47 protein-coding genes and 1 other RNA gene are annotated in these 53,827 nt (G+C 29.0%); 27 read left to right on the top strand and 21 right to left on the bottom strand.

Annotated elements, in window-relative coordinates:
- The 4 genes from WAO74_RS06695 to WAO74_RS06680 form a co-directional block, all read right to left on the bottom strand.
- On the bottom strand, positions 1-675 hold a 675-nt coding region (locus WAO74_RS06695), incomplete at its 3' end, for an ABC transporter transmembrane domain-containing protein (RefSeq protein WP_422160621.1).
- Positions 675-2,390 carry a phospho-sugar mutase gene (locus WAO74_RS06690; RefSeq protein WP_422160620.1) on the bottom strand — a complete coding sequence of 572 codons (1,716 nt, stop codon included), beginning with the start codon at positions 2,388-2,390 and terminating at the stop codon, positions 675-677. The genes WAO74_RS06695 and WAO74_RS06690, both read right to left, overlap by 1 nt.
- Before the next feature lie 49 nt (positions 2,391-2,439).
- Positions 2,440-3,396 carry a glycosyltransferase family 2 protein gene (locus WAO74_RS06685; protein WP_422160618.1) on the bottom strand — a complete coding sequence of 319 codons (957 nt, stop codon included), beginning with the start codon at positions 3,394-3,396 and terminating at the stop codon, positions 2,440-2,442.
- A 75-nt stretch (positions 3,397-3,471) separates the two neighbouring features.
- Positions 3,472-3,990, bottom strand: a complete 519-nt coding sequence (locus WAO74_RS06680; protein WP_422160616.1) for a DUF4199 domain-containing protein — start codon at positions 3,988-3,990, stop codon at positions 3,472-3,474.
- A gap of 172 nt (positions 3,991-4,162) precedes the next feature.
- On the opposite strand from WAO74_RS06680, the gene ffs reads away from it, so the two are divergent.
- Positions 4,163-4,261, top strand: an RNA gene (gene ffs / locus WAO74_RS06675) — signal recognition particle sRNA small type.
- 88 nt (positions 4,262-4,349) lie between these two features.
- A complete protein-coding gene (locus WAO74_RS06670; protein ID WP_422160614.1) occupies positions 4,350-5,153 on the top strand; it encodes an SDR family oxidoreductase in 804 nt (267 codons plus the stop codon).
- Here the strand turns inward: WAO74_RS06670 and WAO74_RS06665 are convergent.
- Positions 5,150-6,190 (bottom strand): hypothetical protein, encoded by a 1,041-nt coding sequence (locus WAO74_RS06665; RefSeq protein ID WP_422160612.1) that lies wholly within the window; start codon positions 6,188-6,190, stop codon positions 5,150-5,152. The two genes, WAO74_RS06670 and WAO74_RS06665, sit on opposite strands and share 4 nt — an antisense overlap.
- 205 nt (positions 6,191-6,395) lie before the next feature.
- On the opposite strand from WAO74_RS06665, the gene fsa reads away from it, so the two are divergent.
- From fsa to WAO74_RS06650, 3 genes are all read left to right on the top strand, one after another.
- A complete protein-coding gene (gene fsa / locus WAO74_RS06660; RefSeq protein ID WP_422160610.1) occupies positions 6,396-7,049 on the top strand; it encodes a fructose-6-phosphate aldolase in 654 nt (217 codons plus the stop codon).
- Positions 7,050-7,314: 265 nt separating this feature from the next.
- Positions 7,315-8,997 (top strand): 2-succinyl-5-enolpyruvyl-6-hydroxy-3-cyclohexene-1-carboxylic-acid synthase, encoded by a 1,683-nt coding sequence (gene menD, locus WAO74_RS06655; RefSeq protein WP_422160608.1) that lies wholly within the window; start codon positions 7,315-7,317, stop codon positions 8,995-8,997.
- Complete coding sequence (locus tag WAO74_RS06650) at positions 8,997-9,434, top strand: DNA-binding protein (RefSeq protein ID WP_422160606.1); 438 nt, start codon at positions 8,997-8,999, stop codon at positions 9,432-9,434. The genes menD and WAO74_RS06650 overlap by 1 nt, the downstream gene beginning before the upstream one ends.
- 108 nt (positions 9,435-9,542) lie before the next feature.
- On the opposite strand, the gene WAO74_RS06645 is transcribed toward WAO74_RS06650, so the two are convergent.
- Positions 9,543-10,700 carry a hypothetical protein gene (locus tag WAO74_RS06645; protein ID WP_422160604.1) on the bottom strand — a complete coding sequence of 386 codons (1,158 nt, stop codon included), beginning with the start codon at positions 10,698-10,700 and terminating at the stop codon, positions 9,543-9,545.
- A 70-nt stretch (positions 10,701-10,770) separates the two neighbouring features.
- On the opposite strand from WAO74_RS06645, the gene WAO74_RS06640 reads away from it, so the two are divergent.
- The 8 genes from WAO74_RS06640 (at position 10,771) to ftsY (ending at position 16,579) form a co-directional block, all read left to right on the top strand.
- Positions 10,771-11,610 (top strand): 1,4-dihydroxy-2-naphthoyl-CoA synthase, encoded by an 840-nt coding sequence (locus tag WAO74_RS06640; RefSeq protein WP_422160602.1) that lies wholly within the window; start codon positions 10,771-10,773, stop codon positions 11,608-11,610.
- A gap of 89 nt (positions 11,611-11,699) precedes the next feature.
- Positions 11,700-12,569, top strand: coding sequence for a formyltetrahydrofolate deformylase (gene purU, locus WAO74_RS06635; RefSeq protein ID WP_422160601.1), 870 nt, complete (start codon positions 11,700-11,702; stop codon positions 12,567-12,569).
- A gap of 94 nt (positions 12,570-12,663) precedes the next feature.
- Positions 12,664-13,272: a fumarylacetoacetate hydrolase family protein gene (locus tag WAO74_RS06630; RefSeq protein ID WP_422160599.1), complete on the top strand. Its 609-nt coding sequence runs from the start codon at positions 12,664-12,666 to the stop codon at positions 13,270-13,272.
- 85 nt (positions 13,273-13,357) lie between these two features.
- Complete coding sequence (locus tag WAO74_RS06625; protein WP_422160597.1) at positions 13,358-14,599, top strand: CinA family nicotinamide mononucleotide deamidase-related protein; 1,242 nt, start codon at positions 13,358-13,360, stop codon at positions 14,597-14,599.
- An 88-nt stretch (positions 14,600-14,687) separates the two neighbouring features.
- Entirely contained in the window at positions 14,688-14,927 is a 240-nt protein-coding gene (gene rpmB / locus WAO74_RS06620; RefSeq protein ID WP_422160595.1) for a 50S ribosomal protein L28, read from the top strand.
- A 29-nt stretch (positions 14,928-14,956) separates the two neighbouring features.
- A complete protein-coding gene (rpmG, locus tag WAO74_RS06615) occupies positions 14,957-15,139 on the top strand; it encodes a 50S ribosomal protein L33 (RefSeq protein ID WP_026775116.1) in 183 nt (60 codons plus the stop codon).
- 52 nt (positions 15,140-15,191) lie between these two features.
- Positions 15,192-15,344 carry a DUF4295 domain-containing protein gene (locus WAO74_RS06610; RefSeq protein ID WP_422160592.1) on the top strand — a complete coding sequence of 51 codons (153 nt, stop codon included), beginning with the start codon at positions 15,192-15,194 and terminating at the stop codon, positions 15,342-15,344.
- A 281-nt stretch (positions 15,345-15,625) separates the two neighbouring features.
- Positions 15,626-16,579 (top strand): signal recognition particle-docking protein FtsY, encoded by a 954-nt coding sequence (ftsY, locus tag WAO74_RS06605; protein ID WP_422160590.1) that lies wholly within the window; start codon positions 15,626-15,628, stop codon positions 16,577-16,579.
- A 135-nt stretch (positions 16,580-16,714) separates the two neighbouring features.
- On the opposite strand, the gene WAO74_RS06600 is transcribed toward ftsY, so the two are convergent.
- Together WAO74_RS06600 and WAO74_RS06595 are read right to left on the bottom strand one after the other, a co-directional pair.
- On the bottom strand, positions 16,715-17,359 hold the full coding sequence (locus tag WAO74_RS06600) for a hypothetical protein (RefSeq protein WP_422160588.1): 645 nt from the start codon (positions 17,357-17,359) through the stop codon (positions 16,715-16,717).
- A gap of 131 nt (positions 17,360-17,490) precedes the next feature.
- Complete coding sequence (locus WAO74_RS06595; protein WP_422160586.1) at positions 17,491-18,576, bottom strand: serine hydrolase domain-containing protein; 1,086 nt, start codon at positions 18,574-18,576, stop codon at positions 17,491-17,493.
- A 78-nt stretch (positions 18,577-18,654) separates the two neighbouring features.
- On the opposite strand from WAO74_RS06595, the gene WAO74_RS06590 reads away from it, so the two are divergent.
- From WAO74_RS06590 to WAO74_RS06570, 5 genes are all read left to right on the top strand, one after another.
- Complete coding sequence (locus WAO74_RS06590) at positions 18,655-20,508, top strand: ion channel (protein ID WP_422160584.1); 1,854 nt, start codon at positions 18,655-18,657, stop codon at positions 20,506-20,508.
- Between the two features lie 10 nt (positions 20,509-20,518).
- Complete coding sequence (locus tag WAO74_RS06585) at positions 20,519-22,159, top strand: amidase family protein (protein ID WP_422160582.1); 1,641 nt, start codon at positions 20,519-20,521, stop codon at positions 22,157-22,159.
- Between the two features lie 58 nt (positions 22,160-22,217).
- On the top strand, positions 22,218-23,534 hold the full coding sequence (rimO, locus tag WAO74_RS06580) for a 30S ribosomal protein S12 methylthiotransferase RimO (RefSeq protein ID WP_422160580.1): 1,317 nt from the start codon (positions 22,218-22,220) through the stop codon (positions 23,532-23,534).
- 78 nt (positions 23,535-23,612) lie between these two features.
- The gene (locus WAO74_RS06575; protein WP_422160578.1) at positions 23,613-25,289 is read left to right on the top strand and encodes a hypothetical protein; all 1,677 of its coding nucleotides are present in this window, start codon (positions 23,613-23,615) and stop codon (positions 25,287-25,289) included.
- An 85-nt stretch (positions 25,290-25,374) separates the two neighbouring features.
- Positions 25,375-25,845, top strand: coding sequence for a hypothetical protein (locus WAO74_RS06570; RefSeq protein WP_422160576.1), 471 nt, complete (start codon positions 25,375-25,377; stop codon positions 25,843-25,845).
- Between the two features lie 184 nt (positions 25,846-26,029).
- Here the strand turns inward: WAO74_RS06570 and WAO74_RS06565 are convergent, their stop codons facing one another.
- Positions 26,030-28,510: a M14 family zinc carboxypeptidase gene (locus WAO74_RS06565; RefSeq protein ID WP_422160574.1), complete on the bottom strand. Its 2,481-nt coding sequence runs from the start codon at positions 28,508-28,510 to the stop codon at positions 26,030-26,032.
- A 199-nt stretch (positions 28,511-28,709) separates the two neighbouring features.
- On the opposite strand from WAO74_RS06565, the gene bshC reads away from it, so the two are divergent.
- The gene (gene bshC / locus WAO74_RS06560) at positions 28,710-30,302 is read left to right on the top strand and encodes a bacillithiol biosynthesis cysteine-adding enzyme BshC (RefSeq protein WP_422160573.1); all 1,593 of its coding nucleotides are present in this window, start codon (positions 28,710-28,712) and stop codon (positions 30,300-30,302) included.
- Between the two features lie 124 nt (positions 30,303-30,426).
- On the top strand, positions 30,427-31,281 hold the full coding sequence (rlmF, locus tag WAO74_RS06555; protein ID WP_422160571.1) for a 23S rRNA (adenine(1618)-N(6))-methyltransferase RlmF: 855 nt from the start codon (positions 30,427-30,429) through the stop codon (positions 31,279-31,281).
- On the opposite strand, the gene WAO74_RS06550 is transcribed toward rlmF, so the two are convergent.
- The 9 genes from WAO74_RS06550 to argS all read right to left on the bottom strand — a co-directional run bounded on the left by WAO74_RS06550 (position 31,278) and on the right by argS (position 44,211).
- Positions 31,278-31,880, bottom strand: a complete 603-nt coding sequence (locus WAO74_RS06550) for a hypothetical protein (protein ID WP_422160570.1) — start codon at positions 31,878-31,880, stop codon at positions 31,278-31,280. The two genes, rlmF and WAO74_RS06550, sit on opposite strands and share 4 nt — an antisense overlap.
- Before the next feature lie 146 nt (positions 31,881-32,026).
- Positions 32,027-32,401, bottom strand: a complete 375-nt coding sequence (locus tag WAO74_RS06545; RefSeq protein WP_422160568.1) for a LysM peptidoglycan-binding domain-containing protein — start codon at positions 32,399-32,401, stop codon at positions 32,027-32,029.
- Between the two features lie 33 nt (positions 32,402-32,434).
- On the bottom strand, positions 32,435-32,965 hold the full coding sequence (locus tag WAO74_RS06540; RefSeq protein WP_422160567.1) for a DUF1573 domain-containing protein: 531 nt from the start codon (positions 32,963-32,965) through the stop codon (positions 32,435-32,437).
- A 20-nt stretch (positions 32,966-32,985) separates the two neighbouring features.
- Complete coding sequence (locus tag WAO74_RS06535) at positions 32,986-35,163, bottom strand: DUF4838 domain-containing protein (RefSeq protein ID WP_422160565.1); 2,178 nt, start codon at positions 35,161-35,163, stop codon at positions 32,986-32,988.
- Positions 35,164-35,185: 22 nt separating this feature from the next.
- Positions 35,186-38,065 (bottom strand): YaiO family outer membrane beta-barrel protein, encoded by a 2,880-nt coding sequence (locus WAO74_RS06530; protein WP_422160563.1) that lies wholly within the window; start codon positions 38,063-38,065, stop codon positions 35,186-35,188.
- Between the two features lie 18 nt (positions 38,066-38,083).
- Positions 38,084-39,634 carry a glycosyltransferase family 2 protein gene (locus tag WAO74_RS06525; RefSeq protein WP_422160561.1) on the bottom strand — a complete coding sequence of 517 codons (1,551 nt, stop codon included), beginning with the start codon at positions 39,632-39,634 and terminating at the stop codon, positions 38,084-38,086.
- Positions 39,635-40,648, bottom strand: a complete 1,014-nt coding sequence (locus WAO74_RS06520; protein ID WP_422160560.1) for a HEAT repeat domain-containing protein — start codon at positions 40,646-40,648, stop codon at positions 39,635-39,637. It lies immediately after the preceding gene.
- A 231-nt stretch (positions 40,649-40,879) separates the two neighbouring features.
- Positions 40,880-42,268, bottom strand: a complete 1,389-nt coding sequence (lpdA, locus tag WAO74_RS06515; RefSeq protein WP_422160559.1) for a dihydrolipoyl dehydrogenase — start codon at positions 42,266-42,268, stop codon at positions 40,880-40,882.
- 167 nt (positions 42,269-42,435) lie between these two features.
- On the bottom strand, positions 42,436-44,211 hold the full coding sequence (gene argS / locus WAO74_RS06510) for an arginine--tRNA ligase (RefSeq protein WP_422160557.1): 1,776 nt from the start codon (positions 44,209-44,211) through the stop codon (positions 42,436-42,438).
- Positions 44,212-44,300: 89 nt separating this feature from the next.
- Between argS and WAO74_RS06505 the strand changes: the two genes are divergently transcribed.
- Both WAO74_RS06505 and WAO74_RS06500 read left to right on the top strand, forming a co-directional pair.
- Positions 44,301-44,825, top strand: coding sequence for a YkgJ family cysteine cluster protein (locus tag WAO74_RS06505; RefSeq protein ID WP_422160555.1), 525 nt, complete (start codon positions 44,301-44,303; stop codon positions 44,823-44,825).
- Positions 44,826-45,013: 188 nt separating this feature from the next.
- On the top strand, positions 45,014-45,958 hold the full coding sequence (locus WAO74_RS06500) for a pentapeptide repeat-containing protein (RefSeq protein WP_422160553.1): 945 nt from the start codon (positions 45,014-45,016) through the stop codon (positions 45,956-45,958).
- 8 nt (positions 45,959-45,966) lie between these two features.
- Here the strand turns inward: WAO74_RS06500 and WAO74_RS06495 are convergent, their stop codons facing one another.
- Both WAO74_RS06495 and WAO74_RS06490 read right to left on the bottom strand, forming a co-directional pair.
- Positions 45,967-46,941, bottom strand: coding sequence for a hypothetical protein (locus WAO74_RS06495; RefSeq protein WP_422160552.1), 975 nt, complete (start codon positions 46,939-46,941; stop codon positions 45,967-45,969).
- Positions 46,942-46,953: 12 nt separating this feature from the next.
- A complete protein-coding gene (locus WAO74_RS06490) occupies positions 46,954-48,195 on the bottom strand; it encodes an exo-beta-N-acetylmuramidase NamZ family protein (RefSeq protein ID WP_422160550.1) in 1,242 nt (413 codons plus the stop codon).
- 4 nt (positions 48,196-48,199) lie between these two features.
- On the opposite strand from WAO74_RS06490, the gene WAO74_RS06485 reads away from it, so the two are divergent.
- On the top strand, positions 48,200-49,435 hold the full coding sequence (locus WAO74_RS06485; protein WP_422160622.1) for an ABC transporter permease: 1,236 nt from the start codon (positions 48,200-48,202) through the stop codon (positions 49,433-49,435).
- 3 nt (positions 49,436-49,438) lie between these two features.
- Here WAO74_RS06485 and WAO74_RS06480 read toward each other — a convergent pair whose 3' ends face one another.
- Positions 49,439-50,362, bottom strand: a complete 924-nt coding sequence (locus WAO74_RS06480) for a LysR family transcriptional regulator (RefSeq protein WP_422160548.1) — start codon at positions 50,360-50,362, stop codon at positions 49,439-49,441.
- A gap of 81 nt (positions 50,363-50,443) precedes the next feature.
- Between WAO74_RS06480 and WAO74_RS06475 the strand changes: the two genes are divergently transcribed.
- The 4 genes from WAO74_RS06475 (at position 50,444) to WAO74_RS06460 (ending at position 53,705) form a co-directional block, all read left to right on the top strand.
- Positions 50,444-50,692 carry a hypothetical protein gene (locus tag WAO74_RS06475; protein ID WP_422160546.1) on the top strand — a complete coding sequence of 83 codons (249 nt, stop codon included), beginning with the start codon at positions 50,444-50,446 and terminating at the stop codon, positions 50,690-50,692.
- Positions 50,693-50,695: 3 nt separating this feature from the next.
- Entirely contained in the window at positions 50,696-51,013 is a 318-nt protein-coding gene (locus WAO74_RS06470; RefSeq protein ID WP_422160544.1) for a hypothetical protein, read from the top strand.
- Positions 51,014-51,095: 82 nt separating this feature from the next.
- Positions 51,096-52,058 (top strand): sodium-dependent bicarbonate transport family permease, encoded by a 963-nt coding sequence (locus WAO74_RS06465; protein WP_422160543.1) that lies wholly within the window; start codon positions 51,096-51,098, stop codon positions 52,056-52,058.
- 288 nt (positions 52,059-52,346) lie between these two features.
- Positions 52,347-53,705: a pyridoxal-phosphate dependent enzyme gene (locus WAO74_RS06460; RefSeq protein WP_422160542.1), complete on the top strand. Its 1,359-nt coding sequence runs from the start codon at positions 52,347-52,349 to the stop codon at positions 53,703-53,705.
- Positions 53,706-53,827 lie beyond the last annotated feature (122 nt).

Raw genomic sequence — 53,827 nt, 5'->3', positions numbered from 1 at the left:
TTCTTCTTGGGCTTTTACTGAATTTGCTTTTAATTTTTTACTGATAGAAGAGATAATAAAACCAGAAACAGGTAATAAAATAAATACGAAAAGTGTTAGTTTAACACTCATAAAGAACATAATGGTTATCGAAATAATAACTGTTAATGGTTCTCTAACAATAACTTCTATAGATGTTAAAATTGAGTTTTCTACTTCTTGAACATCAGCAGTCATTCTTGCTATAATGTCTCCCTTCCTTTTTTCAGTAAAATAGGAAATAGGCAATTCTACAATTTTATGATATAAATTGTCGCGTAAATCTTTTACTACTCCTGTTCTTAAAAAAGTAATTGCGTAGGAAGCTAAGTATCTAAAAAAATTTTTTAAAAAGAAAAGTGAAAGTGATAAAATACATATAAACAGTAAAACCTTTATTTCACCATCATTTAAAATCTTTTGATAAATAAAGTAGTTGAACCTATTTTCTGAATAGCTTAGAAAATTAGTTATACCCTCATAAATAGGTTTTTCAATTACTTTTTTTTCTTTACCAAATAAAATGTTTAGAACAGGTATAAAAGCTAATACAGATAAGACATTAAAAATTGCATATAAAATGTTGAATAGAATGTTTAAAATTGTAAACTTTCTATACTTTTTTTCATATTTTAAAATATCTTTAAAATAACTCATTAATTTAAGTTCATCTCTTTAATAATACGTTGAATTTTTGAGTCTAATTCTGCTTCAACTGTTTCAGCATTATTTGTATTATTTAACGAAGAATTTACGCTAAAATAGAATTTTATCTTAGGCTCAGTTCCACTTGGTCTTGCAGCAATTCTGGTTCCAGATTCTGTTTGATAAATTAAAACATTCGATTTTGGTAAATCTATTTTTGTTACTTTCCCAGTAATTAAATTTTTCTTTGTTGATGCTTCATAATCACATAAAGATTCTACTTTTTCACCATCAATTATAGTTAAAGGATTATTGCGCATATCACTTAACATTTGCTGAATTTCTGCAGCACCATCCATTCCTTTTTTAGTAATAGAAATTAAATGTTCTTTATAGAAACTATTTTTTACATAAATATTTAATAATTCTTGATAGAAAGAACTTCCATTTTGTTTGGCATAAGCTGCAACTTCACAAGCTAAAAGTGTTGCTGTAACAGCATCTTTATCACGTACAAAATCGCCAACCATATAACCAAAACTTTCTTCTCCACCACCAATAAAATCAAGTTCAGGGAAATCTCTTACCATTTTTGCAATCCATTTAAAACCTGTTAAACCGACTTTGGTATCAACTCCATAACTAGCTGCAACATCATTTACCAATTCTGTAGAAACAATGGTAGAGCCTACAAATTGTTTTCCGTTAATTTTACCTTCTTCTTTCCATTTTCTTAATAAGAAATCTGTCATTACAACCATGGTTTGGTTTCCATTCATCAATTTCATATTACCTTCTAAATCCCTTACTGCAACTCCTAATCTATCACAATCTGGGTCTGTTCCAATAACAATATCAGCACCAATTTTATTAGCCAAATTAGTTGCCATTTCTAAAGCTTCTGGTTCTTCTGGATTTGGCGATTTTACAGTTGGAAAATCTCCATTTGGAACTCTTTGCTCCTCAACAATATGAACATCAGTATAACCTGCTTTTCCTAAAGTATCAGGAACAGAAACTATTGAAGTTCCATGCAAAGAAGTGAATACTATTTTTAAATTTTTACGATCGATTGTATTTGATAATGAGCCATTTTTTACAGAAGCTTGAATAAAAGCATCATCAACGTTTTTACCAATAACTTCGATTAAATTTTCATTGGCTTTAAAGTTAATTTCAGAAAAATCTAAAGCATTTACTTTGTTTATAATTCCATTATCATGTGGAGGTACAATTTGTCCACCATCTGCCCAATAAACTTTGTATCCATTATATTCTGGAGGGTTGTGAGAAGCTGTTAAAACAATACCTGCATCACATTTTAAATAACGAACTGCAAAAGATAATTCTGGAGTTGCTCTTAAATCTTCAAAAAGATAAACTTTTATATTATTTGCAGATAAAACATCAGCCACTACTTTTGCAAACTTTTTACTATTGTGTCTGCAATCGTAAGCAATTACAACGCTTAATTGTGTTTTTTTTACGTTTTCTATTAGGTAATTAGACAAACCTTGTGTTGCTCTGCCTAGTGTATATTTATTAATTCTGTTGGTTCCTGCACCCATAACTCCACGCATTCCACCAGTTCCAAATTCCATATCTTTATAGAATCTGTCTGCTAAATCATTAGAATTATTTTTGATTAATTCATTGATTTCTTTTTGAGTTTCTGCATCAAAAGTTGAACTTAACCATTGTTTTGCTTTGTCTAAAATATCTTTCATAGAACTACAATTAAATTGATTTGTTAAATTTTATTTACAAATATACTATTTAGAAATTGAGTTTTTCTTTAATTGTATAGTGTTTTTCATCGCTTTTCATTTTTATAATAAGTTCGCCTAAAAAACCGGCTAAAAACAAAAGTGTTCCTAATATCATAGAAGTTAAAGCTATATAAAACCAAGGGTTATCTGTTATCAATATTGTTTTAATTCCGTTAAAAACCTTGTAAAGTTTAAAAATACCAATATAAAATGCCAAAGAGGTTCCAAACAGAAACATGAATGAACCCCAAAGTCCAAAAAAGTGCATGGGTCTTTTACCAAATTTAGATAAAAAAGAAATGGTTATTAAATCTAAAAAACCATTTATAAAACGATCCATTCCGAATTTAGTTTCACCATATTTTCTTGCTCGATGTTGAACTACTTTTTCGCCAATTCTTCTAAAACCTTCATTTTTAGCTAAAACAGGAATGTATCTGTGCATTTCGCCACTTACTTTTACAGCTTTTATAACTTCATTTTTGTAGGCTTTTAAACCGCAATTAAAGTCATGTAATTTTAAACCCGAAGTTTTTCTGGCAGCAGCATTAAACAATTTTGAAGGTAAATTTTTAGTAATTACATTGTCATAACGTTTCTTTTTCCAGCCAGAAATAAGATCGAAATTTTCATCAATAATTAAGTTGTAGAGTTCTGGAATTTCTTCAGGATTGTCTTGCAAATCAGCATCCATAGTAATCACAACATTACCTTTAGCCAACTCAAAACCGGCATCTAAAGCTTGAGATTTTCCGTAGTTTTTCTGAAAACGAATACCTTTAACAGCCTTGTTTTGTGCTGATAAATACTCAATTACTTGCCAAGAATTGTCTGTACTGCCATCATCAATAAAAATAATTTCGTATAAATAACGATTGGATTGCATAACTTTTGCAATCCAATCGTGTAATTCTTGTATCGATTCGTCTTCGTTAAGAAGTGGTATTACTACCGAAATTTGCATATGTAAGGTTCAAAATTCTTAATTCAATCTTCAAAGTTACATTTTTATTAAATATAGAACAATGAATATTAAATTTTAGTAAGTTTCTTCTTCTGATTTTTTCATAATAGCTGCAGCTATTGCAGAAACTAAAAAACCAATAAAAGCAAAGAAAAGCATAGCGTAAGCTGATGCTAACAAAGGGTTTTGATTTCTGGCCTTCTCTAATTGTTCTTCTATTACTTCTTGAGTCATTCCAAAATTTTCAAGAGTAACTCTAGTAACTTCTAATTTTTGCTCTATCAAATTAGGATCAATAATATTTTCTAAAATTAATTGAAAAGCAAGTGCAAGAACACCCCAAATTAAAGCGATTCCAACACCAACTTTAACTCCTTGTCCCCAAGACATAAAACCATTGTTTGCATCTTTGAATTTTTTTATTCCCAATACTAAGATAACTAAAGGGATCACAAAACTCACTATGCCTAGAGCTATACCTGGATTCGCAGATTTTCCTAATGCATATAAAATTACGGCAATTAAAATGCTTGATATTCCTGTGTATAATCCATAGTTTAAAATAATACTTTTACTATTTGCTTGATTTTCCATTTTTTTAAATTTAGTTAGTTGTACAAATATATTCATTTCATTTTTATAGCAATATCTTATTTAGTTGATAAAACCATTAAAACACTTAATTAGTAATCAATAAGTTAAAAATGTTACAAAAATTTTAATATTTTTTTAATTGATAAAATAAAAATAGATTGTAAATTTGCATTGGCAAGTCCTACACAACTAGCTCCCTTTGAATCCTCCAGGGTGGGAACACAGCAAAGGTATTAGGTTGTAGCAGTGTGATGTAGATAGCTTGCCATTTTTTGTGCTCTAAAGTTTCTTTTTAAAAAGAGAATATTTCTTCAATAACTTTTTAACTTTACAACTTTAAACTTTCTAACTAAAAATTTATGCCTAAAGTAATATTGGTTACAGGAGCTTCCTCTGGAATAGGAAAATCTATTGCTACATTTTTATCGGAAAAAAAGTATAAAGTTTATGGTACCAGTAGAAATCCAAAAAACACAGAGAATTTTTCTTTTGAATTGATTTCTTTAGATGTTTTAAATGTTGATACTATAAATAAAGCCGTTGATTATATTATTGATAAAGAAGGAAGATTAGATGTTTTAGTAAACAATGCAGGAATGGGTATTACTGGACCAATAGAAGATACTCCTACTCAAGAAATGAAAGCGGTTTTTAATACGAATTTTTTTGGAGCTATTGATGTTATGAAAGCTGTTTTGCCTAACATGAGAACTCAAAAGTCGGGTATTATTCTGAACGTAACTTCTATTGCAGGTTATATGGGTTTGCCTTTTAGAGGTTTGTATTCAGCATCTAAAGGAGCTCTTGAAATTGTTACAGAAGCTACAAGTATGGAGGTTAAAGGCTTTGGAATTAAAGTGATAAGTGTTGCTCCTGGAGATTTTGCAACCAATATTGCAGCAGGTAGATACCATACACCTGTTTTTGAAAACTCTGCATACAAAGATAAATATCAAGAAAATTTAGATTTAATGGATGCTCATGTTGATGAAGGAATGGATCCTATTGAAATGGCTAAGGTTGTTTACAAAATCATCAATACAAAAAAGCCTAAATTACATTACAAAGTGGGCGATTTTATGCAGAAATTCTCTATTGTTTTAAAACGAATTTTACCAGATAGAATGTACGAGAAACTGCTAATGAACCATTACAAACTCTAGTCTTCTATACTAATATGTTCTTCTGCAGTATCGCTTAAATAAGTTTCTAAAATGCTTATTTCGCAATTTAAGGCATCAAAATCTATTTTAATATAGCCATAGAAATTTTCATCATTTCTAATGAGTCTTAACGCATAATAATCATCTTTATCATTCGCAAATTCCTTTTTGTAAGTTAAATTATTCTGAAGAAAAAAGTTGTAGTTTTCATAAGGTGCATCAAATTCATAAAAAACATCTAAAGAGTTTCTAACATCAGCAGAATCGAATTTATTTGCAGCATAACTTCTTGTGTTTTCTGTAGAAAAAGGAGGTTCAAAAATTACAGGAAAAGGAATGCTTACTCCTTTAGGAGAAAGAATTTCATTAATTTCTTCGTCTGTAGAAACCAACTTTATGTTATACGCTACAAAATTTGGTGTGTTTGCAAAGTCTACAACTTCATCAGCAAGTAAAGTGTAATCTGTTGTTCCGTCTTTATCTAAATCTATTTCTATGGGTAGTTTATCTGCAAAACAAGTAGAAAAATAAGTGTAATTTGTGTCTTCTGCTATATAATCATCAACAGTAAATTCTACCCAAAAATTAAGTGTTTTAATTAATTTATCATGATGATCTCTATAAATGATTTGTCCAGAAAATTTTTCGTCAATTTCCCAATCTTGTATGCTAACTTCTAACACATAAACTTGAGTTATGGCACTAATATCTGCAGTGCTACCATCGTAAAATTCGTAACCATGATCTATCTGTAAACAATCGTCTATCTTATTAAAAACAAAATTTAGAGTTTCTGTAGTGTTGTTGTCATTTAAATCTTTGGTATAACTTATGCTAACAGTATTATCAGAATAACTGCCTTGCCAAACAGCAGATGCTGAGTTGTCTAGAACAATTACATTGTCTGAGGCTGTAACACCAATATCTGATAAATCACATAATATAGTGCCTTCTATACCTTCTTCTGTGTTTACAGAATCGCAAGAATATAAAGTTGTTAAAAAGAAAAGGAACGCTAAATATTTATATATTTTCATTTATAATATTGTTTTTTAAAAACTTTAAAAAAGGTATTTGTTAAAGTTAGACACATAAAAATTGACAAAGTTTAATTTTAAATCTAAAAAAGATCATATTTGGTATATTTTTAACCAATTAATAGTAAAACTTATAATTATTTTTTCTGTTAAAGAAATCATTGTAACTATCTTTGCTACAAATTAATCATAAATTTTCAAAAAAATGAAATTTTTCATAGATACAGCAAATTTAGAGCAAATAAAAGAAGCACAAGCTTTGGGTATTTTAGATGGTGTTACAACAAATCCGTCTTTAATGGCTAAAGAAGGCATTACAGGTCAAACAAATATTATTAACCATTACAAAGCCATTTGCGAATTAGTAGATGGAGATGTTTCTGCAGAAGTAATTGCTACAGATTTTGATGGAATGGTTAAAGAAGGGGAAGCTTTGGCTGCTTTAAATCCGCAAATTGTGGTAAAATTACCTATGATAAAAGATGGTGTAAAAGCATGTAAATATTTTTCATCAAAAGGCATTAAAACAAATGTTACTTTAGTGTTTTCTGCTGGGCAAGCTTTGTTGGCTGCAAAAGCAGGTGCAACTTATGTTTCTCCTTTTATTGGTAGGTTAGATGATATTTCTACAGATGGTTTAAATCTAATTTCAGAAATTCGTTTAATTTATGATAATTACGGTTTCGATACTCAAATTTTAGCAGCTTCTGTGCGTCATACAATGCACATTATAGATTGTGCTAAATTAGGCTCAGATGTTATGACAGGGCCTTTAAGCGCTATTGAAGGTTTATTAAAACATCCTTTAACAGACATTGGTTTGGCAAAGTTTTTAGAAGATTATAAAAAAGGGAACTAAAAATAAGCCCATCCTAACCTTCCCAAAGGGAAGGAACAATTGCGATTGAAAAGGGTTTTTATTTGAAGTGATTTCCTGCTTTCGCTACTCGCTTTTTTTGCTGAAAAAGCAAAAAAGAGCTCAAACAGATCGCTTAATCAGGGCTAGACTTGTTTGTTAGCAAATATTAAAATTAACAAAAACACTAAAAACTTATTGATTTTAGTGTTTTTTCCTAAAAGAAAAGTTTTTGCGTAAAAATGATAACATAAAGAAATTTTCCCCTTTGGGGAAATTAAAGGGGGCTTCCTTTTTCCCTGCTAAAGAACTCGCACAACAGGTAATTTCAGCTTGTCTTCAATTTAATGTTGATACAGTAGTGATTTCTCCAGGTTCTAGAAATGCGCCTTTAACTATCGGCTTTTCTAATCATCCAGAAATACAAACATTAAGTATTGTAGATGAAAGATGCGCTGCTTTTTTTGCTTTGGGTATTGCACAACAAAAGCAAAAACCAGTGGCAGTTTTATGCACTTCAGGTTCTGCTTTGCTAAACTATTATCCTGCAATTGCAGAAGCTTTTTATAGCAAAATACCTTTAGTGGTAATTTCTGCAGATAGACCAAAACATTTAATTGATATTGGTGATGGACAAACCATAAGACAAGAAAATGTGTTTGAAAATCATATTTTATTTTCAGCAAATTTGGTAGAAAACGATAAATTTAAAACAAGAAATGCACAATTAATTGGTGAAGCTTTGCAATTAGCAACTTCACAAAATGGACCCGTTCATATAAATGTACCTTTTGATGAGCCAATTTATGAAACTGTAGAGGATTTAAAACAATTTCATTTTCCTCATATATCTATGAGCTCTCTAGATAATTCTCATATTAATTATGATTATTTATCTAAAATTTGGAATGATGCAGAAAGAAAAATGATTGTGGTTGGTGTTAGTTATCCAGATAAAGAATTACACCAATTAATGGATTTATATGCAGAAGATGATTCTGTTTTAATTTTTACAGAAACAACATCGAACCTACACCATTCAAAAGCAATAGATTCTATAGATCAATTAATTTTTTCTTTAGATGAATTAGATTTTAAAGAATTACAACCAGATATTTTAATCACTTTTGGAGGCATGATTGTTTCGAAAAGAATTAAACAATTCTTAAGAAACTATCAACCAAAACATCATTGGAATATTGATGAGAAAAAAGCAATCAATACGTTCTTTTGTTTATCAGAATTCATTCAAACAAAACCTGTAGATTTTTTCTCGAAGTTTAATAAAATTATTTCTAAAAAAGAAAGTGATTATCAATCAAAATGGTTGGCAATAAGAGATAAAAGACGAGAAAAACATTCTGAATATTTATCAAAAATAAAACATTCAGATTTTAAAGCTTTTGAACAAGTTTTAGAGAGTATTCCCAATAATTCTCAATTACAAATTAGCAATAGTGCAATTATTAGATATGCGCAATTGTTTAGCATTCCAGCTACCATAGATGTGTTTTGTAACAGAGGCACAAGTGGAATTGATGGAAGTACTTCAACAGCAATTGGAGCTGCTTTTGCAAGCAAAAAACAAACGGTTTTTATTACAGGTGATCTAAGTTTTTTTTACGACAGTAATGCTTTATGGAACAAAAATATTCCAGCTAATTTTAGAATTATCATTATAAATAATTCTGGAGGTGGAATTTTTAAAATCATTCCAGGGCCAGCAACTACAAATGCTGCTAAATATTTTGAAACGCCACATTGTTTAACAGCTGAACATCTTTGCAAAATGTTTGAATTTGAGTATCAAAAAGCATTTTCTACAGAATCTGTAAAAAACGAATTAGAAAGTTTTTATTATTCATCAGAAAAACCAAAAATTCTGGAAATTTTTACACCAAGTGCAGAAAATGATGTAATTTTAAAAGACTATTTTAAATACATAAAATAATGGAATCAGAAGACAGAGAAATGGATTTCCAAGAAGGAGATAAAGTGCAGTTAATTATTGAAACTGAAACAGGTTTAGGCTTCACAGTTTTAATAAATAATGAGTTTGAAGGCTTGCTTTTTAGAAGTGAAGTTTTTCAAGAATTAGAAGAAGGAATGGAAGTTACTGGTTACATAAAAAACATAAGAGAAGATGGTAAAATTGATGTTTCTCTGCGACCTCAAGGTTTTAGAAATGTGATCGATTCTGATGTTGAAAAAGTACTAGCAAAATTAAAAAATAGCAGAGAAGGTTTTTTATTGTTAACAGATAAAAGCTCTCCAGATTCCATTCGTTTTCATATGAAAATGAGTAAAAAAGCATTTAAAAAAGCGGTTGGTAATTTATACAAACAAAAGTTAATTATAATCAAAGAAGATAGAATAGAGTTGATTTAAAATAGTTTCAAAGTTTCAAAGTTTCAAAGTTTAAATATTGAAAGTAAGAAGTTTAAAGACTGGAAATAATATATTTTTCATTTTTGCACTAACAACTAACAACTTAAATTACTGCCCTCCTAAACGTAAAATATTTTCATAAAAAGCATCAGCATTTGGGTCTGAAGGATCCATTTTTCCATACCCTATTTTATAGTAGTTCAATGCTTTTTTAAACATTTTACCAGTTTCATAATAACGTCCAATATAATAATCGCCTAAAGGAGAAGTTGGGAAAAGTTTCAAAATCATTTTTCCAAAATCTCTTAATTTGTCTCCATTTTCTTTTTCGATAACAATACTTTCAATGGCATAAATATCGGTCTCTCTAATTCCCAGGTTACTTCCAAATAAAAATTCGATTTCTAAATACTTATTTTCCAAATAATAAATAGCATCACTTGGAGCTAAGTCTTTTATATTCTCTTCATATTCTTCTTTAGAAATGGCAGAATATACTTCAAAAATTTTGGTCATTGCTCTTGGAATTGCTTCACCTATGGCAGAAATGGAGCTTGGAGTATTAATTACATCATTAATAACATTAAAATTTTTCATATCTAATGTGGCTAAACCTTTTTGAATTTGGTCTATTTTAACTTGCTTTTCTGCAGAGAAAGAACTCACATTATTGGTGTAAAAGTAAAAGGTGTTGTCTTCTCTACCGAATTTTTCTAAATTATATGATATTAATTCTGACCCAATAAAATCTGAAAAACTAGGATTTATGCAAATAAAAGAGTTTATAAAAGCCGTATTTTCACCCAGAAAATGAGTGATTAAATTAGCAGAATAACCATCACCTACCAAAGTTATAAATGGAGAGGTTCTGTAATTGCTTTCCATATAAAACACAACTTCATCTCTTATAAAATTATAAAAATAACCTGCAGTTGTAGATAGTTTACCAGAGTTTATATCAAAAGAAACATCTTGTCCTTTCGTTTTTTCCATAGAAATTCCAACCACAATTTGCTTTGGAGCTTTGTCTTTTTTCGAGAATAGTATAGCGTTTCCAACATAAATATCAAACAAATAATCTTCGTCTAAAACAATGGCCAAAGGGTAATTTTTAATACTATCTTTTTCATATCCTTCTGGTATGTAAATTTTAATATTTCTGGTAGTTTCTAAAATTTCAGATTCTAAGGCCTGTTGAATGATTTTTTGAGAAAATCCGGAGAAATAAAAAAGAATAAATATTAATGTGAGTGATTTCTTAATCATAAGTTAGAATGTTTATTTTTGCTGCTGATGATTTTAATTTCTTGTAAAAGAACGTCTAAAATACAAAATTATGATACAACCTGAATGGAAAACTGCCAAAGAGTATGAAGATATTACTTATAAAAAATGTAATGGAGTTGCAAGAATAGCATTTAATAGACCTGATGTTAGAAATGCTTTTCGCCCAAAAACCACCAAAGAATTGTATGATGCTTTTTATGATGCTGGAGAAGATGTGAATATTGGTGTAGTTTTACTTTCTGCTGAAGGACCAAGTACAAAAGACGGAATTTATTCTTTTTGCTCTGGAGGAGATCAAAAAGCTAGAGGTCATCAAGGTTATGTGGGTGATGATGGGTATCACAGATTAAATATTTTAGAAGTTCAAAGACTAATCAGATTTATGCCAAAAGCAGTAATTGCAGTAGTTCCTGGTTGGGCTGTTGGTGGTGGACATAGTTTACATGTTGTTTGCGATTTAACCTTAGCAAGCAAAGAACACGCAATTTTTAAACAAACAGATGCAGATGTAACTTCTTTTGATGGTGGTTATGGTTCTGCCTATTTGGCAAAAATGGTTGGGCAAAAAAGAGCGAGAGAAATTTTCTTTTTAGGAAGAAATTATTCTGCACAAGAAGCCTTTGAAATGGGAATGGTAAATGCTGTAATTCCTCATAACGAATTAGAAAGCACAGCTTATGAATGGGCACAAGAAATTTTGGCAAAAAGTCCAACATCCATAAAAATGCTAAAATTTGCCATGAATTTAACAGATGATGGAATGGTTGGTCAACAAGTTTTTGCTGGTGAAGCTACAAGATTAGCATACATGACAGATGAAGCGAAAGAAGGTAGGGATGCTTTTTTAGAAAAAAGAAAACCAAATTTTCCTAAAAAATGGATACCATAAAATTATAGTTATTAGTTTTTAGTTGTTGGTTTTTAGTTATTACTATAATTCCAACAACCATTAACCATTAACTAACAACTAAATACAACATGAAATCACAAATAGTAACTTTCTTAATAAAATGTCCAGATCAAAAAGGATTGGTTGCAAAAATTACCAGTTTTTTTTATGAAAAAGGATTCAATATTCTAAGTTGTCAGCAATATGTAAATTCTATTGAAGACATGTATTTTATGCGTATTCGTTTAAATGCAGAAGGTACAAATATTTCTAAATCAGATTTAGAAGAAAGTTTCTCTAATTTAGCAGAACCTTTAGACTTTGATTGGTCTGTAAATTATGGCGATAAAAAGCAAAATGTAGCTATTATGGTTTCGCACACAAGTCATAATTTATACGATTTGTTAGAGCGTTACAAGGAAGGTAGTTTAAACTGTAATGTGAAAATGATTATTAGTAATCATGACAAATTAAGGCATATTGCAGATATGTTCGAGGTTCCTTATTATTATTTACCAGTTACCAAAGAAACCAAATTGGCCCAAGAATCTCAAGTGGTGGAATTGTTAGATTCCAATAATATTGATTTGGTAATTATGGCAAGATATATGCAGATTTTGTCATCAGAATTCATCAATCATTATCCAGAGAGAATCATCAATATTCATCATTCTTTTTTACCAGCCTTCCAAGGAGCAAATCCTTATAAAAAAGCATACGAAAGAGGAGTGAAATTAATAGGGGCTACAGCACATTATGCAACAGAAGATTTAGACGAAGGTCCAATTATTGAGCAAGATGTGAAACCAGTGACCCACGAAAGTACACCAACCACTTTAAAAAGAATTGGTGCAGACATAGAAAAGTTGGTTTTGGCAAGAGCCGTAAAATGTCATTTAAATAATCAAATAATTGTTTCAGGAAACAGAGCAATTGTATTTCCAGAAGCAGGAGAATAAAAAAACCTTTTAAATTCCCCAAAGGGGAAAAATACTCATAAAAAAAAGAATACTAACATAACAGTTTCTTCCCTTTGGGAAGATTAAGATGGGAATGAAAATAATTTGTATTGGGCGCAATTACGCAAAACACATAGCAGAATTAGCAAATGAAAAACCAGATAATCCTGTTGTTTTTCTAAAACCAGATTCTGCAATATTACCAAATAAAAATCCTTTTTTTATACCACCTTTTTCTAATGATGTTCATTATGAAGTGGAAGTTTTGATAAAAATAAATAAGGTAGGTAAGCATATTGATGCCAAATTTGCTCATAAATATTATGATGAAATTGGTTTAGGAATCGATTTTACAGCTAGAGATATTCAACAAGATTGCAAAGAAAAGGGGTTGCCTTGGGAAAAAGCCAAAGCGTTTGATGGAAGTGCAGTTATTGGAGAATTTTATCCAAAAGAAGATTTCGATTTAGAAAATTTACAATTTCAATTGTATAAAAATGATGAACTCGTTCAAAATGGAAATACAAATGCAATGTTGTGGAAAACAGATGAATTAATTGCTTATGTATCACAATATTTCACTCTAAAAAAAGGTGATATCATTTTTACAGGAACTCCAGAAGGAGTTGGAAAAGTTTTAGAAAATGATACTTTAAAAGGAGTAATTGAAGGGAGAGAGTCGTTTAATATTAAAGTTAAGTAAGTTTTAGAGTAGCAAAGTTTCAAAGGTACAAAGTCCATTCTTATACGTTGAAACTTTGTGTCTTTGTCACTTAAATAGAAAATAAATGAAAGCAGAAATAATTACAATAGGAGATGAGATTTTAATAGGGCAAATTGTAGACACAAACTCACAATGGATTGGAATTGAGCTTAATAAAATTGGCGTTTCTGTTTATCAAATATCTTCCATTCAAGATGATGAAGAGCATATTTTAAAAGCATTAAAAGAAGCGCAAAGTAGAGTAGATATTGTGATTATAACTGGTGGTTTAGGGCCGACAAAAGATGACATCACAAAAAAAACAATTGCAAAATTTTTTAATAACGATACATTTATAGAATATCCAGAAGTTATAGAGCATATAAAAGATTTGTTTAAAAAGATAAATCATCCTTTTAAGGAAATTCAAAAAATGCAAGCCCAATTGCCATCCAAAGCTACTTATTTAAAAAATAAATTTGGTACAGCTCCAGGAATGTGGTTTTTTGAAAATAATACAGTTTTTGTTTCACTTCCAGGAGTGCCTTATGAAATGAAAGGTCTAATTGCAGACGAGGTTTTACCCAGAATTCAAAAGAAGTTTAAATTACCTTTTATAATTCATAAAACAATTATGACCTATGGTCAAGGAGAAAGCACAATTGCTGAAACTATAGAGGATTTCGAAAACAATTTACCATCTTACATTAAATTGGCCTACTTGCCATCTTTTGGCAGAGTTCGTTTGCGTTTATCTGCCAAAGGTGATACTAAAGAAATTCTTGAAAAAGAACTTAATAATAAAGTAGATGAGGTTTATAAACTACTACCAGAAATAATTACAGGCATAGATGATGATGGTTCTTTAGAGAAAAGAATAGGAGAATTACTCATAAAAAACAACAAAACAATTTGTACTGCAGAGAGTTTAACTGGAGGTAAAATTGCCTCGACTTTGGTATCAGAAGCAGGCTCATCTGCCTATTACAAAGGAAGTTTTGTTACCTATTGTGAAGAATCGAAAATTAATTTACTAGGCGTTTTAAAAGAAACTATTGATAAATATACCATTGTAAGCAAAGAAGTTGCTTTAGAAATGGCAAGAGGAGCTAAGGCTAAATTAAACACAAATTATGCAATTGCTGTTACAGGGAATGCTGGGCCAACAAGAGACAAAACAGATAAAAGTTTGGGTGTTGTGTATATAGCAGTTATTTCAGATTCGAAAGAGATTGTAGAAGAGTTTAGTTTCGGTCAACCAAGAGAGAAAGTAATTAATAGAACCGTAAGTAAATCTTTAGAAATTCTACAAAGAGAAATTCTATAAAAATTTATGATTTTGTTTTGTTCAGAATTAGAATTATTTGTAGATTTGCACCTCGTTTAGAGATAACACTATAAATACTGTCGAAAAGATGTCTAGAGTTTGTGAATTAACAGGAAAAAAAGCAATGGTTGGAAACAATGTTTCTCATGCCATGAACAGAACAAAAAGAACATTTGACGCTAATTTAATGACCAAGCGTTTTTATATTCCAGAAGAAGATAAATGGATCAAATTAAAAATATCTGCTTCTGCTTTAAAAAACATTAACAGAAAAGGAATTTCTGCAGTTATAAAAGAGGCAAGAGCTAACGGTTTTTTAACAAAATAAGAAGTTTTAGCTTATAAAATTATACATAGATGGCAAAAAAAGGTAACAGAGTTCAAGTAATTTTAGAATGCACAGAGCATAAAGCTTCTGGCGAAAGAGGTACTTCTAGATATATTACTACTAAGAACAAAAAGAACACTCCAGATAGAATGGAAATTAAAAAATTCAATCCTATCTTAAAGAAAATGACTGTTCACAAAGAAATTAAATAATACAACTTTCTAGAACTCAGAACAGAGCACATAGATTTAAAACATTTAGACAATGGCAAAAAAAACAGTAGCATCGTTACAAACAGCATCAAAAAGATTAAGTAAAGCTATAAAAATGGTAAGATCTCCTAAAACTGGAGCTTACACATTTGTTGAAGCAATTATGGATCCTGAAAAAGTAGATGATTTTTTAGCAAAAAAATAATCAATCAAATCATAATATATTAAAACTACTTTCTATTTTTAGAAAGTAGTTTTTTTTTATCTTTACTTTTCCTAATCTTGAGCTTTTCGAAAGGTTGGGCGTTCCCTAAAGGTCAGGCTTTACATTCTATCTTTTTGTAAAAAAAACAAAAAGGATGTCATTCCAATCCTTAACGCAACTAGTTTGCCAACAAAAATAGAATCTGACAAATTGACTACTATTTAATATGGCATAGTATTAGACATTTAAATAGTAGTAATAAATAATTAACAACTCGAAAAATGAGTTTTTTTAAAAACATATTTTCAAAAGAAAAAAAGGAAACCTTAGACAAAGGTTTAGAAAAATCTAAAGAAAGTTTCTTTGGTAAATTATCGAAAGCAGTAGCAGGAAAATCGAAAGTAGATGATGATGTTTTAGATAATTTGGAAGAAGTTTTAGTAGCTTCTGATGTTGGTGTAAACACCACTCTAAAAATAATTGATAGAATAGAAGCAAGAGTTGCCAAAGATAAATATGTTGGTACAGACGAATTAAATTCTATTCTTAGAGAAGAAATTGCTGGGCTTTTGTCTGAAACCAATGTTGGTAACGAAACCGATTTTACAATTCCTTCAAATAAGAAACCTTATGTTATAATGGTTGTTGGTGTAAATGGAGTAGGTAAAACAACTACCATAGGCAAACTAGCAAGTCAGTTTAAAAAAAGAGGATTAAAAGTTGTTTTAGGAGCTGCAGATACTTTTAGAGCAGCAGCAATAGACCAATTACAAGTTTGGGCAGACAGAACAGATGTGCCAATTGTTCGTCAAGAAATGGGTTCTGATCCTGCTTCTGTAGCTTTCGATACTTTAAAATCTGCAGTGAACCAAAATGCAGATGTTGTAATTATTGATACTGCTGGTCGTTTGCATAACAAAGTGAATTTAATGAACGAGCTAACAAAAATAAAACGAGTAATGCAAAAAGTTGTAGAAGATGCACCTCATGATGTTTTACTAGTTTTAGATGGTTCTACAGGTCAAAATGCTTTTGAGCAAGCCAAACAATTTACCAAAGCAACAGAAGTTACTTGTTTAGCAGTTACCAAATTGGATGGAACAGCCAAAGGAGGAGTTGTCATTGGTATTTCAGATCAGTTTCAAATTCCTGTAAAATATATTGGAGTAGGAGAAGGTATTGATGATTTGCAAGTGTTTAATAAAAATGAGTTTGTAGATTCTTTTTTTAAGTAGAAAAAGGGATTATTTTTATATTTCGCTAACGTGTTTGTACAGGATTAGTTGCGTTGGTTAAGCAATAAAGTTAATAAATAATTACTGACAAAGAAAATCCTCGAGGATTTTCGTAAGTGAGCAAAAAGCAAGCAATTAATTTTGTACGGTGTTGTGTGTAGTTTTTTGTTTTCGTTCGTATTCATATGTTATATTATAACTATATCCAGCTCCAATTATTAATAAAATAGCTCCTTCATTACTTAAAGCTTCATTGATAAGTAAATTTCCGTTTTTAGTCAGTCCTATTCTTCTTTTATTATTTCTACAACCTCCAAATAAAAAAGGAACACCATTACAATCAAGATATTTATTCTCTATATAAAACATTCCATTTTTGTGTTTTCCTTCAAATACTGTATCTTTAATAACTTTTGAGTTTTCAAGCAATTCCATTTTTAGCTTGTTTGTATTTTCCAAAATTAGACTTAGAAAATAATTATTTTCATTTTTTCTCAAAGAATCAAATTCAATCTTTTTTTCGTAGCTTTCATTAGTCAGAAAATAATATCCATTATTTCTTTTTAAAGAATCTGGAATTTTGTCATTTGGTTCTTCTTTTCCCAAACTGTAATATCTTCTAATTGGATTCAAAGAATATTTACCTGTAAGTTTATTTATTTCAACTTTTTTGAGATTTAAAATTTCTTTCCGAAATCTCTTTTTTGTAAAAGAAGCACAGCTAAAAAATGTAATACTTATTACAGTTAGAATTATGATATTTATTTTTCTGTTTGTCATTTCTTAAATTACACACAACGTTAACCCTAATATGCAACGTTTTAATGTTTTATATTCGTAGTTAGCGAAGTTATATTTTTTTAAGTTTAGAAACAACCTAAATTAAAATTCTAACTTTTAGAAAAATAGCATTAATTCAGCAAAGCATTCATTTTTGCCCACAAATCATTATCAAAAGAAGATAAAGCAAAATTAGAACCTTCAGCAGCCTCACCCATTCTAATCACAACCAATTTTTTACTGGGCACAATATAAATTTTTTGATCATTTTTACCTAAAGCAGCAAACATATCATCAGGAGCATTTGGAATTAGCTTACCAGCAAATTCTATTTGAGATTGTGGTAAATGATAGCTTTCTTTTCCATTCAGCCACCACAAATAACCATAAGATTTATTAATATTTTGAGAGGTTGATGTTGCTTGTTTAAGAAAATTTTCAGAGATAATTTGTGTGTTTTGCCATTTTCCGTTTGCAGAAATTAGCAATCCAAAACGTGCCATACTTCTTGTATTACTCCAATAAACATTTAAATCTCCTACGTTTCTCCAAATTCCTGTCATCCCAATTTTATCTTTTAATTTCGAGTTGAAATAAGAATCAAAACTCGAATTGGTAGCATTTGCAATTACGTCTTGCATTTTTACATACACATTATGATATGCCCATCTTTTTCCAGCATCTGCGATATATTTTAAATTTGATGGAGAAATAGCATCACCTAAACTATCATCCAAACCAGAATTCATGGACAAGAGATTTTCACAAGTAATTAAGTTTTCTTTTTCTAAAGGTAAACTTGTCCAACCAATCCCTAAATAATCAGAAACTTTATTATTGATATTTATCATGTTTTCGTCTTGTGCAATACCCGATAAAGTTGATGTTAATGTTTTGCCTGCACTTGCCCAATACCAAACTGATGAAGAAGTGTGATTGTTAAAATATTTTTCTACCACAATTTTTCCATTATGGAGTATTACAAAGCTTTTTGTATTTTTATTTTCTAGAAAATCTAATAATGGATTCAATTCGCTTTGATTCCAATTCAGTTCAGTAATTGTTTTTGTTTCCCAATTATCAGAATTTATTTCTGGGAAATAGATTTTATCATTGTTGGTAACAATTCCATTGTTTTCAATTGAATTCTCTTTGGAACAACCAATAAAAAGCATTGAAAAACTAATAATTAAAATTGGGTATTTAAAAAAGTTCATAAAATAACTCGTTTGTAATTAGACCATTTACTAACAGAAAGGTTTAAAAATACTATATTTGAATACCAAAACTTAAGGATGTTCAAAATATTTTCAAGTACTGCACTTTTTTATTTTCTTTTTGGGTTTATCTTATTTTCCTCAAATGAAAAAAGTTTTGGGCAAGAATCAGCAAATGAACTTAAAAAATACTCGCATACAGAGTTTTTTAAACTTTTAACAACTACTCAAGATTCTATTTTTATTTTAAAAAATGCATTTATTTATATAGATGAAAATGAAGATACTGATTTTTATTATCAGAAAAATAATGGATTTTTAGAGTTTTCGAAGAAAGATACACTTACTATTAATAAGAAAATTCAACTCTCAAATGTGCATTTTGAGCATATATATGATGAGGAAGGTTATGCTTTACATCACATAAAATTTACAAAACCGGTAATTATAGAAAATTCTGCCTCAATAGTTTTTAGTAACTGCGTTTTTGAAAAAGGATTTTACATGGATGTAAACACTCCATTAGATTCATATATAAGTTATTTTGAAAAAGAGTACGAAAATTATGGAAACGATTTTAGTATTAATGAATCTGTTTTAAAAAATGAATTTATTATCGATATTGGAACTATAGAAGTTTTTTCACCAATTTTTGTTACTATCTCTAAATCTATTTTTAATATTTATCCAGATTTAGAAAGTGCATTCTATTTGAATAATATACGCTCTTTTGATTTTTTAGATAATAGCATTGTAGGTAGTGGTTTTGTTTTTATTTCAAATGACGAAAATTGGCGAACTCAAATAAAATTTAATGATTTTGGAAATGTTCATGCAGTAATTTATCAAGCAGGAATATCATCATCAAGTGTGAATGATATTTCTGATAATATTTTTAGAAAAACGATGCTTTTAGAAGTCGAAAATTTTAATAAAACTGATATTTACAATTGGAAAGAATGGGAGAATAAAATCATATCCTTTAAAGGTTTTGATTCTTATATAGAAAACTTAGAAAAAAATAAAACTTCGATTTCTGATTCTTATGTAAGTTTATTTAATAACGATTCAATTCTAAAATCTTATATAAATACGCATAAGTATAAATTAGAAAGTGCATTTAAATATGAAAAGAGATTAATTGGTTCTTTTTACGACTATTATAAATCTCAATATGATACTGATTTCGCAAATAAAACCTACATTAGTTTAAAAGATTTAGAAACAAAAAGATATCAATTTTTGAATGAAGAAAATCCATCTTTTAAAACGTATTTTACTTGGAAAATAAATCAATTTTTAAAATATTTTTCAGAATATGGTACAGATCCATCAAAATCAATAATTATATCAATTTATGTAATTCTGTTTTTTGCATTAATTTATTTGTTTTTTCCAAATTCTTGGGATTCACTTAATAAAAATAAATTGATGAAAAGATTGCGTTTTTACACCCGTTATTTTAGAAGTGAAGACAGTTTAAAAAATATATACACAGAAGAAAATAAGCACGATTTAATGACTTTTAAAGAATTTAAAGACTACATGAATCAAAGTAAAAAAGAAACACCTAGTTACTTTTTATGGCTGGCAAAACCTGTATATTATTTTTCTTCCACCAATTATAAAATAATAAGTAAGCTTTTTGATAAGACCGAAGTTTTAAATGGAAAATGGGTAGATTTACCAAGAAATAAAAAGATACTATCAAGTATTCTATTGGGAATTTGGATTACTATTTTATTATTTTTTGATCTTTTTATCAAGTTTTTAAATGCCTTAACACTATCAATAAATACATTTACAACATTGGGTTTTGGTGAAATTCCTACAAAAGGAATACCACGATATTTATGTATAATTCAAGGATTTATTGGTTGGTTTATGCTTAGTATTTTTAGTGTTGCCCTAATTTCTCAATTGTTAAATTAATTCTTTAAAAATGAAAAAAATTATTCTAGTAGTATTAGTTTTTATTATTTGTTGCACAAATAAAGAAAGTCAACCAGAAGTTATATTTATAAAATATGATGAATCTGCAGATTTGGTTAAACAACAAAATCATGAAAGTGGCAGAATGAAATTTAAACTTTTTCAGTCTAAAAGATTAGACATGAATGAGGTTTTTAAGCCATTTCAAAAAGATTTATCTCAATTTTCTGAAGAAAATTACAATCAATTAAAGCCGCTAATTTTAGAACAAGACATACCAACTTTGCAAAAAAGTGTAAAAGCAGGTGCTCTAACTTATGAGAAACTAACGTTGTTTTATTTATATAGAATTCGAAAATTCGAAAGCGATTCTACATTATCTTTAAATAGTATCATTGCTTTAAATCCGAATATTTTAGAGGAAGCTAGAGAAAAAGACAAAAACAGCCAAAATGCTTCTGAACATTCTTTATTTGGAATGCCAATTTTATTAAAAGATAATATCAACACCAAAGAAATGGCAACTACTGCTGGAGCTGTTGCTTTAGAGCGTAATTATACAAAAAGTGATGCTTTTATTGTTGAAAAGCTAAAAGAAAATGGGGCGTTAATTCTAGGGAAAGTAAACCTTAGTGAATGGGCGTATTTTTTCTGTTCTGGTTGTCCTTTAGGATATTCTGCAATTGGTGGTCAAACCTTAAATCCTTATGGAAGAGCACAATTTGAAACTGGTGGAAGTTCTGCAGGCAGTGGAGTTACAGTTGCCGCAAATTTTGCAGTAGCTGCAGTGGGTACAGAAACTTCAGGTTCTATTACTTCGCCTTCAAGTCAGAATTCTGTGGTAGGTTTAAAACCAACAATTGGTGTTTTAAGTAGAACAGGAATTGTTCCAATTTCTAGTACTTTAGACACACCAGGACCAATGACTAAAAACGTTATAGATAATGCAATTTTTATGAATGCCATGTTTGGTTATGATAAAAATGACAAAGCTTCTGTAAAACTAGAAGAAGATTATTATCAAAAAGGATTTAAATCTGAATTCGAAAATATAAAATTAGGTGTTTTACAACCATTGCTTACAGATTCAATTTATTCAGCAACTATAGAGAAACTAAAAAATGCGGGTGTAGAAATTTTTGAAATTACACCACCAGATATTTCTTTTGATGGTTTTCTAACACTTTTAAATATAGACATGAAATATGATTTACCTAAATATTTAAAGGAAAGTGCAGACAAATCTATCTATGTAAAAAATGTAAATGATGTTGTAGACTTTAATCATAACGATTCCATAATTAGAGCACCTTATGGACAAAAACTATTTGAAGGAATTGTGAAAGATACAACAACGTTAGAAGAATTGGAAGTTGTAAAAGCAAACTTAAAAACGGCTGGGGAAACCTATTTACAATTTTTAAAGGATGAAAATTTAGATGCTATTTTATCTATTAATAACTATCATTCAGGTATTGCTGCAGTTTCTTTTCACCCAACATTAACAGTACCTATGGGTTATAAAAAAACGGGTGAACCTGTAAGTTTAACGTTTATTGGAGTTCCTTTTTCTGAAAGAAAATTATTAGAAATTGGATATGCTTTTGAACAATTAACAAAGGTTAGAAAAATGCCTAAAAACTATCAATAGAATAAATCCTAATCATTTAAAAAGAGCTATTTTTGCACTCGCTTAAATAGAAAAAAACATGCGTACAAAAACCATCAAAAAAAATAAGATTAACGTTGTTACTTTAGGGTGCTCAAAAAATATTTATGATAGTGAAGTTTTAATGGGGCAGTTAAAAGCAAATGGTAAAAATGTAGTTCACGAAGATCCAGAAGATGATGGAAATATTGTAGTAATTAATACTTGCGGCTTTATTGGTAAAGCCAAAGAAGAATCTGTTGATACGATTTTGCATTACGCACAAAGAAAAGAAGCTGGTGAAATTGATAAAGTCTTTGTAACAGGTTGTTTAAGCGAACGTTACAAGCCAGATTTAGAAAAAGAAATTCCGAATGTAGACCAGTATTTTGGTACGCACGATTTACCAAATTTATTAAAGGTTTTAGAAGCAGATTATAAACACGAATTAATTGGAGAACGTTTAACAACCACTCCAAAACATTACGCATACTTAAAAATTGCAGAAGGTTGTGATAGACCTTGTTCTTTTTGTGCAATACCTTTAATGCGTGGAAAACACAGATCAACACCCATAGAAGATATTATTACAGAAGCTACAAAATTAGCAGAAAAAGGAATTAAAGAAGTAATGCTAATTGCGCAAGACTTAACTTATTATGGTTTAGATATTTATAAAAAAAGAGCGTTAGCAGAATTACTAGAAGCATTAACAAAAGTAGAGGGAATAGAATGGATTCGAATGCATTATGCGTTTCCAACTGGTTTTCCTATGGATGTTTTAGAGGTAATGAAACGTGAACCAAAAGTGTGTAATTATTTAGACATTCCTTTACAGCATATTAATACTGAGTTGTTAAAATCGATGAAAAGAGGAACAACACATGAAAAAACAACTGCGTTAATTCATAAATTTAGAGAAGTTGTGCCAGAAATGGCTATTAGAACTACTTTAATTGTTGGTTATCCTGGAGAAACAGAAGAAATGTTTCAAGAATTAAAAGATTGGGTAGAGGAGATGCGTTTTGAAAGGTTGGGTGCTTTCGAATATTCGCATGAAGAAAATACAGGTGCTTATGTTTTAGAAGATGATGTGCCTGCAAAAGTAAAGTTTAAAAGAGTAAATGAAATTATGGAAATTCAATCTCAAATTTCTTGGGAATTGAATCAACAAAAAATAGGGAAAATTTTTAAATGTTTGTTCGATAGAAAAGATGGCGAATATTTTTACGGAAGAACAGAATTTGATTCACCAGATGTAGATAATGATGTTTTGGTAGATGCAAAAAAACACTATATAAAAATTGGCGAATTTATTGATATAAAAATTGAGGAAGCTGGCGATTATGATTTGTATGGAACACCCATAAAAAATTAAATCTACTTATTTGTGTACCTATTTCTAGGTATTTGATATTTATTAAAAAATAAATAAATTTACAAAAAAACAACCATCATGATTAAAACTTCAGTAAAAGCATTATTTATATTTCTTTTTTTGAGTCAAATACTAAATTCTCAAGAGTCTGCTTTTAGTAAAAACTTAAAAGAATTATCAGAAAAAATTCAAACTGTTCAGAATTCAAAAAAAACTTTTACGCAATCTTTTAGTTCAGAATATCCTGGAGTAATTAAATATAGTTTGTCAGAAACAGATTCTAAAGGAAAAACTGAAGATATATTATATGAGTTTAATGTGGCAGATATAGATGTAAATACCATTAAACCAGTTACTTCAAAAGATTTAATTCAAGTGCAGCTTATCGTTGATAAAAATCAAAAAATGATTAAAGAAGTTGTGAATAGCGAAAAAATAAGCTTCTTAAATAAAATAATGCTCTATGCAAAAGACATTGATAATGCTAGAGAATTAACAAGTCTTTTAAAGGAGTCTGTGCCAATTTGCGAAGAAATAACTAAAAATAGGTTGAGCTTAAATTCTTACGAAGATCGATTAAAATGGCTTGCAAATAATGTTGTAAACGTAAATTTAATCGATAAAACATATGCACAATCTCTACTGATTAATGAAACAGTTATTGGTAATGTAAAAATTGTAAGTACTATTGCCAATGGAAAGTCTGTTGAATATGAGCTAAATTTGGCAAATATTAACTCGAATGCTTTATTTTTTGAAAGTAATGGAAGTGAGTTTGTACTAAAGTTAGAAACTAAAAGAAGATTAAATACTATAAAAGTTTTTGAGGATGGAGTTCAAAAAAACTACGATGATAGAATGGAAATTCAATGCAGCAGTGTAGAAAATGCAAGAGATTTACAAAAAGTAATACAAGATATTATCCCTTTAGCAGAAGAAAAGTTCAATGCTAGTTTTCCAAAAATAACTTCCACAAATCAAGGTTTAGAATATATCAATAAAAAAATAAACACAGTTATTGAAGACGAACTTACAACACAGCAGGCATTTACAACAAACTGTGTTACAAATTTTACTAAAATAGAAGAAAGTACCAAAAAGAAAGAAGATTTTTTATATGATTTTAATTTAATAGATCTTAATAAAGAAGATGTAGAAATAGATATTAAAGGAACATCAATTTATTTAGTTTTAAATACGATAGCAAAAAATAAATTCATAAAGCTTGTTGAAAATGATGAACTACAAAACTTTACAAATAGTTTCAATTTTACTTTAAATAGTATAGAAGATGCCTTGTATGCTAAAAATATAATGGAAACTGTTATAGAACTTTGTAACGAGGAATATAAAAAGAAACCACAAATAGCATCTAAAACTAAAGGAATTAATACGCTTATAGAAAACTTAAAAAGTGTACAAATAGAGAAGCTTACTTACGAGCAAAAAATTGAAAGAATAGATAAAAATGATGATGTAGCCATTCGTTTCACAAATGTTGAAGTTTCTGATAAGAGTTCTGAGAAAAATGTTCAAGAGTTTAATTTAACAGATATCAATCCTAAATCTGTAACTATAGAAATATCTGGTAAAAAGGTAATTGTAGAATTTACAACCAATTATCAAGAAAAAATCATTAAAACATATCAAGATGGCGAAATAAAAAGCTATACAAATAAAGTGGCTATTTATTGTGATACTATAGAAAATGCAAGAGAAATAAAAGCTCTTTTTATGTATATCACAGAAAAATAGTTAAAATACCTATGAATAGGTATTTATTATTTAAAAAAAAATTCTTAACATTGTGTTAAATTAAATTAAACTAAAACTTAAAAAAATGAAAATTAAAAATTTATTATTAGGGTTAACGTTATTGTTTTCAACGGTTGCTTTGGCACAAGAAAAAGGAGATTTTAATGCATTTGCAGGAGGTACTGCAGCTTTAGGTACTGGTTCTCTTTTTGGAGTTAATGCTGGTGTCGAATATGTATTCGCTGAGAATTTTTCTGTAGCACCAAGTTTTACTTACTACTTTGGAGATGCTACACAAACTGCTGTGAACATTGATGCTCGTTATTATTTAGGAGATGACAGTTTTAACTGGTTTGCTACTGCTGGTATTGGTTTCAATAGTATTTCTGTTCCTGCTGGAGCGATTCTTGTTGGTAGTTCAACTGCTACAGGTATACGTGGTGGGGCTGGAGCATTATTTTCAATTTCAGACAATTTAGATTTATTAGCGATTGTTGCCTATGATTCTGCTGTTTCTGGAGTTGTACCAATGGTTGGAGTAAGCTTCGGTTTATAGTCCATAAATTCTATAACAAAATATAAAAACCGCTCTTAGAGCGGTTTTTTTGTTTTTAGATTTAGCATTGATAAATTATAATTGTTTAAAGTAACTGTTTTATTCTTACTTTATTTTTAAAATATATATTCCAATAATTAGGTAAATAATTTATTTCTAATTCTTTTTTAGGAAATAAAAATATTTATTTCAATTTATCAGAATTTAAAAGAAATACTGCATTTGCTACAAATAGTTTTCCATTTTCCCAGAAATCTCTGAATAAAGGATTGTCAACCATGTAAATAATACTTCCACTTCCTTTTTGCTCCACTCCAAATAATAAAGATTCACCAATATTTTCTAATGCTTTTTTGCCTGCAAAACCAGAAACATTTTTGGAGGTACTAGTTAAATAAGCAACGTTTACGCCATCCTTTAAATAATTATAAGAACTGCTCCCCAATTTTAAAGTAAAATAATCATTCTTGTAACCAAAAGCTAAAGGATGTGTTACATCTACATTACTTTTAAAAACAGCTCCAGTAATAAAATTCTCTACACTTTTGCGTTCTTGTTCTGCATAAGGTGTTAAATTAGGCTCTTTGGTATCTTCATCACTTGTTTTTTTCTTTGTTATGGCAAAATCTTTTTTATCAGCAAAACTATTTAAAGCATTTCCTATTGCAATTACAGTACCTCCAGATTGTACAAAAGTTGTTAGTTTTTCTAAAACTTTTTCATTTAATATAGAGTTGTAATATCCTTCTGGTATTATAATTACATCGTATTTCGAGAAATTTACGCTACTAAAATAATCTGAATCTAAAATGGTTAATGGATATTTTAATTCTTTTTCAAAAAAGTGCCAAATTTCTCCAAAACTTAAAGAAGAAGTTCCTTCACCAGAAAGCAAAGCTACTTTTTGTTTGTTAATTGGTTTTACAGAGTAAGAACCAAAATCTACTCCAGAATCTGAAAAACCAGTTGAAACTGGGTTTAGCTGACGTGTATTTTTATCAGCAATTTTAATTAATTCCGAATCAAAATTATCATTTCTATTATCATTTCTTAAAATGATTAAAGTACCTCTTTCATAGGTTTTTCCATTCATAGAAAAGGGCTTTTCCGAAAAACGAGGTACTATGTTGTTCTGCAATAAATCTGCTAAAAAAGTGGCATCATTTAAACTATTCCATTTAGAAAGATAAGCATAAGCATTTTTATCAATAGTATTATTTATACTTTTTGATCCTGTTTTTTTAGTACTTGCCACTTTACTTTTAGATGCAATTGCGTTAAATCCATGAGCATAAGGAATTGACCAAGCTGTAATATCGTAGGTTAAAGAATCTGCTAATTTCGCATTTGGTTCGAACAAAACATGCACCATTTTTCCTTTTGGTTGGTTAGTATGAATTACCAAATCACTATCTGTAGTGCTGAATTTATCTTCTTTTTGACTGCTGTAACTGTAACCTTTAACAGATTCTGTATTCGCAAATTCATATTCGATATTATGTGTCTCTAATAAATTTTTTAATCGATTTATTTTGTCTTCATTATCATTCTTTAAAACAAAACTTTTATATTCTAAATTATCATTTTTAAAGAATTTTTGAAATTCTATATTTAATTTTTCAACATTTTTTGATGCAATTTCTACAGTTGATAATCCTGTAGTTTTATGATGAATTGCTCTGTCTTTTAAAGTTAATATTTCTCCTTCATCTGTATTAATGCCTAATCCAGCCATTCCATGACCCGCTTGTTCATATGTCATTCCAATTGCGCCCATAAATGTTGGATAGGTGTCCCCATAACTTGGGTACAGTAAATCGAAGCTTTCTTTTGTAAAATATAACCAGCCTTCTTTGTCGAAATATTTTGCATGATTTTTTCCAATTTCCGTTTGAAAATTGCGCTGCCAATCTGTAATTATTTCATGAAAAGGTTCTGCTGCAGGTGCAAAATAATAAGGGCTATTAATATATTGTTCGTGAAAATCTACATGAATATGTGGCATCCACTTATTGTAAATAGCAATTCTTTGTTTGCTTTCTATTTGTGTTGCCCAAGCCCAATCTCTATTTAAGTCGAATAAATAATGATTTGGTCTTCCTCCAGGCCAAGGCTCATGATGTTCTTTTGCATCTTGTACAGCATTAAAAGGCGTACTTTTTACTTGATTAAACCAATTTACATACCTGTCTCTTCCATCTGGATTTATACATGGATCTATAATAACCACTGTATTTTCCAACCAAGCTTTTTTAGTAGTAACTAATTCGTAAAGAGTTAACATAGAGGCTTCTGTGCTGGAAGCTTCATTTCCATGAACATTGTAACTTAACCAAACAATTGCTTTTTTATCAACAGAATTTTCTGGCATAACTCCAGTTTGAGACAGATTTTGATTTCTTATTTTCTCTAAATTATTAATATTTTCTTGAGAAGAAATGTAACTAACATATAAAGGTCTGTGTTCGTTAGTTTCTCCATATTTTTCTAGTTTAACATTTGATAATGTGTTGCTTACATAAATAAAATAATCGATAACTTTATGATGTCTTGTAAAACGAGAACCAATTTCGTACCCTAAAAATTCTGAAGGAGATTGTATACTTTGAGAAAAAAGAGTACCTGTAGATACTAAAAATAAAATAAAAATAAACTTAATTTTCATGTTCAAAATTTTGAATTTTTCAAAAGTAATGAATAAAACTCATTATTTAAAGCCTGTGTATGATTGACGTTAAAAATATGTTAGATTGATTTACATTTTTTAGCATCGCCTAAAATAGTTGTATTTTTATCGAAATTTAATCAAATATTATGATTTCTATTTCAGATTCTAATTCTTGTAAAAAAGTTGTTTTTTATTTATGAAAGTAACACAAATTCCTTTCCAAAAAACCGGTTTTTTCTCTAAAATTATGCATGATTATTTAGAGAAAAGTAAATTATTAAAACCTTTTTACAATAATTTTCCTGATATAAGTGGATTTAAAAATCAGATAGCAGAAAAGCAAAAATCTTTTAAATTAGAAACTAGATTCACTTTAGTTGATGCTTTAAAGCATCAATATAAAAATTTTGAAATATCAGAAAAAACAGCTAAAAATTTAGAGTTACTAAAACAAGAAAACACTTTTACAATTACTACTGGTCATCAATTAAACTTATTTACTGGTCCCTTATATTTTTTATATAAAATTATATCTACGATTAATTTAGCTGAAGAATTATCGAAAAAATTTTCAAAACAAAATTTTGTTCCTGTTTATTGGATGGCAACAGAAGACCACGATTTTGAAGAGATTAACTATTTTAATTTTGATGGTAAAAAAGTAACTTGGAATAGAAATGATGGTGGTGCAGTTGGTCGTTTTTCTACAGATGGTTTGGATGATGTTTTTGAGGTTTTTTCTAATCATTTAGGCAATTCTAAAAATGCGCAATATTTAAAGCATCTTTTTTCTGAAGGATATTTAAAGCATAAAAATTTAGCAGATGCTACTCGTTTTATAGCCAACGAATTGTTTGCAAAAGATGGTTTGGTAATTATTGATGGAGATGATAAGCAACTTAAACAATTATTTAATCCTTTTGTAAAAGAGGAGTTAGAAAATGAAACTTCATTTAGAGTTGTATCTAAAACAATTACAGAGTTAGAAAAGGAGTATAAAGTACAAGTAAACCCGAGAGAAATAAATTTGTTTTATTTGGGTGAAAATTTCAGGGAGCGTATCATATTTGATGATGATTTCTACAAAATAAATAATACAAATATTACTTTTTCTAAAGAAGAAATTTTAAAAGAAGTTGATAAGAATCCGTTAGCTTTTTCACCAAATGTAATTATAAGACCTTTGTACCAAGAAGTTATTTTACCTAACCTTTGTTATATTGGTGGAGGAGGGGAATTGGCTTATTGGTTGGAATTAAATGATTATTTTAATAAAGTAAAAATTCCTTTTCCTATTTTATTATTACGTAATTCTGTGCAAATTATAACAGAAAAACAGGCTAAAAAACTAGAAAAACTAAATATAAGTAAAGAAGAAATTTTCTTAAATCAATTTGATTTATTATCAAAAAAAGTGATTGAAAACGCAGAAATTGAAACAGATTTTAGTAATAAAATTCAATTTTTGGAAAAACAGTTTCAAGATTTAAAAAAAGTTGCTATTAAAACAGATGTTTCTTTTTTAAATGCTGTAAATGCTCAAGAAAGAAAACAAATTAAGGGATTAGAAAATTTAGAAAAACGTTTATTAAAGGCCGAAAAAACTAGACAAAAAGATTTAGTACATAGAATTACAGAACTTCAAAACAAGTTATTGCCTAACCAATCTTTAGAAGAGCGTCAAAGAAATTTTTCTGAATATTATTTGGAATATGGAACAGATTTTATAGATGCTTTAAAAACGAATTTAAAACCTTTAGAGTTAGAGTTTACTATTTTAGAACTTTAATTTTTTATTTATACACGGATTTCACTGATTTCCACTGATAAAAAATGTGAAATAAAAGGTTCACAAATTATCCTAAATCAGAGAAATCAAAATCAACTTTTTTATAACTTAAAATCAAAAAAGAATGAAAGAAAAAGGACTTCATCCAAAAAATAAATTTAGTAAAGGTTATAATTTTGATGAGTTAATTGTTAAAAATCCTCTGTTAAAAGAGTTTGTCATCAAAAATAAATACGATGCAATTACAATTGATTTTTCAGATCCGAAGGCTGTAAAAGAGCTTAATAAGGCTTTGTTGTTTACTTATGATGAACTTTCAGTTTGGGATTTTCCTGATGAAAATTTATGTCCTCCAATACCTGGAAGATTAGATTATATTCATCATTTAGCTGATTTGTTATCAACAGAAGAAAACATAAACATATTAGATATTGGTACAGGTGCAACTTGCATTTATCCCTTGTTAGGTGTTGCAGAATATAATTGGCAGTTTGTTGCTACAGACATCGATTTAGATTCTTTAGACACAGCACAAGATATTATAGATGATAATAATTTAGATGCTAAGATTGAATTACGTCAACAATTTAATGAGCAGCAAATTTTAAAAGAAATTTTAGAAGACGAAGATTCTTTTTCTGCGACCATGTGTAATCCGCCTTTTTACAAATCTGCAGAAGAAGCAAGAGGTGCCAACAGAAGAAAGACGAGAAATCTGGGAAATACGGCTGTTAGAAATTTTTCTGGAAATAATAATGAACTTTGGTATTTAGGAGGTGAAAAAGCATTTTTGCATAATTATTTATATGAAAGTTCTTTGTTTAAAAATAAAAGTAAGTGGTTTACAAGCTTGGTTTCTAAAAAGGAAAATATAGAAAGCTTAGAAAAATCAGCCAAAAAATTGGGTGTTACAACATTTAAGACAATTCCTTTAAATCAAGGAAATAAAGTAACCAGAATTGTTTGTTGGCGCTTTTAATTAAAAACTTTGTCTTCAATTTTATATTTTTTAGATATAAAATGTAAAACTGTGTATACTAACATGTGTATAAAAACTAAACAGACAAAAGCAAAAATAGGAACTCCGAAAATTTGATAAGGCCAAAAGTAGGTCCAAACTCCTAAATAAATGGTAATTACTTCACCAAAAGCTGGTAAAATAAACGCAAGTAGTATAGCTAGTATTATTTTGTTTTTTTGCGATTTATTGACTAGAAGCGTAATTAAGTTTCGCTCTAATTTGTATAAATAATGGAAAGCCAACATCCAAGCAAAAGGCACCCATAAAGGTATGTTTCTTGTTACTTGATGGTATTCCCAATAACCATTTGCCACTCCATAAGTTTCGCCAACAATTCCGATAAAACCAGTTAACAGCATTCCTGTTAACAGCAACCAATTCTTGTTTTCTTTTTGTTTTATAATTTCTTGGTAAATATTGTAGGCAATTTTTAAGATTAAAAGGGTGGCAATAAGGCCATCATATTCTTTTAAAAGGCCAATTAAAACTCCAGCAATTATCAATTTAATAATTGCTTTCACGATTTCTAAATAGAATTTTTTTTTGTCAAGAATCACCTTAAAAATTTTAAGTTGCTAAAGTAATATTCTAATTTTAGTTTAAACTTGTTTAATTGAAGAATTATGTCTTGATTTTTTTTTCAAATAAAAAACCCAAAACAGTATTTTGTTTTGGGTTTCTATAATAACTTAAAATTGTATGATTACATATTTGGAATCACTAATTCTTGACCTGGATGTATAACATCTGGATTTTTTAATATGTTTGAATTCGCTTTAAAAATAGCATTGTATTTAGAAGCGCTTCCATAATATTGTTTTGCAATTTTACCTAAAGTTTCGCCTTTTTCTACTGTATGATGGGCAAAAACAGAAGTATCTGAAACTTTAATATCTGCAACTAAATCAGTAGGGTTATCTCCAGCTACTTTTTTAATTTCATCCCAAATAAGGTTTTTTTCATATTGAGTTTTAGCAGTTCCTGTAATGATTAATTTTCCATCTTGCTCTTTAACATCGCCATTTTGGATATTTAATTTTTGTCCTAAATCTAATACGCTTTGATATTTTGCTTTCATGTCTTTATTTTTAATTTTTATTATTAACTGTTATTATCTTACTGTTCTTAAATTGTCATCATCTGTATAAAAACCTTGTTGGGTAAGATCGCCATCAACTTCACCACCAAGTTTTTCTTTTCTTCTTTCTAAATAAATTTCTTCATAATCTTGCGTGTAATGAGGAGATGTTACTACGTTTAAATCGAATTTTATGGTGCTAAAAAAATCTTTTTCTGTGTTTGCAAGAATGGTTACATAAAACTCTACATAGCCTATATTTTTAGCACTATCGTAATCTAGTGTTATAAAACCAAAGTCGTCTTTACCAATTGAAGTTTCTGGAAAACTAACATCTATGCAACCACAAGATGCCTGCACATCGTAAATAATTAAGGGCTCATTACCTCTATTATAAAATTTATAGGCCACAGATAATTCTGAACCTCTTAAAATAGGGTAATAGTGCCTTTCAGGAAATTCTATTTCCATTTTTGTTTTTTTAACCTTATCAATATCTGGTTTTCTAAAGGTACAAGAAACAGAAATTGTTGCTAAAAGCAAGATGAATAGTATTTTTTTCATTACTGTAAATTTAAACTTTTTTAATTAAATATAATTTCGTCACAAGCTATTGCGTTTTTTCCTGCGATGCTTTGTTTTTTAATTCTTACTATAAATTCTTGAGAAAGTTGATTGTCATCGAATTCTGTTGGTAATTTTATAGTTACTTCTTTCGTTGTTAATTTTTGTGTTTCTGGTGATAATTCTATTTTTCTAACAATTTTGTTTTGAGAGTTTACAATTTCTATAGAACCTGGATAGTAAATATTGTGCTTTGTATCTTGTAAAAAAGAAAAAGTAATTTTGTCAGAACCTTTTATTTCTTTTTCATCAATTTTTAAAACTAAATCATCAATTGAGCTAATATGCCAATTAGAATTATAATCTTTTAAGCCAAATGTACCATTGTTTAAAATAGTGATATCTGTATAATCTTCATCTAATTTAGATAGAACTTCAAAAGGTTTTTTAAAAAAATAGTGCTTTCTTTTATGATATGTGTAAATTGTTCTTCTCCAGCTTTTTAGATAATCGTCTAATTTATATTGTGCTTCATTATATGTTGTTAACTTAGATGATTTACCATAAGTTGTTAGCTTGTCTAATAATGGGCCAACTTCGTTATTAATAATAATTTCTTGATTTTTGTTTAAATATCCAAAACCATATTCACCTAAGCCATAATCTCTCATAATTTCTAATTTTAAAAAAGTAAGAGCTGTAGCAAGTTTTAAATATTCTTTGTCAAATTTATTTTTTTGAGTATTTGTATCAAATTCATCATAAAAACTAAAAAAGACTTTAGGGTCTAAATATTTCTTAACCGTTTTATTTATTCCGCTATAAATATCAAGTTCTTTTTTGTTACTGTAGAAAGTATCTTCTATAAAAGTATAATAATTTGTTAATGAATTCGAGAGTTTATTTGGATATTTTGCTTTAAAATAGTCTGCAATTTCTTCATCTAAATTAATATCTGTGTTCCATAATAGTTTCGCAAACAAAGTAGCTTTCAGTTCTTCGAATGTACTGTAATCATATTCGCTTCCGTGCATAAATACCCCCTTTACACCTAGTTTTTTATACAATTTCAAGTTACTTTGGCTCACTTTTAAAGAAGGATAAATATCAAAGTAGTTATCAAAATTTACTGCATAATCCCAAATGTAAACGTTATCTAAATAATTTTTCCATTTTTTAATAGTTGTCTCGAATTTATCAAAATATTTTGAATCTTCTAGTGGAATACCTTTTTGAATATCTATGGTACTATAAAAAATACCAACGTTATCTTCTGCTTTAAAACTAGGAGTATCCTTAACAGAAATATAGGCAGTTGTAAAGAATGAAAGATTTGGATAATCTTTAGCTAATTTATTTAAAAAACTGAACACAGCTGGAGCTGCGTCTTTGGAAGTGTTACCAACTGATTTACAGGTATTACAATTACATACAAGTTCATTATCGTTTGGTAAAATCATGTATTTATTTAAACTGTGATCACTGTCATAAATTCTTTTTACATTCTCATTAACATATTTATATAAAGTATCGCTTGTAAAGCAATATTGATCTTCGATTCTCTTATTACCAACCTGTGCATAAACAGTTTCTGGTAAATTATGTTTTTTGAGGATTTTAGGTAAGTTATGTCCCCAAATACCCCAGTTTAATTCTAAATAATTTGTTTGATTCCAGTTCCTGAAATTAGTTTCAAAGTTCGGAGAAAAGTAAGGTTCTCTGTATTCAAAATCAGGAGAAGAACAGATGCTAAATTCTTCAGGAACATTTATTTCATTAGTAAAAAAAGTTGGTTTTTCTGTTTTAGACTTTTCCCCATAAGTTAAGGGTGTAAATTCTTTGAAGAATGCATTGATACCAAATATTAGATTTTCGGCTGTTGTACCTTGTATAGTAATGTCTTTGCCTTTTTTATAGAAGCAATAATTGTCTTTTTGTGTAGGGTTTATTCTTAGTATAATGTAACTGTAATTATTGTTTAAACTATTACTTCTTTCAATTTTTAAAATCTCCCCAGTCACAATTGTAAAGTTATTATTAAACTCTTCAGAAGCTCTTACAACGAATTCGTCTGCTGAAAGTGTTATGTTTATTTTCGGGGCAATTTTGTACGCCTTAGAATATAGTGTTACTTTATTTTGAGCACAAGAAGAAAGGCTAAAAAAAAATAAAACCATATAAGTGTATCTTTTTAACATAATTTGGGGAATTTGCGTGGGTTTAAAATTTGGTAATAATAGTAAGAGAAAGATTGTATTGATTTATAAAAAATAATGCATTACTATCTGTTATTGGGCTTTTAAAGTTAATCCAAGATCCATTTATTATCAATGCAGTTTTTGGAGAAATATTATATCCATATCCAGCACCCACAAGAACATTTGAGAAATCTAAAAAGGCAGCTGCACCTTCAGGTAATTGGTCATTAAAAGGAGCACTACCAAAAGAGACTATAAAACTAACATAATCTTTTCGTGCATTTACATTTATTCTAGATTGAACCATAAAGTTAAAATAGTTAAACTGGTCATCTCTCATTAATGTGAGTTTCGAATTTAACCAAATATCTTCCCATTGTTTAGATCCTCCTAAAATTAAGCTCATAAAATTAATATCATTTTGCAATCGAGCAAAACGAAGACCTACTTGCCCTTCGTAACCATTCTTAAAACCTTTATAGGCATTACCATATATAATGAACTTCGGAAAAAATTGAGTTCCAAATAAAACACCAACATCTGCATAAAGTGTAGGTGTAAAAATTCTTGAATAGTTTAATCCTCCCTGTAAACCAACTCCAGATCTTCTTGCAGCATAATTAACCTCTGCCCCAAAAGTATTTTTCTCATCATATTTATGATTATAACTTAAACTTGCCAAAGAAGTACTAAATGGAAGTGAATCTGAGCTTGCTTTTGTATAAGTTGCTGCTAAATTATTTTTAAGTTTTGCTGCTCTTAAAATCTCTAAGGTTTGGTTCCATTGATTTTTTTCATAAGGATCAGTAATTTCTCTAAACTTTTGATAATAATAGGCAGAGTCGTATTCTTTCATCAACTCAAATACAAGTCCTTTTTTATATTTTAAGAAATTATCATTTGGGTTTTTTTCTAATTTTTCATTAATAACCTCTAAAGCTTCATCATTCGATTTTTCCGTGATGTACAAGTTTACCATTCTTTGTAAAGAATAGTTCTCTGCTGGGTTTAGGGTATCTGAAGCATTATAGTCTTCAATAGCCTCGTCTACAAAACCTTCATCTTCATAATTTTTAGCTCTAAACCATAATACTTCAGCCAAAGAATTTTTAACTTTTCTATCGTATTTATAAATAGTTTTTAAAGAGTCTAGTGCAGCAATTGCTTCATCATATTGTTTATTTTGAGCAAGCAGATTAGAAAGTTTTAATTTAAAATCTTTGTTATTCGGATAAAATGATAAACCACTTCTACTATAATTAATTCCTTTTTCATAATCTGGAATTGCAGATGAAGCATTTATAGCAAGTTCTAATAATCTTTTATTGTTATTCTCTCTAGCTAAACCTTCTTCAATAACAGGTAAAACATCTTTGTAACGTTGTTCACGCATTAAATAGGTAGCATAATCTTCTATTTGAGAGACATATAATTCTGGATATATAGATTCTAAAGGATAATTTTGTTCTAAACTTCTTGTAATTTCCAAAGCATCATCAAACATTTCTTTTTTCTGATACAAGGTTGATTTCTTTACTAAATTTTCAGGGTTGTCTGAATCGATACTAATTAGCTTATCAATTTGTTCTTCTGCTTCATCCAATTTACCTTGCTCTAACAGAATACCAAATATTTGTTGCTCAGCTTCCTTAGTAAAATCAGGAAATGTAACTAAGTCTTGAAAAATTTTCAAGGCCTTATCAAATTGTCTTTCTTCAGTATATTCTTTAGCTCTGTTATACATCACTAAATTATAATCGAAAGTAATATCGAAATCGTCTGGATATTTTTCATGAAGTATAATTACTTCTCTTTCAAATCTATCTTTGTCTTTTATAGGTCTGTAAAGTTCTTTTAATTGAACTAAAAGGTTTTTATTATTTGGGCTTCTTTTAATACCTTTTTTTAAAAAGTACTCTGCATCTACATCATAACCTTTTCCTAGTGCATTATTTATAACATAAGTTTGAGCCTCTGAACCACCACCAGTTTCTGCTAGTTTTTTATTGATTTCATAAGAATCATTATATTCATTAAAACTTGCAGATTGCTGCATTAGATAGGTTAATGTTTTGGTATGAATATCTGGAAATTGAGCTCTATCTACTTTTGTTTTTATATAAATTATGGCTTGTTCATGCCTTCCTAAACCTTCTAGTAAACCTATTTTCTTTTCAATTAATTCTCGGTCAAGAGGCAATTCTAAAAGAGCCCTCTCTGTGTATTGCAATGCATATTCAGAATTTCCTTTTAATAGCTCATTTCTTATAATACCTATATATGCTTGTTTGTTTGTAGGGTCGTTGTCTATAACCGTTTTATAAACTTCATTAGCATCATCATACCTTTTATTTTTAACGGCATCTACACCATCTTCTAGCATAATGTAGTTGTAATCATTCTGAATTTCTGTATCTTCTGGATATATTTGGTATAACCTTTTTAAAGATCTTTCTGCTTCCTCAAAATTCCCCATCTCTTTATAGATAAGAATTTTTCTTCTCCACCAACCTCTACTATAAGGAGTTATTTCTAAAAGTTCGTTTACAAAACAAATAGCATCAGAATATCTTTTAGTTGTTTGTTCTATGGTTACTAAAAACCCTAAAACGTCAATATCTTTTTTTCTTTTTTCGTATACTTGTTTTAAAACATATCTAGCAGTATCATATCTACCCATTTGCATATTGGCTTTACCAAGTAATGTTTTTAAATCCAAATCACTTGGTGATAACTTTAAACCTCTATAGCTCATTTTTGCTGCTTTGGCGAAGTTTTGTTCTGCAATATCTTTTTTAGCTTCTTCAAAATATAAATCTGAAGATTCATAAACTTGAGCATATATTTTTAGTTGTGATAAAATAATCACGATTAAAATAAGTAAAGATTTATTTATTTTCATAACTTTAAATAGGGTAATTTATGTTTTTATAGATTCGAATTCTCCAGAATCTTTTTTGTTTTTTAATCTATCAAAAATGCTCGGTTTTTTCTGGCGTGGTTCGTTATTTCCAGCGTCATCATTAGTGTCATTTTTGCCATTTTTCTTACTTTCGTCTTCTTTCTCAAAACCTTGTCTTGTCATAGTTCCCCAAGCAAGTTCTCTACTTGTAATGTAACTGAAGTAGCCTTTTAAAGAGAAAAACAATATCATTGGATGGTAAATTAGAGGCTCTATAAATGCGGTTACAAATAGCGTAAGAACTTCTCTTGTTGTGTTGTAGTACTTAAAAGTCATTTGATCCCAAATAATTACTACCGAAGAAATCATAATAGCAAATGTGTAGGAGTACAATAAAATTAAAGGAGCAAAATTCCAGTTTACATACCCAAATAATACTAAAAATATGGTAAATAAGATTCCAAAAGCTTCTATAATAGGTGCTAAAAATTCAAAAATAAAGATATAAGGAAAAGTTATTAAACCTAATCTTTTGTAGCTAGGATTAAACAATATTTTTCGGTGATCACTAAACATTTGAAAAAGTCCACTGGCCCATCTTGTTCTTTGCCTACCTAGAATTTGAATATTTGGTGGTCCTTCTGTCCAACAACAAGATAATGGTATATAGCCAATTTTATAAGCTAGCCTGTTATTCATCATGTGTGCAGCCATTCGTGTTAACATGTCCATATCTTCTGCATGAGAATCAGCACCATAACCACCTGCCTTAATTGCAATATCTTTATCGAACATTCCAAGCCCACCAGAAACATTAGGTACAGAGTTTATTAACTCCCATCCCATTTTTCCTAATAAATAAGATCTAATATATTCTAATTCCTGAAAACGAGGAATTAATGCTTTGGGCGGTCTTACTCTTGTAATAATACCTTCTTCAATTTCACAGTTATTAGACATTCTTAAAGTGGCACCAACAGCAATAACTCTAACCTTTGAATTTAAAATTGGTTTAATCATTTTTGTTAGTGTATTTCTAGCAAGAATACAATCTACATCTGTGTTTAAATAATAGGGAAATACTGAAGCATTTAAGCCTGCATTAAATGCATCTGCTTTTGTGCCACCATTTTCTTTATCAATTACTGTAAGAATCTCATATTTTGGATTCTGAGATTTAAAGGTTCTTTTGTAAGGTTTTGTTTTAATTTTCTCTACATAAGCAAAAGGAGCTTCAACTAAATCGAATTCTTTTATTAAAAGATCTAGAGTTGTATCTTTACTTCCATCGTTTACAATAATTACCTCGAATAAAGGATAATCTAAGGTTAGTAGAGATTTTACATTAATAATGATAGTTTTCTCCTCATTATAAGCTGGTGCAATTACTGATATTCCTGGAGCTAAATTAGAATTCAATAACTCTTCGTCGTCAATATCTGTATTATAACTTTTATATCTGTTTATTGCTATAAATGAAAATATAGCAAGCACTAAATAACTTAGGATTAAGGAAGTTGCGTAAAAGAATATAAAGTATTCGTAAATTTTTACAAAAATTTCAAACATTTATTTAAATTTAATTAGTGGTGTTTCAATGTGTTTTAATATCGTAAGATCAAATCCTTTTAAAGTATTTTTTAAATTTTGAAAGGCTATTCTACCTTCGTAACTGTAATTTAAAATTGCTTCTGCAATAATTTTCTTTGTATCTGTATTGTTCGATTCTCCGAAAATTTCTTGAAGAAACCGAAGTGATTTACCTGTATTAAACTTTTTTATTGTTTTTACAATAGCAACCTGGCATATTTCTGGCTCTGTGTAATAACTGTCAATTAAATCTTGTTCAGTTTCTTTAACATTTAACTGTCCTAGAGTTATAATGGCTTCTGCTCTAACACTTGCATTATCATCTTCCAGTTTTTCAATTAAAATTTCCTCAATACCTTTTTGTTTAAAATGGCCAACCATCTTAATTAAAAATATTACTAATGAATCGTTTTTAGAATAGTTGATCCACTTTCCTAGACCTTCTAAATTACCTCTTTCATTCTGTAAATCTAAATATTGCATCAATTCAATTTCATCCCATTTCGTTAATGATCCTTCAAAATCATCGAAAAAACGATATGGATCATTTGTACTTAATGCTAAATATGAGTTTCTTGCTTCACTTCGAATTTTCTGATTTTTACTATATGCATAGTGTAAAACTTTAGCATCAAACTTATTTAAATTTAAAACAAATGCTTCTTGGAAAGCATCTATTTTCTCGCTATTTGCCCTTGAATCAAATTTTCTTTCTAAGTGTTCTACAATACCTAATGAATTTATAATTAGATTGTAATGCTCAGACTCTCTGTCATCTCCTTTAAAGTCTACTAAAACTCCTACAGCCATGTCTAAAGATTCTCTATTAACCTCACCAACAATATCCTCAAAATTTTTGTAAATTTCCTGTTCTGTATATACTTCATCTCTAAATAAGATGTCTTCAAACAGTTTTATAGTATCAGGTAAACTTGTTTTCAGTGTTTTCTGAATTCGATTATACCTTGTTCTGATTGAGTAAATTGTAATCATTAAAGCTAGTGTTGCTGCAATAAAAAACAATGTCAATACAATTGTAATCTGTATGATTAAAGGAAATGTTTTTATCTTATAAATAAATTCTAGAAACCACTCAACGATACCCATTTTTTATGTGCGTTATTTGTTAATTCGATGAGTTGAGGGACTACTGTTAAAATTATAATGACAAAAGTAAATAAAATAAAACTTATTTCACATTGCTTTTCTGCGAATGGTATGAATTTAAAGGTGAATTACCTCACCATAAGCATCTGCTACTGCTTCCATAACTGCTTCACTCATTGTTGGGTGTGGATGTATCGTTTTTAAAACTTCATGACCCGTAGTTTCTAGCTTACGTCCTAAGACAGCTTCTGCTATCATATCAGTTACTCCAGCACCAATCATATGGCATCCTAACCATTCACCATATTTTGCATCAAAAATCACTTTTACAAAACCATCTGGTGTACCTGCTGCTTTCGCTTTTCCTGAGGCTGAGAAAGGAAATTTACCAACTTTTAATTCGTAACCTGCTGCTCTTGCTTTTGCTTCAGTCAAACCAACAGAGGCAATTTCTGGGGTTGCATACGTACAACCAGGAACATTACCATAATCTATAGGTTCTGTATGTAAACCTGCTAGTTTTTCAACACAAGTAATTCCCTCAGCAGAAGCAACATGTGCTAAGGCTTGACCTGGGACTACATCTCCAATTGCATAATAACCTGGAATGTTTGTTTGATAATAATTGTTTACTAAAATTTTATCTCTATCAACAATAATTCCAACATCTTCTAAACCAATGTTTTCGATGTTAGATTTAATTCCAACTGCAGATAACAAAATATCTGCTTTTAATGTTTCTTCTCCTTTACTAGTTTTTACAGTGGCAACAACACCTTCACCAGAAGTATCTACAGAGAGTACTTCTGAGCTTGTCATAACAGTAATTCCTGCTTTTTTTATAGATCGTTCAAATTGTTTTGAAATGTCTATATCTTCTACAGGAACTAAATTTGGCATAAATTCTACAATAGTTACATTAGTTCCCATCGTATTGTAAAAATGCGCAAACTCAACACCAATGGCACCTGAACCTACAACAATCATAGATTTTGGTTGACTTGGCAAAGTCATTGCTTTTCTATATTCAATTACTTTTACACCATCTTGAGGTAAATTTGGTAATTCTCTAGAACGAGATCCTGTTGCAATAATTATATTATCTGCAGCATATTCTGTTACAGAACCATCTTCTGCAGTAACATCTACTTTTTTGCCAGTTTTTATTTTTCCAAAACCATTGATGATGTCGATTTTATTTTTTTTCATTAAAAAAGCAACACCTTTGCTCATTCCATCTGCAACACCTCTACTACGTTTAATTACAGCTTCAAAATCTTTATCTATAGCTTCAGCTTTTAAACCATATTCATCTACATGTTTTAAGTAATCGAAGACCTGTGCAGATTTTAGCAACGCTTTTGTTGGAATACAACCCCAATTTAAACAGATACCACCTAAAGATTCTTTTTCTACAATTGCAACTTTAAAGCCTAATTGCGATGCTCTAATTCCAGTTACATATCCTCCAGGTCCACTTCCAATTATAATGATGTCGTATTTCATGTTTGCGTTTATTTCAATTTTAAAACTTAATAAAATTATAGTTTTATTGTTAATTTCTGTTAAAAATAAATTCAAATTTAAGTATAAATAGCAATTTGTTCAAATTATTAACAGGCATATTTAAAAATAAATTAATTTACCTTAATTCATATGAAAATTTTATGATATTACATTCTTTCAGGAACATTTATTCCTAATAATGAAAAAGCAGATTTTATAGTATCTGCAACTTTTTTAGAAATTTGTACTCTAAATATTTTCTTATTTTCATTTTCTTCTCCTAATATTGATACATTTTGATAAAAAGAATTGAATTCTTTTACTAAATCATACGTATAATTCGCAATAATTGCAGGCGAATAATTAGTGGCAGCTAGCTGAAGAGTTTCTGGAAATAAAGCCAATTGTTTCAACAACTCTTTTTCTTTTTCGTGCAATTCAATTGAAACAGAATTTGAGTAATCAAAAGCTGCTTTTCTAATAATAGATTGAATTCTAGCATATGTATATTGAATAAAAGGACCCGTATTTCCTTGAAAATCTACAGAAGATTTTGGGTCGAATAAAATTCTTTTTTTAGGATCTACTTTTAAAACAAAATATTTTAAAGCGCCTAAACCAATCGTTTTATAAAGTTCCTCTTTTTCTTCTTCAGAATAGCCATCTAACTTGCCTAATTCTTCTGAAATTTCTTTAGCAGTTGCTGTCATTTCAACCATTAAATCGTCAGCATCTACCACAGTTCCTTCTCTAGATTTCATTTTTCCAGAGGGTAAATCTACCATTCCATAACTTAAATGATGGAGTTGTTTTGCCCAATCGAAACCTAATTTTTTTAAGATTAAAAACAATACTTGAAAATGATAATCTTGCTCATTACCAACTGTATACACCATCCCTCCAACATCAGGAAAATCTTTAACACGTTGAATAGCAGTACCAATATCTTGTGTCATATATACTGCTGTACCATCTGAACGCAACACAATTTTTTCATCTAAACCATCTTCAGTTAAATCTATCCAAACAGAACCATCTTCTTTTTTGTAGAAAACTCCGTTTTCTAAACCTTCTGCAACAAACTCTTTTCCCAGTAAATAAGTATCACTTTCAAAATATAAAGTATCAAAATCTACTCCCATATTTTTGTAAGTGATGTCAAAACCCTCATAAACCCAAGAGTTCATCGTTTTCCAAAGCGCAACAACTTCTTCATCTCCTGCTTCCCATTTTAACAACATTTGTTGTGCTTCTAATAAAAGTGGTGCTTCTTTTTTTGCTTCGTCTTCTGTTTTTCCTTCGGATATTAATTGAGCAATTTCTTTCTTATATTCTTGATCAAATTTTACATAATAATTTCCAACCAATTTATCGCCTTTTAAACCTGTAGATTCTTGAGTTTCTCCATTTCCAAATTTTTGCCAAGCCAACATAGATTTGCAAATATGAATTCCTCTATCGTTTATAATCTGTGTTTTGTATACTTTTTTTCCTGATGCTTTTATAATTTCTGCAACAGAATAGCCTAACAAATTATTTCGAACATGTCCTAAATGTAATGGTTTGTTGGTGTTTGGAGATGAGTATTCAACCATAATTGCTTTTTCATCCGCCTTTGGCGAAACAAAACCAAAACTAGAATTCGTGTAAATTGAATTGAAAAAATTGATGTAAAAAGCATCGTCAATTACTAAGTTTAAGAATCCTTTTACAACATTATATCTTGTAATTTCAGCAATATTATCTACCAAATATTTCCCTAAATCTTCGCCAATTGCAGCAGGGTTTCCTTTTTTGTAACGCAACATAGGGAAAACAACTATAGTAATATCGCCTTCAAATTCTTTTCTGGTAGCTTGGAATTCTACTGTAGGAATTTCTATATTATATAAAGCTGAAAAACCTTGCTTTACTTTGGTTTCTATGATGTTTTGGATGTTCATTTAGTCTCAAAAATTGAAATGCAAATTTAGGTATTTTTATTTGTTTTTCAAGCCTGAAATGTAACCAAGAATAAGTGTATTTTTGCAGTATGGAAAAACGGTTAGAACAGCTCCCAAAATTGGCAGAACAAGCTAAAAAGGAAAACAAAAAATATTTTTCGAATCTAAAGAAAAGAACACCTAAAAATTTAGATTATGTGATGCATAAATTGCACACCAAAGAATTTGAAAAAACCGATTGTTTAGATTGTGGAAACTGTTGCAAAACTACAAGTCCGATTTTTACAGATAAAGATATTGAGCGCATTTCCAAACATTTTAAAATGAAAGTGTTTGATTTTACAAATCAATATTTACAAAGAGATACAGACAATTTTATGGTGTTAAAAACGGCACCTTGTTCTTTTTTAGATGAATCTGATAATACTTGTACTATTTATGATGTTCGCCCAAAAGCCTGCTCTGAATATCCACATACAGATAGACGAAAATTTATCCAAATTACAGATTTAACCATTGAAAATACTTTTGTATGTCCTGCTGCATATACAATTGTAGAGAATTTAAAGAAGGTTTTACCTTTAGAATCGAACGAAAAAAAGAGAAGAAGTTAGTTTTAAACAATTTAAATTTATAATAATTTGTCAATTTTTACTTTATCATAGTTAGATGATAAATTAATATTATTTCAATTGTAAGAACGTCTGATAGAATTCAAGAATTAGAAAAAGAAAATTTTGCGCTTAGAAAACGTTTAGATCAACTTGAAACGCCATCAACTAAAGGTAAAAGATGGAAGTTTTTGTTTCGGTTTACTGCTACTCTTTTTGCAGGGAAAAAATTAAAAACAAGTATCTACAATTCGATACAAGAATTTAACGAACAAAAAAGAATTTCTTTAAATACAACATCAGATTTAATTGCAAGTTTAATAAGAAGATTAACGAGAATTGGACTAGTTGCCTTACTTTTTGCATTGCTGCCAACAACTTTAATGATTTATCAAAACAGTTTATTAAAAGCCCAAAACAAAAAAAATCAAGAACAAACTTACTTAGCAGAAGCCTCTAGAAGATCTGCACAAATGTTTATTATGGGCGATGTTTTAAGTGATATTAATACCGAACTTGAAACCAAGAATAGCAGAAAGTTATCAAACACCTTAGTGGGTAGAATTGTGGGTTTAAGCAGAGCTATGAAACCTTATAGATATTTGGTTGATGATCAATTAATAGAAAATCCAATAAGTCCAGAAAGAGGTCAATTGCTCATTACACTTTGCAAAAGTGAGATAGAACCTTCTTTTTTTGTGGATAGAATTTTGCAAGAAAGCGATTTTACAAAATCGGAACTTCAAAATGTAAATTTGTATGGAGCAGTTTTAAGAGATATTAATTTAAATGGCTCAGATTTATCGAATGCAAATTTGGTAAATATTGATGCTAGAAGAGCTAGTTTCGAAAGTGCGAAATTAAGAAAAGTAGATTTGGAAGATGCTAATTTAAGCAATGCCATTTTAACGAATGCAGATTTATCTGGAGCAATTTTTGCCAATACCAATTTAAAAAATGCGAATGTAACCAACATCATTTTAGATAGCACAAAAGTAGATAGAATGGATTGGTTGTCTTATTTAAAGGATAATTTAAAACTAAAAGGAGCAAAGCAACTTTTTGAAGATTATAAAATTGATAGCATTTTTTCGAAAGAATTTAATGCAAAAGTGCCTACAGTTTTGAGAAAATAGAAGTTGGTTTATAGGTTGATAAATTCAGTTCTAATTTTTATACCTTCTTTATTTTCAATCATAAATATTTTTTCCTTCAATAAAATGTATTTTTCTAAACTCATTTCAGAATTAATTTTAATTAAATAATTTCCTGTTTTATCAATTGTGTCTAATAAAATATTAGATTTTTCATCAAATTGATTTACCAAAATAATTTGAATAGAATATTTTTTTAAATATTTTTTTTTCTGATTTTCAATAATTGTTATTATAGGTTCTATTTTTTCCGTTGATAATTCATTTATTTGATTTTGCCAGAATTCAAAATTGTCTAAAAAGCCATAATAAGTATTATTCTTAATGTCAAAATCTGTTAATAAAAATACTTGATTAATGTTAACTTGATAAAGCAGAAAGTAACATTTTACAATTTCTCTTAGCGTAATATTTTCTCCAATATAAATAACAATGTTTTTTACTTGTCTATGCTTTTGAAACGCAAAGCTTGGGAGTAAATTAAAATCAGAAGTTGTTTTGTCATTTAGTTTTAGTTTAAGAATACCTTTTTTATCTCTAAATATGTGAAAAGCACTTTGATAATTAGATAAAGAATCTGGGGAAATAGGCTGGTTTATTCTCAAATTAATTAGGTCATAATTTACTATTTCAATTCCATCATGATAACCTTCCATAAACATATAATCATTATCATTTATTTTGAGGATAGAGTCTTTTCTAGAAAAATTGAAATCATATTTTAAAGTATCATTTTTGACAAAGAACTCTATTGATTTACTTCTTATCTTGTAACTTGCAAATGAATTATATGTGTAAATATCATGTAAATACAAAGAGTCATTCTGGAAAGTAATTGAAGGTAAATTTGCATACGCACCTTTATTATCCAAAGGAATCCAAGTACCTCTAAATTCATTAGGATTAAATTTTTCTTTGCAAGAAAAAATGATTGAGAGTAATAAAATGGCATAAAACTTTTTCATAGAAATTAATTTCTATTCATACATCAAATAATGTTCCCTAATTTTTTTAAATGCTTCCAAATCTTTAAGCCAAGTTTTTCTAATTTCTACTTCAGATAAACCTTGTTCTATTTGTTGTTGTAATTTTTCTGTTCCTGCATGTTTTGCGAAGTTCGCACTATTAAAAACCTTGGTTTTATCAGTTGCATTTTTATAAGCATTTATAACATATTGTAAATTTACTTTTTCTAGTTTTTTCTCATCAGATAGATCTATACCATAACACAAAATATTTTCATGTTTTGGATGTTTAGCACCAGGATTTGAAACAGGCGTGTAACTAAAAGTATACTTGCTTTTATCTAAAAATGGCGCTCCAAAACGTTGAAATTGAAACTCAGTTCCTCTGCCTGCATTTATATTGGTTCCTTCAAATAAACCCAAACTTGGGTATAAATTTATAGACTTATTATTAGGTAAGTTTGGTGAAGGTTTAATTGGTAAATTATAAGTAGAATTATGATGATAGTTTTTTAAAGGAATCACAGTTAAATTGCAAACTAAATTGTTTTCCAACCATTTTTCTCCATTAATCATTTTCCCATATTCGCCAATGGTCATGCCATAAACCAAAGGAACTGAGTGCATTCCTAAAAAGCTTTTTTGCGCTGGCTCTAAAGTTGGTCCATCAATATAACTTCCATTTGGGTTGGGTCTGTCTAGAATTATCAATTGAATTCCTGCTTCTGAGCAAGCTTCCATAACATAATGCAAAGTAGAAATATATGTGTAAAAACGAACGCCCACATCTTGAATATCAAAAACAACAATATCGATATTTTTTAATTGTTCTTGTGATGGTTTTTTATGTTTACCATGCAAGGATAAAATGGGCAAACCTGTTTTTTTATCAGTGCTATTATCAAACAATTCTCCAGCATCTGCTTGTCCACGAAAACCATGTTCTGGTGCAAAAACTTTTTTTATGTCAATGCCCAAACTAATTAAGGTATCAACCAAATGTCTTGTTTCTTGTTTCTTGTTTCTCAACTCTATAATTGATGTTTGATTCGCAACAACAGCCACATTTTTACCTTTTAATAATTCTAGATACAATTCGGTTCTTTCTGCACCCGTTTTTATAATGGTGTCTTTTTCTAAGCTTCGAACTTTTAATTTTGAATTCTCAACTTTTTGAGCACAAGAAATCAGCTGAAAATTCAATAACAGAAATAATATTAAATATGTACTTTTGAATGGTTTAAAAAGAATCATCAATTTGAATTACGAGTTATTTATTGCGAAACGAATTATTGCTGGTAAAAAGTATAAAAGTAGCATTTCATCACCAATAATAAAAATAGCAATTACTGCAATTGCATTAGGCATTATTATTATGTTAATTGCTGTTGCAACTGGTTCTGGTTTGCAGTATAAAATTCGTGATAAAATGGCGGGTTTTAAAGGGCATATTCAAATTGTTAATTTCGATGCGAATAATTCTGATGTATCTGTAATTCCCGTAGAAAAAAATCAAGATTTTTATCCGAAGTTTAAAAATATTTCTGGGATTAAAAATGTTCAAATTTTCGGAAATAAAGCCGGAATTTTAAGAACAGAAACCGATTTTGAAGGCATTATTTTTAAGGGCGTTTCTACAGATTACAATTGGACTTTTTTTAAAGAATATTTAATTGCTGGAAAATTACCTGATTTTAATAAAGATAGAACTACAGACGTTTTATTATCGGAAACCATAATGAATCGATTACAATTAAAATTAAACGATACCATTTTAGCTACATTTATAAAAACAGAAACTAGCAAATTACCATCAAATAGTAAATATGCTATTTCAGGAATCTATAATACTGGTTTTTTGGAGTTTGATAAAAGCATGATGATTGGTGATATTAGAGAAGTGCAAAGACTCAATAAATGGTCAGAAAATGAAGTGGGTGGCTTTGAGGTTTTATTGAATAATTTTAATGAAATTGATGCAAAAGGCAAAGAAATTTATAACGCAACAGCATCCACATTAAATAGTAAAACCATTTTAGAAATGTACCCAAGTATTTTTGAATGGATAGAACTTTTTGATAATAATGTTTGGGTAATTATTGGCATTATGATTATTATTGCTGGCATTAACATGATTACTGCTTTGCTAGTTTTAATTTTAGAAAGAGTGCAAATGATTGGCATTTTAAAAGCCCTAGGTAGTTCTGATACTAGTATTCGAAAAATATTTTTATACAATGCTTCTTATCTTATTTTAAAAGGTCTTTTTTGGGGAAATATTATAGGGTTATCAATCATTGGAATTCAACATTATTTTAAGATAATTACTTTAAATCCAGAAACTTATTATGTTTCAACTATGCCTGTTCATATTTCTGTTGGAGCTATTATAGCATTAAATATGGGAACTTTGCTTTTATGTTTTTTAATGTTGATAATTCCATCATTTATTATCACTAAAATTGAGCCATCAAAATCTATAAAATTCGCTTAGAGTTTATCTTTCTAAAAACCAAGAAAATTGTTTTTTAATAATATCATTTTTGTTTTCTACTATATGCTTTTTAAATGCTTTAGCAACTAAAGATAGATTTTTAGATTTCAGCCAAATTAAATTCCAGTTGGTTTCTAAAGGGAAGTCTTTTAAATTTAAAATTTGTAAATCACCATTCTGAAGTTCATTTTTTATTCCCATAATTGGCATAATAGAAATGCCTAAACCAGCAATCACTGCTTGTTTTACAGCTTCGTTAGAGGTGAGTTCCATCTTTTTTATAACTTCTATTTTATGTTTTAATAAATACCTTTCCATAGCCAATCGTGTTGCAGAACCAGGTTCTCTGAAGATAAAAAGAGATTTGTTAAAGTCTTTAATCTGAAAATCTTTTTTAGATGATTCAAAATTTTTACTAGCTATAAAGTAAAGCTTGTTTTTCATCAACTCAATACGTTCTATATTTAGCTTTTTCGGAATTGTAGAAACCATTGCAAAATCGCACTCATTATTTTCTAAACTTCTAATTACAGACATTTTGTTGGTAACATCCATAGTTAAATCTACCTTTTCGTTTTGCTTTATAAAGTCTGTTAAAAAATAGGGCATTGCATATTTGGCAGTAGAAACAATAGAAATTTTTATTTTTCCTGCTAATTTACCTTCGTAAATGGCTGACTTATAATTTATGGTAGCTACTTCATCTAAAATTCTAGTAGCTGTTTCTGCTATTTCCTCTCCAAATTCTGTTATGTATAATTTTCTGCTTACCACTTCAAAAAGAGGTAGTTTAAATTGGTCTTGAAAATTTTTAAGTTGAATAGAAACAGCAGGTTGCGTTAAAAATAATTGTTCAGATGCTTTGGTAACACTTTTAACTTCTGCAATTTTCTTAAAAATCTCTAATTGATGTAAAGTATAGTTCATAAAATATGTTTATATATAATATAATAAATATAAATAAAAATATATGAAATAAACATTATTTCTTTGTAAAAAATTTAAAGCATGGGACAAACTATATTTAAACCAAGAGAACAAGTAAAATCATTAAACAATCAAATTGTAATTCAAATTTCTAAGAAACAATTAGTTGTATTTTTTCAAATAGTAGTTATGTTCGCTATGGTTGCATTAAACATTATAGCAATACTAATTTCAAGTCCTTTTTTAAAGGAATTATTTATATCACAAAGCGTTTTATTATTGGTCTTTTTTATAAAAACGTCTAAATCTAACAATATTTCTAAATATTAAATTATGAATACTTCAGCAATAATGGCATCAGAATCAAATACAGAAACAGTGAGCGAACAATTAAAATTAATTGAAGGTAAGTTTACAAAAAGAGAAGCTTTAAGCATTGTTAACAATCTTGTAGATGTAAAACTGAATTTTCATAAAATACAAAGATTATCTAGAACCGAAGGAAATGCAAAGGATGTTTGCGAATACGATAATTCTAGAATTACAGAATTAATAGAAGATAGAGCAGATGTAAAAGCCTTTTTAAAAGCGCTAGAAAATGGATCTAAAATAAAAATAGAAAGTACAATACACTTTACAATAGAAGAATAAAGATTGTTTTAATTTTGAATTTTAGTAGGAAAACCTTTTTTAAAGTGTATTTCCTACTTTTTTTACGCCAAATTTTTAAAAAATGGATTTACATTATTTAGTAGAGAATTTAACAAACCCTGCGCTTTTATTTTTCTTTTTAGGACTTATAGCAGTCAATTTAAAAAGCGATTTAAAAATACCAGAAAACTCCTCAAAATTTATTTCCTTATACCTTTTATTAGCAATAGGCTTTAAAGGAGGGCAAGAATTATCACATAGCACTATTACATCACAAATTATTTGGTCTTTACTTTTCGGAGTTTTATTGGCGGTATTAGTTCCAATTTATTGCTACTTTATTTTAAGACTTAAATTAAGCGTAGAAAATGCAGGAGCAATTGCTGCAGCTTATGGCTCTGTAAGTGCAGTAACATTTGTAACTACCATTTCTTTTTTAGAACTTTCGAGAATCCCTTTTGGTGGTCATATGGTTGCAGTAATGGCACTTATGGAGGCACCTTCAATTATAGTTGGTGTTTTATTAATTTCACTTTATAGTAAAAATAAAAAAGACAAAACATCTTTTCGAACAGTTATTCATCATTCTTTAACCAATGGAAGTGTTGTTTTAATTATAGGAAGTTTACTTGTGGGTTACATTGCAAATGATGCACAAGCAGAAGGTATTAAACCTTTTACAACAGATATATTTAAAGGTTTCTTGGCTGTTTTCTTATTAGATATGGGAATTACAAGTGGTGGTAAATTAAAAGACTTGCTAGAAAAAGGTTGGTTTACAGTATCTTTTGCAATCATAATTCCACTTATTAATGGATGTTTAGTAGCCATAATAAGCGGTTTTTTTATGGAAGAAATTGGCAACAGATTACTAATGTCTATTTTAGCAGCAAGTGCCTCTTATATAGCAGTACCAGCAGCTATGAAGCTGGCTGCACCAAAAGCAAATCCTGGTTTATACATTCCAATGGCTTTGGCAATTACTTTTCCATTTAATATAACTATTGGTATGCCATTATATTTATGCATTATTGGTGTGTGTTAAAAAGTTAATTTGGGCGTTCCCTAAAGGACGCGCTTTCCACTATATCTTTTTATCGTTCCTGAAAAAAGGATGTCGTTTCAATCGCTAACGCAGAAAATCAATCAACTTTTAGCAAGCGATTTGCTTTCAGTTTCTGTGCGTTGCAATTGAATGGTTTGTTTAAGCTCATTAGTACTTCTTAAAAGTGTTAAAAGAGACTAACCTTTAAACTTTACTCAAGATAAATTACAACGAGTCTTTTAGGAGCGCCCAAAAAATAATTTATCTTTGCAATTGTAAAATGACTACATGAACTTCGCAAAAAATATATTAGAAACTATTGGCAATACACCTTTAGTAAAATTAAACGTTTTAACAAAAGATTTACCTTGTTTGGTATTATCTAAATATGAAACCTTTAACCCAGGTAATTCTGTAAAGGACAGAATGGCGCTGCAAATGATAGAAGACGCAGAAGCAGATGGACGCTTAAAACCTGGAGGAACCATAATAGAAGGAACGTCTGGAAATACAGGAATGGGTTTGGCTTTAGCTGCAATTGTAAAAGGCTATAAATGTATTTTTGTAATGGCAGACAAACAGTCTAAAGAAAAGATAGATATTTTAAGAGCTGTTGGAGCAGAGGTTGTAGTTTGCCCAACAAATGTAGAGCCTACAGATCCGCGTTCTTATTATTCAGTTTCTAAACGTTTAGGAGAAGAAACACCTAATTCTTGGTATGTAAATCAATATGATAATCCGAGTAATTGCAAAGCACATTTTTTAAGTACAGGTCCAGAAATTTGGGAACAAACAGAAGGTAAGGTAACACATTTTGTTGTTGGTGTTGGAACTGGTGGAACCATTTCTGGAGTTGGTAGTTATTTAAAAATGAAAAATCCGAATATTAAAATTTGGGGAATTGATACATATGGCTCTGTGTTTAAAAAATATCATGAAACTGGTATTTTCGATGAAAACGAAATCTATCCATATATCACAGAAGGAATAGGTGAAGATATTTTACCAAAAAATGTAAATTTTAGTGTTATTGATGGTTTTACAAAAGTAACCGATAAAGACGCTGCAATTTACACACAACGTTTGGCAAAAGAAGAAGGGATGTTTTTAGGAAATTCTGCTGGAGCTGCTATAAAAGGGTTGTTGCAATTAAAAGAACATTTTACTAAAGATGATGTTGTGGTTGTTTTATTTCACGATCATGGAAGTAGGTATGTGGGTAAAATGTTTAATAATGATTGGATGAGAGATAGAGGCTTTATAGATGAAATAGCCACAACTGCTGCAGATTTAATTAAAAATCATCAAGATAAACCTTTAATCACTGTGCAGACTGAAGAGTTAGTTTCACATGCTATTGAAAGAATGAAAGGAAATAAAATTTCACAAATTCCTGTAAGAGACATGAATGGTTTTGTGGGTTCTGTAGATGAAACAGATTTATTACATCATTTTATTTCTGATAAAAAAAATGCACATATTCCCATTAAAGACATTATGGGAAAACCATATCCAATTGTACAAAAATCAACAAAAATAGATGCCATTTCAAAATTGATATCTAAAGAAAATGAAGCTGTTTTGGTAGATTTAGAAAATGGGAATTTTCATATTATTACAAAGTACGATATTATTAGTGCACTTTAAAAAAACGATAGGTATTTACATTTAGTAGTTTCAAAATGTTCAATCGTCGAAAAACAAAATTTACAGATTAAAGTCTCTCTATTTTTGAAGTGTATTTAACAATACAAACAATTAATTATAAG

It is taken from the genome of Polaribacter sp., from assembly GCF_049276715.1.
Lineage (GTDB): Bacteria > Bacteroidota > Bacteroidia > Flavobacteriales > Flavobacteriaceae > Polaribacter.
The sequence above is the reverse complement of the archived record's forward strand: the minus strand, read 5'-3'. Positions and strand labels throughout refer to the sequence as shown.

Excerpts from the sequence above, each read along its gene's own strand:
- WAO74_RS06690 (WP_422160620.1), bottom strand. The coding sequence starts at position 2,390 with ATGAAAGATATTTTAGACAAAGCAAAACAATGGTTAAGTTCAACTTTT.
- WAO74_RS06685 (WP_422160618.1), bottom strand. The coding sequence starts at position 3,396 with ATGCAAATTTCGGTAGTAATACCACTTCTTAACGAAGACGAATCGATA.
- WAO74_RS06680 (WP_422160616.1), bottom strand. The coding sequence starts at position 3,990 with ATGGAAAATCAAGCAAATAGTAAAAGTATTATTTTAAACTATGGATTA.
- WAO74_RS06670 (WP_422160614.1), top strand. The coding sequence starts at position 4,350 with ATGCCTAAAGTAATATTGGTTACAGGAGCTTCCTCTGGAATAGGAAAA.
- WAO74_RS06665 (WP_422160612.1), bottom strand. The coding sequence starts at position 6,190 with ATGAAAATATATAAATATTTAGCGTTCCTTTTCTTTTTAACAACTTTA.
- fsa (WP_422160610.1), top strand. The coding sequence starts at position 6,396 with ATGAAATTTTTCATAGATACAGCAAATTTAGAGCAAATAAAAGAAGCA.
- WAO74_RS06650 (WP_422160606.1), top strand. The coding sequence starts at position 8,997 with ATGGAATCAGAAGACAGAGAAATGGATTTCCAAGAAGGAGATAAAGTG.
- WAO74_RS06645 (WP_422160604.1), bottom strand. The coding sequence starts at position 10,700 with ATGATTAAGAAATCACTCACATTAATATTTATTCTTTTTTATTTCTCC.
- WAO74_RS06640 (WP_422160602.1), top strand. The coding sequence starts at position 10,771 with ATGATACAACCTGAATGGAAAACTGCCAAAGAGTATGAAGATATTACT.
- purU (WP_422160601.1), top strand. The coding sequence starts at position 11,700 with ATGAAATCACAAATAGTAACTTTCTTAATAAAATGTCCAGATCAAAAA.
- WAO74_RS06630 (WP_422160599.1), top strand. The coding sequence starts at position 12,664 with ATGAAAATAATTTGTATTGGGCGCAATTACGCAAAACACATAGCAGAA.
- WAO74_RS06625 (WP_422160597.1), top strand. The coding sequence starts at position 13,358 with ATGAAAGCAGAAATAATTACAATAGGAGATGAGATTTTAATAGGGCAA.
- rpmB (WP_422160595.1), top strand. The coding sequence starts at position 14,688 with ATGTCTAGAGTTTGTGAATTAACAGGAAAAAAAGCAATGGTTGGAAAC.
- rpmG (WP_026775116.1), top strand. The coding sequence starts at position 14,957 with ATGGCAAAAAAAGGTAACAGAGTTCAAGTAATTTTAGAATGCACAGAG.
- WAO74_RS06610 (WP_422160592.1), top strand. The coding sequence starts at position 15,192 with ATGGCAAAAAAAACAGTAGCATCGTTACAAACAGCATCAAAAAGATTA.
- ftsY (WP_422160590.1), top strand. The coding sequence starts at position 15,626 with ATGAGTTTTTTTAAAAACATATTTTCAAAAGAAAAAAAGGAAACCTTA.
- WAO74_RS06600 (WP_422160588.1), bottom strand. The coding sequence starts at position 17,359 with ATGACAAACAGAAAAATAAATATCATAATTCTAACTGTAATAAGTATT.
- WAO74_RS06595 (WP_422160586.1), bottom strand. The coding sequence starts at position 18,576 with ATGAACTTTTTTAAATACCCAATTTTAATTATTAGTTTTTCAATGCTT.
- WAO74_RS06590 (WP_422160584.1), top strand. The coding sequence starts at position 18,655 with ATGTTCAAAATATTTTCAAGTACTGCACTTTTTTATTTTCTTTTTGGG.
- WAO74_RS06585 (WP_422160582.1), top strand. The coding sequence starts at position 20,519 with ATGAAAAAAATTATTCTAGTAGTATTAGTTTTTATTATTTGTTGCACA.
- rimO (WP_422160580.1), top strand. The coding sequence starts at position 22,218 with ATGCGTACAAAAACCATCAAAAAAAATAAGATTAACGTTGTTACTTTA.
- WAO74_RS06575 (WP_422160578.1), top strand. The coding sequence starts at position 23,613 with ATGATTAAAACTTCAGTAAAAGCATTATTTATATTTCTTTTTTTGAGT.
- WAO74_RS06570 (WP_422160576.1), top strand. The coding sequence starts at position 25,375 with ATGAAAATTAAAAATTTATTATTAGGGTTAACGTTATTGTTTTCAACG.
- WAO74_RS06565 (WP_422160574.1), bottom strand. The coding sequence starts at position 28,510 with ATGAAAATTAAGTTTATTTTTATTTTATTTTTAGTATCTACAGGTACT.
- bshC (WP_422160573.1), top strand. The coding sequence starts at position 28,710 with ATGAAAGTAACACAAATTCCTTTCCAAAAAACCGGTTTTTTCTCTAAA.
- rlmF (WP_422160571.1), top strand. The coding sequence starts at position 30,427 with ATGAAAGAAAAAGGACTTCATCCAAAAAATAAATTTAGTAAAGGTTAT.
- WAO74_RS06545 (WP_422160568.1), bottom strand. The coding sequence starts at position 32,401 with ATGAAAGCAAAATATCAAAGCGTATTAGATTTAGGACAAAAATTAAAT.
- WAO74_RS06540 (WP_422160567.1), bottom strand. The coding sequence starts at position 32,965 with ATGAAAAAAATACTATTCATCTTGCTTTTAGCAACAATTTCTGTTTCT.
- WAO74_RS06535 (WP_422160565.1), bottom strand. The coding sequence starts at position 35,163 with ATGTTAAAAAGATACACTTATATGGTTTTATTTTTTTTTAGCCTTTCT.
- WAO74_RS06530 (WP_422160563.1), bottom strand. The coding sequence starts at position 38,065 with ATGAAAATAAATAAATCTTTACTTATTTTAATCGTGATTATTTTATCA.
- WAO74_RS06525 (WP_422160561.1), bottom strand. The coding sequence starts at position 39,634 with ATGTTTGAAATTTTTGTAAAAATTTACGAATACTTTATATTCTTTTAC.
- WAO74_RS06520 (WP_422160560.1), bottom strand. The coding sequence starts at position 40,648 with ATGATTACAATTTACTCAATCAGAACAAGGTATAATCGAATTCAGAAA.
- lpdA (WP_422160559.1), bottom strand. The coding sequence starts at position 42,268 with ATGAAATACGACATCATTATAATTGGAAGTGGACCTGGAGGATATGTA.
- argS (WP_422160557.1), bottom strand. The coding sequence starts at position 44,211 with ATGAACATCCAAAACATCATAGAAACCAAAGTAAAGCAAGGTTTTTCA.
- WAO74_RS06505 (WP_422160555.1), top strand. The coding sequence starts at position 44,301 with ATGGAAAAACGGTTAGAACAGCTCCCAAAATTGGCAGAACAAGCTAAA.
- WAO74_RS06495 (WP_422160552.1), bottom strand. The coding sequence starts at position 46,941 with ATGAAAAAGTTTTATGCCATTTTATTACTCTCAATCATTTTTTCTTGC.
- WAO74_RS06490 (WP_422160550.1), bottom strand. The coding sequence starts at position 48,195 with ATGATTCTTTTTAAACCATTCAAAAGTACATATTTAATATTATTTCTG.
- WAO74_RS06480 (WP_422160548.1), bottom strand. The coding sequence starts at position 50,362 with ATGAACTATACTTTACATCAATTAGAGATTTTTAAGAAAATTGCAGAA.
- WAO74_RS06475 (WP_422160546.1), top strand. The coding sequence starts at position 50,444 with ATGGGACAAACTATATTTAAACCAAGAGAACAAGTAAAATCATTAAAC.
- WAO74_RS06470 (WP_422160544.1), top strand. The coding sequence starts at position 50,696 with ATGAATACTTCAGCAATAATGGCATCAGAATCAAATACAGAAACAGTG.
- WAO74_RS06465 (WP_422160543.1), top strand. The coding sequence starts at position 51,096 with ATGGATTTACATTATTTAGTAGAGAATTTAACAAACCCTGCGCTTTTA.
- WAO74_RS06460 (WP_422160542.1), top strand. The coding sequence starts at position 52,347 with ATGAACTTCGCAAAAAATATATTAGAAACTATTGGCAATACACCTTTA.